This window comes from Pseudomonas sp. D2002, from assembly GCF_013385735.1.
GTDB lineage: Bacteria > Pseudomonadota > Gammaproteobacteria > Pseudomonadales > Pseudomonadaceae > Aquipseudomonas.
Window position 1 is genome coordinate 57,111 of sequence record NZ_JACAPL010000024.1, and the last position, 48,482, is coordinate 105,592.

Genomic DNA, 48,482 nt, shown 5'->3' on the forward strand with positions numbered 1-48,482 from the left:
TCGAGTACTACCGTCGACGCGCCGCTGCTGGCGTGGGCCTGATCATCACCGAAGGCACCGTGGTTGGCCATCAAGCCTCCAATGGCTACCCGAACGTCCCGCATTTTTACGGTGAGGCCGCGCTGGCCGGCTGGAAGAAAGTGGTCGACGCCGTGCACGCAGAGGGCGGCAAGATCGTCCCGCAACTGTGGCACGTGGGCAGCGTGCGCCGTATCGGCACTGAGCCTGACGCCAGCGTTCCGGCCTACGGCCCGATGGAGAAACTCAAGGATGGCAAGGTGGTCGTGCACGGCATGACCACCCAAGACATCAAGGATGTAATCAACGCCTTCGCCCAAGCCGCCAAGGATGCCCAGAGCATCGGCATGGACGGCGTGGAAATCCACGGCGCCCACGGTTACCTGGTCGACCAGTTCTTCTGGGAAGGCACCAACCAGCGCACCGATGAATACGGTGGCAGCCTGGCCAACCGTTCGCGGTTTGCCATCGAGCTGATCCAGGCCACTCGCGCCGCCGTAGGCCCGGACTTCCCGATCATCCTGCGTTTCTCGCAGTGGAAGCAGCAGGACTACACCGCACGCCTGGTGCAAACCCCGGAAGCCTTGGGCGAATTCCTCAAGCCGTTGTCCGACGCTGGCGTGGATATTTTCCACTGCTCCACTCGCCGTTTCTGGGAGCCGGAGTTCGAAGGCTCCGACCTCAACCTGGCCGGCTGGACCCGCCAGCTCACCGGCAAGCCGACCATCACCGTCGGCAGCGTCGGCCTGGACGGCGAGTTCCTGCAATTTATGGTCAACACTGACAAAGTCGCACAACCGGCCAGCCTGGAAAAACTGCTGGAGCGCCTGAACAACGACGAGTTCGACCTGGTTGCCGTAGGCCGTGCGCTGCTGGTGGACCCGGATTGGGCGCTGAAGGTGCGCGAAGGTCGCGAGGGCGACATCCTGCCGTTCAGTCGTGAGGCGTTGACGACCCTGGTGTAAGGGGCGAAAGGGCGGGCACTGGGTGGCCGTCCTTGCACACCCCGCGTAACTGCCGTTCAAACTGCTCGATAATCGCCGGCCAGCCCTGGCGGCTCGCGTGTTGGCGGGCATTGAGGCGCATACGGCGCAAACTTTCTGCATCTTCCAGCAGCCAATTGGCAGCGTCGCAAAACGCCTCTTCATCGCCCGGCATCGCCAGCACGCCGTTGTAACCATGGCGAATGTGCTGGGTCGCGGCCGCCTGGTCGTAAGCCACCACCCCCAATCCCGAAGCCATGGCTTCCAGTACCACATTGCCGAAGGTTTCGGTCAGGCTGGGGAACAGGAACACGTCGCCAGACGCGTAATGCCGGGCCAGTTCTTCGCCGCGCAAGGTGCCGCAGAAAATCGCCTCGGGCAGTTCCTTTTCCAGCGTCGACCGTTGTGGGCCGTCGCCGACGATGATCAGTTTCATCTGGCGCAGTGGATAGGTGTCTTGCAAGGTCTCGAAACAGCGCTTGAGCAGCCCCAGGTTCTTCTCCTGCGCCAGTCGGCCGACATGCAGCACGGCGATTTGCTCACTGTTCAGCGCCCAGCTTTCACGCAGTGCGTTGTCGCGTTTGGCAGGGTGAAACAACTGGCTGTCGACCCCACGCGCCAGCATCCCCAAGCGCTCGAATTGCCGACGTTCCAACTCCAGGCGTTGGCTGGTGCTGGGGACCAACGTCAATGTCGAACGGTTATGAAACCAGCGCAGGTAGTGCGTGACCATGCGGCTGAGCAGGCTCAGACCGTATTGGTTCGAGTACTGCTGGAAGTTGGTGTGGAAGCCACTGACCACGCTGATCCCCAGGCGCCGCGCCGCACGCAACGCCGACAGGCCCAGCGGCCCTTCGGTGGCGATGTACAGCACGTCGGGGCGCTGGCGGGTCCAGCGCCGCAGCAACTTGTGCATCGACGACTGGCCCCATTGCAGGCCTGGGTAGCCCGGCAGCGGCCAGCCACGGCACAGTAATAAGGCGTCGTCGCTGGGGCGGCTTTGATCGCTGCCCTGGCGTGGGCGCACCAACTCGACCTGATGGCCGCGCGCGCGCAAACCCTCACACAGACGGCCAAGGGTATTGGCCACCCCGTTGATCTCTGGCGGGAAGGTTTCGGTAATCAAAGTGATGTGAAGCGAGGCTGTCGTCATGACCCACAGTGTCACCGTGGGCCATGTCGTCATTGTGTCATCGGCATGATGGATTTATGACTTGGTCAGTTTCTGCGTCGCCATGGCCTCGGCGCCTTGTTCGCGCACCCAGAACAACGTAGCCCCGGCCACCGCTGCGGGCATCATCAGCAGGTTGACCACCGGCACCAGCAACACCAGGTAAACAATCCCACCGAAGCTCATGCTCTGCCAGCGCTTCTGGCGCAGCCAGGCGAGCATTTCGTTCCAGCCCAGCTTGTGGTTGTCGGCCGGGTAGTCGATGTACTGGATCGCCATCATCCACACGCCGAACAGCAGCCATAGCGGCGCGGCGATCAGGTTGACCACCGGAATGAACGACAGGATAAACAGGCCAATGGCGCGGGGCAGGAAGTAGCCCAGCTTGCGCATTTCTCGCGCCAGTGTGCGCGGCACCATCGCCACCAATTCACCCCAGCTGAACGGCGGGAAGTCGTCGGTGCCACGCACCACCACTTCGACTTTTTCCGCGAGAAAGCCGTTGAACGGCGCCGCGATGATATTCGCCAGCATGGTGAAGGTGAAAAACACCATCAGCACCACCAGCACCACGAACAGTGGCCACAGGATGTAGCTGAGAAAACTCAGCCAGCCCGGCAGCGTTGGCATCAAGGTGTCGACCCACAGGCTGAACTGATGGCCGGCGAAGTAGATCAAACCGACGAACAGCACCAGGTTGATTGCCAGTGGCAACAGCACAAACAAGCGCAGGCCTGGGCTGAGCACCAGCTTGAGGCCTTCACGCAGGTATTGCGGGCCGGAAAGAGCAGGGGCGGGCATGGAGAACTCCGAGCAAAAAGGGCGAACGCGCCGACCTTACCGACTTTGCATTCAGTGCGGAAGCGGCGACATCTATGGTAACAATGGCGTCGATTAATCGGGTGGACTGCATAGAGACCACCTATGAGCTGGATTGTTATTCCGTATTTCCTTAATCTTGCCCCCCTCGATACGCTGCACCCATTATTTTTCAGGGCCTGCGAGTTCAAGCACTTCCCCAAGTGCTTCGCGGTCCTTTTTTATTCCAGCCGTCCTGTGTTGTCCGGGCGGTCGATAGGAGTGAGTCATGTCTGATACCCGTCATTCGCGAGTGATTATTCTCGGTTCCGGCCCTGCCGGTTACAGCGCTGCCGTCTACGCTGCGCGGGCCAACCTAAAGCCGCTGCTGATCACCGGCATGCAGGCGGGCGGTCAGTTGACCACCACCACTGAAGTCGACAACTGGCCGGGCGATGTCCACGGCCTGACCGGCCCGGTGCTGATGGAGCGTATGAAAGAACACGCCGAGCGCTTTGAAACCGAGATCGTCTTTGACCACATCAACAAAGTCGACTTCTCGAAAAAGCCTTACAGCCTGACCGGCGACAGCGGCGTCTACACCTGTGACGCACTGATCATCGCCACCGGCGCCAGCGCCCGTTACCTGGGCCTGCCGTCGGAAGAAGCGTTTATGGGCAAGGGCGTTTCCGCCTGCGCGACCTGCGACGGTTTCTTCTATCGCAACAAGCCGGTCGCCGTGGTCGGTGGCGGCAACACTGCCGTGGAAGAAGCGCTGTACCTGGCCAACATCGCCAGCACCGTGACCCTGGTTCACCGCCGCGAGACCTTCCGCGCCGAGAAGATCCTGATCGACAAGCTGCACGCCCGTGTCGCTGAAGGCAAGATCATCCTCAAGCTCAACGCCACCCTCGACGAAGTCCTGGGCGACAACATGGGCGTGACCGGTGCTCGCCTGAAAAACAACGACGGCAGCTTCGACGAGCTGAAAGTCGACGGCGTGTTCATCGCCATCGGCCACACCCCGAACACCTCGCTGTTCGAAGGCGTGCTGGAAGCCAAAGACGGCTACCTGGTGGTGCAAGGCGGCCGTGAAGGCAACGCTACCGCGACCAACATCGAAGGCATCTTTGCCGCCGGTGACGTCGCAGACCACGTCTACCGCCAGGCCATCACCTCGGCCGGCGCCGGTTGCATGGCGGCCCTGGATGCCGAGCGTTACCTCGACGGTTTGAAGGACGCTTCGTTCTAAACCCGTTGAAATGAAAAAACCGGCTGAGGCCGGTTTTTTTATGCCGGCGATTTATGCCGCACCGCAGCTCAAATGTGGGAGCGGGCTTGCTCGCGAATGCAGAGTGTCAGTCAATACATCTGGTGACTGATACACCGCATTCGCGAGCAAGCCCGCTCCCACATTTTTGATTTGTGTTTGACTCAGGATTTGCGGGTCAGTGGCTGCGCGGCAAACTTCACCCCAGCCAAACCCTGCGCAATCAACGCCCGAATATTGCCATGGTCACTGCCCTCAGGCGTCGCCACCACCGAACGATAATGCTCACCAAACGCCAGCAGCGCTTCCTGGTCGCTCAGACCTTCCAGCAGCGCGAGGCCCAGGGTCTTGCACGAACCTTCGTTCTGCCCGGCGGCGTTCTCCACGCTGCCATTGGTAAAGGCTTGCGGCTGGTAGTCGTAACCGGCAGCAACAAAGGCCAGGGTGTCGGCAAACACGTGTTCGCCGCTGTTGAGGCTGGTGCGCAGGGTGTTCAGGTCAGTCATGGGTTTTTCCTTTGGCAAACGCCGCCTGTTGGTCGGCGCTGGCTTCTTTCTGGTATTGGGCTTTCCACTCGGCGTACGGCATGCCGTACACCACTTCACGGGCGTCATCGAGGCTCAGCTCGATGTGGCGCTCGTCGGCCTCGGCCTTGTACCACTTCGACAAGCAGTTACGGCAGAAGCCCGAGAGGTTCATCAGGTCGATGTTCTGCACATCCTTGCGGCTGTCCAGGTGGGCCACCAGCCGGCGGAAGGCGGCGGCTTCAAGTTCGAGGCGTTGTTGATCGTTCATAGGGCTCACGCAGATTCAGGGTTAGCGGCTGGCCGCCAGGGTAATGGAAACCGACTCGGCAAAGCGCAGCGCATGGGGCTTGTCCACTTCGACTTCGGCGTACAGCACCGACTCGTTGCTCATCACCAGGTCCAGCAGTTCCTGGGTCAGGCGCTCCAGCAGGGCGAAGCGGTTGCCTTCGACGTGGGCGATGATGGCCTTGGTGATGGTGCGGTAGTTCAGCGCGTGGTCGATGTCGTTATCGCGCACCGCTTCCTGAGCGGCATACAGGATGGTCAGGTTGATCAGCACGTCCTGCTTGTTGAGGATCTCGTCCTCGTTGATGCCAATAAAGGTGCGCAGGCACAGGTCCTTGACCCGGATGCGCGCCATGCCTGGTTGAAGTTGTGGCATTGCTACTTGCTCCGTCCAATCAGTTGCAGGAACTCCATGCGCGTGGTGTTCGACTCGCGGAAGGCGCCGAGCATCACCGAGGTGTTCATGGTTGAATTCTGTTTTTCCACACCGCGCATCATCATGCACATGTGCTTGGCTTCGATCACCACCGCCACGCCGGCGGCCTGGGTGACTTGCTGGATAGCATCGGCGATTTGCCGTGTGAGATTTTCCTGAATCTGCAGGCGCCGCGCATACATGTCCACAATGCGCGCCAGCTTCGACAGGCCCAGCACCTTGCCGGTCGGAATATAGGCCACATGGGCCTTGCCGATAAACGGCAGCAGGTGGTGCTCGCACAGCGAATACAGCTCGATGTCCTTGAGGATCACCATCTCGTCGTTGTCGGAGGCGAACAGCGCGCCGTTGACGATTTCGTCCAGGTTCTGCTCGTAGCCGTGACACAGGTACTGCATGGCCTTGGCGGCGCGCTTGGGGGTGTCGAGCAAGCCTTCGCGTTCAGGGTCTTCGCCCAGGCCTTTGAGGATCTCGCGGTAGTGTTGGGGCAGGGACAAGGTCATACAACATCCTCACAAACGGCTTACTTGATATGCCGCCCGCCGTTGACGGTCAGGGTGGTTCCGGTGACATAAGGGTTGTCCAGCAGGTAACGCACGCTCTGATAGATCACCTCGGGCCCGGGCTCGATGCCCAGTGCGGACTTGGCCAGGACCTTGGCGCGATAAGCCGCGTCGTCGCCCTCGTTGAACATCACCATGGCCGGCGCAATACCGTTGACCTTGATCAGCGGCGCGAACTGCGCGGCAAACGACAGCGTGAGGCTGTCGAGCCCGGCTTTGGTGGCGCAATAGGCAATGTGCTGGCGGCTGCCCTTGCGCACCACGTCGTCGCTGATATGCACGATATCGGCAGGTGTCGAGCGTTGCAGCAAAGGTGAACAATGCAGGTTGATCAGGTACGGCGCAAGCATGTGCACGCTGAACATGTCGGTAAACGCGCGGCTTTCGTCGCCGGGTGTTTCTGCGACCCATGCCGAGGCATTGTGGATGATCGCACGCAGGCTGTCGGTGTGGGTTTTCAGCTCGGCGATGAAGGCCAGAATCCCGGCCTCGCTGGAGAAGTCGGCAAACACGCCGATCGCGCCACGATCACGCAGTCTGTCAACGCCCGGGCGTTCGCTGCGGTAGCTGAAAATCACCGAATGGCCCTCGTCCAACAGGCGCTCGGCGCAGTGCAGGCCGACACGCTGGCCGGCACCGGTGATCAGGATCGGGGCGTCTGTTGCAGTCATGGGAGGCTCAAGTCGCTGGCAGGTTGAAACTATACCAGCGACCGGGCGCCCCTGTACTCAAGCGGCGGCTTCGGTGACCTTGCGCGGTGGCGGGGCGGGGTGCAGCCAGCTCGCCAGCAGGTGCGTCGACAGCGGGATGAACCAGTAAACCATCAAGGGCGTGAGCGCCATGGTGCTGACCAGCACGCGCGGGGCCAGGGCCAGCTCGCTGAGCAGCGGCCCAAGGACGAAGTTGAACAGCAGCGACACCGGGAAAAACGCCAACCAGATTGCCACGGCCTGTTTCCAGCGCGGCGGCCGTGCACCCACAGCGCCGAACCAGCCATCGATACCGCTCACGCGATGCTCGGACGGGTCTGCAAACAGCTCGCTGCCCCGGCTTAGCCAGGCGCTGCGCGAGGCAGAGAACTCCCAGGCATGCAGGGTTTTTTCGTCGGCGAAGCGGAAGATGATCTGGAATTCATCGTCATTGGGTGGCGGTGCAAGCACGCCGGAACCCAGGTAACCGGGAAAGTCAGTGGCCAGTTGCTCGCCTTCGCGCAGCCAGGCCATCAGGTCTTCATAGCGCCCTTTGGCCACGCGGCGCGCAACCATCAGGGTGACGGGAGAGGTAGACATTGTGTATCTCCAAATGTACGGGTGCGCCGAACCGGGTAGGTGGCACACGAACGAGGCTGCGGGGTGGTGCAGCGACGTAGAAAAAACAGGCAAGGATTATTCCTGTTTTGTAAAAATACGCCAGTGACATTGGTCTGACAGAGCAGGCCTTGAAAAGGACAAGTCTAAAAGCGTTAAATGGGATCCAAATCCACACGGATGTTTCCGGCCGCTGATGTCTGAGATTACTGCTCCTACTCGTGAAATCACCCACCTCAACCTCGCTGATTCCGATGAGCTGTTGCCGATCCGTGAAGTCTCGAGATTGACAGGTGTCAACCCGGTCACCTTGCGCGCCTGGGAACGTCGTTATGGGCTGATTCAGCCCACGCGCACCGAAAGCGGGCACCGCCTCTACTCCAAAGCCGATATTGAAACAATCGAGCGTATTCTCGATTGGATCGGACGGGGTGTGGCCGTCAGCAAGGTCGGCAAGATTCTCGCTCGTGACGATCAGCAGGCAGCAGCCGTGCGCGCTGAACGAGACACCGGCGAGGACGCGCAATGGCCGCAATAGCAAGCGCGGTTGAAGCTGGCCGTCAGCGCTTTCGATGATCGAACGCTTGAACATGTGTACGGCCAGATTTTTTCGATGTACCCGCTCAGTGTGGCATTTCAAGACATCCTCATGCCGCTCTGGAATGAGCTGCATCGCCATCAGGGCCGTTTCGGCCAGGCCAGCGAGTGGTTGTTCTTCGATGCGTTTCTGCGCGGGCACGCCACGCAACGTCTGCAGCACGCCTGCGCCGCACCGGTGCTGCGGGTCGTGCTGGCTGCAATGCCCGGTGAATGCCGTCAATTGGAATTGCTGGTGGCGGCGCTGTTGATCAGTCGGGATGACTTGGCCGTGAGGGTGCTGGAGATGGGCCAGCCATTGGATGAGTTGACCCTGGTCTGTGAAAAGACCCGGCCCCAGGCGCTGATCGTGTTCTCCAACCACTCACAAACTCAGGACCTGCAAGGGCGCCTGAGCCGCCTGGCGTTGACCCTGGATTGCCCGCTGTTCCTTGCCGGTGCCGCGTCGGACATGGCCCAGGATGAACTGGCGGGGTCTTCCATCGGCTGCCTGGGCAGTGAAGGGCGTCTGATGCAGCGGCGTTTGCAGCAGTTTCTCGGTGGGCAGTTGGATACCTGAAATCAGGCGTGTACGTGCGGGTGAACCAGACGGTGCTGGTGCAGAATGAACTGGCGCAGGCGCTCGATTTCATCGGCATCACTCTGGCTCAGGCGGTAAGCGAACAAGCCGCGGGCGGTTTCCCGCTCCAGCGAGCCGCGCAGCGCAATGCGCTCGTAACCGGACGGGCTGAACCACAGGGAAAAGGTTTTCGGCGGTTTGACCCGGCCGCGAATTTCCACCAGCACGCCCTTGAATGACACTTCATGCACCCAAAGAGCGCCCGGGTTGCCCCTCACGTTCTCCAACGCCACTGGCGTTTCAAGCGCCAGCCGCCAGGGCCGAATCATCGGGCCGTCTTCAAAAATGCTTGGCACGCCCAAGCGCAAATGCACAGCATGAAACTCGTCTTCCACCAGATGCAGCGGAAAGGTCAGTTGCTGATTGTCGAACTGCGCCTGGATGGTGACGTGGTCGTGAGCGGCCAGCCGCGTGAGCAAATCGCGAATCTGCGCACCGCCATTGACGGTCAGGCTCGACCACGCATCCCGCAGGTTGAGCTGCGGGTTGTGCTGCATGTCCTGGATAAAATCCAGTTCGTCCTGCGTCAATAGAGCGTCGCGGTGCATTGATGTAGCTCAACGATGAGACATTAAAAAGCCATTATCGCTCTAAAGGCCGCATTTTTTACACTTAGTTATTTCCGCTCGTCGTTTTGAGCGCCGCCAATTGCGCTTTAAGTTGCGCCACTTGGGCTTCCAGCTGGGTGACACGCTGCTGCGCTTTGACCTGGACGGTGACATCTTTTTGCACGCCAACATAATACGTCTGCTTGTCGGCCTCGTTATAAACCGCCGAAAGCGACAGTTCGTTCCAGAACAGCGTGCCGTCCTTGCGATAGTTGCGCAGGATTTCCCGGCACGAGGCGCCACTGTCGAGCGCCTCACGAATCGCTATCAGTGCCGGCTGGTCACGGTCGCCTGCCTGCAGGAAGCGGCAGTCCTGATAGAGGATTTCGTCGAGGGTGTAGCCGGTCTGCCGTTCGAAGGCAGGGTTGACGTAGATCAGCGGTTTGTCTTTGCCTTCTCGTTCGGCGACGACGATGCCGTCGTTGGAGGCATTGATGACCATCTGCATCAGCTTGGCGTTGATCATTATCGAGCGGTCCATGGCCGGGTATTAAAATTTGGAGTGAGGGCGAGCGTTGAATGTTGCACGGTGTGCGCTGAAAAATTTGCGTCAGCTGCTAATATCCCACGCTTTCGCTCAACCACAGGATCAGATTGATGAAAGTCGCCATCCTTTCCGGCTCGGTCTACGGCACGGCTGAAGAAGTTGCCCGTCACGCCGCCGGCCTCCTCAATGCGGCCGGTTTTGAAGCCTGGCACAACCCTCGCGCGACCCTGGCCGACGTGCAGGCCTTCGCCCCCGAGGCCTTTCTGGCGGTGACCTCCACCACCGGCATGGGCGAACTGCCCGACAACCTGCAACCCCTGTACTCGACCATCCGCGACCAACTGCCCGCCGCCTGGCGCGGCCTGCCCGGTGCCGTGATCGGCCTGGGCGACGCCAGCTACGGCGACACTTTCTGTGGCGGTGGCGAGCAAATGCGCGAGCTGTTCGCCGAATTGGGCGTACACGAAGTGCTGCCGATGCTGCGCCTGGACGCCAGTGAAAGCGTCACCCCGGAAGCCGACGCCGAGCCGTGGCTGGCCGAGCTGGTCACTGCACTGCGCGGTTGACCGGAAACTCACGCAGCAACGCCAGCCAGGCCTGGGCGGCCTTGGACAGATAGGCGCCTTCACGCCAGATAAAGGCAATGTCCCAGCGCAGGTAGTCGGGCGCCTTGAGTGTGAGGCGTACCACGCCCGGTCGCACCAGCCCACGGGCGACCACGCTGGGCAACAGCACCACGCCTTGGCCGGCGGCGACCAGGGCGACCAGAAAATCCGCCTGGCCGCTGCGGCCAATTTCCTTCGGCGTAAAGCCCAATTGCTGACAGGCCTGCATCAACCGGTCGTTGAGGACAAAACTGCGCTGGTACATCAGGAACGGTGTGTCCGCCAATTCCTCCAGGCGCACATGGGCGTTTTCGGCCAATGGATGATCCATCGGCAGCAAGGCGTCCAGTGGCTCATCGCAAAACGGTTGCCAGGCGAAGGCCGGATCACTGGGCATCAAGGTGCCGCCCACGTCCAACTCCCCACTGAGAATCGCCTGCTCGATCGTCCGGCTGCCGCCTTCGAGCAGTTGAATGGTGACCTTGGGATAACGCTTGCGGTACTCGGCAAACAGCCCGGCAAACAGTGTATCGCCTGCCAACAGCGGCAGACCCAGGCGCAGTTCGCCGCGGGCCAGTTGCTGCATATCATCCAGCTCGCTGAGCAACTCGGTCTGCAGGCGCAACATGGCCTCGGCGCGCTGCAAGACCACCTCGCCAGCGGCCGTCAGGCGAATGTGCGAGCCCGTGCGTTCCAGCAGCGGTGTGCCCAGGCTTTGCTCCAGCTGCGCCACCTGCTTGCTGACGGCCGATTGGCTGATGTGCAAGGTTTTACCGGCCTGGGTAAAGCCGCCGCGGTGAATCACTTCGACAAAACTGCGCAGCTGTTTGAATTCCATCGCTTCGATTCCAGATTGGAATAGTTGGCAGTCTAACAATTCGCTGTGGGGATGGGGGCGGTCTCTTTAAAATGGGTCGCCTGCGAGGACCCAAAGCTCATGAAACGTTTCACCTTCAAACACCTTGGCCGTCTGCTGACGGAGTTGGTCGTACTGCTGGCTATCTACCTGCTCGGCACTCAACTGTCGGTGTGGTTTGGGTGGCCGATTCCCGGCGGCGTGGTCGGCCTGGGCCTGTTGCTGGCGACCTTCGCCAGTGGCCTGGTCAAGCCGGCGACCCTGCAATTGGGCGCCGGTGTATTGATGGCAGAAATGCTGCTGTTCTTTATCCCGGCGCTGATGAGCCTGCTCGATTACGGCGGCCTGGTGCGCAATGACGGCTGGCGCATCCTGCTGGTGATCGGCTTCAGCACGCTGTCGGTGATGCTGGTGACGGCGTTCACCGTCGAGATGGTCTGCCGCTGGAGCATGCGCCGTGAAGCTTGAACTGATGCCAGTGTTCTGGCTCGCCCTGACCCTGGGCGCCTACATCTTCAGTCGCTGGATTTATCGTCGCACCGGCCGCTACCTGCTATCGCCGTTGATCCTGGTGCCCGCGCTGTTGCTGGCGGTGGCCGTGCCGATGAAAACCGCCTACGCCGAATACGCCACCGACACCCATTGGCTGATGCTGGTGCTGGGGCCGGTGACCGTGGCGTTTGCCGTGCCGATCTGGCAGCAGCGCCGCCTGTTGGCGCGGCATTGGTCGGCGTTGCTGCTGGGGATGGTCGCGGGCAGCGCGGCCTCTATCGGCACCTCGTTCGGGTTGGCCAAGGCGCTGGCGTTGAACAGTTCGGTGACGATGTCGTTGTTGCCGCGTTCGATCACCACGCCGTTTGCCATGCCGGTGTCCTCTGACCTTGGTGGCGTACCGGAACTCACCGCCGTGTTTGTGATGTTCACCGGCGTGTTCGGCGCCATGCTCGGCGGCGTGCTGCTTAAATGGTTGCCGCTGCGTACGCCCTTGGCGCGTGGTGCATTGTTTGGTGTGGGCGCCCATGGCGCGGGCGTCAGCCGCGCGCGGGAAGTGGGCGGCGAAGAAGGCTCGGTGGCGGGGCTGGTGATGGTGCTGACGGGTTTGCTCAACCTGTTCGCCGTGCCTTTATTGGCGGCGCTTCTCTGACGCCGCATGGACTATTCTCTTGGGTGACTCGCTCAGTCATCAAGCTGGCTGCGAAGGCAACTCCTTCCGCTACGTCGTCTGACTAGACTGGCCCCTCACTCAAAAAATAATAAGAAAATGTGCCAAGGAGGTCGTTACCGTGAGCCTAGCCCCCGTTCTATCGCCACAGAATGTCAAAGACCAGGTCAGCGCTGCCGAATGGCAAACCCGTGTCGAGCTGGCGGCCTGCTATCGCCTGGTGGCACTGCATGGCTGGGATGACCTGATCTTCACGCATATTTCCGCCAAGGTGCCGGGCACCGATGATTTTCTGATCAACCCCTACGGGCTGATGTTCCACGAAATCACCGCCTCAAGCCTGGTCAAGGTTGATCAGGCCGGCAACAAGTTGATGGACAGCCCCTACGAGATCAACCCTGCGGGCTACACGATTCACAGTGCCATCCATGCAGTGCGCCACGATGTGGCGTGCGTGATACACACCCACACACCGTCGGGTGTGGCCGTCTCCGCCCAGAAGCAGGGCGTGTTGCCGATCAGCCAGCAATCGTTGTTCGTGCTTGCCAGCCTGGCCTATCACGCCTACGAAGGCGTGGCGCTTAACCCTGAAGAAAAAGCGCGCCTGCAGGCAGACCTGGGCGAAAAAAATTTCCTGATGCTGCACAACCATGGCCTGCTGACCTGCGGCGGCACCATCGCCGACACGTTCCTGATGATGTTCACCTTCCAGCGTGCCTGCGATATCCAGGTGCTGGCGCAAAACGGCGCGGCCGAATTGATTAGCATCGAGCCGCAGATTCTTGCGGGCGCCAAGGCCATGGTGGCGGCTGTCACAAAGAGTGCCCAAGGTATGGGGGGCGCGCTGGCCTGGCCGGCGCTGCTGCGTAAATTGGACCTGCAAGATCCCGGGTATAAAAGCTGATGCCACTCGCCGAAATCCCGCTCAGAGCCTGGCGCAAACGTAGCCAGGAATTCATCTTCCGTGGCCGTAAGATCCGTTACTGGGTGGCCGGGCAGGGCGAACCGCTGCTGTTGATTCATGGTTTCCCCACCGCCAGCTGGGACTGGCACTACCTGTGGCAGCCGCTGGCCCAGCGCAACCTGGTGATCGCGTGCGACATGCTGGGGTTCGGCGAATCGGCCAAGCCGGTGGACCACGATTATTGCCTGCTGGAACAAGCCGATCTGCAACAGGCGTTGCTCGACTACCTGCGCGTGGAGCAGCCGGTGCACGTGTTGGCCCACGACTACGGCGACAGCGTCGCCCAGGAACTGCTCGCCCGCCATTACGAAGGCCGGTTTCAGATGGCCAGCTGCGTGTTCCTCAATGGCGGGCTATTTCCGGAAACCCATCGCCCGGCGCTGGTGCAGAAGCTACTGCTCAGCCCGCTCGGCTGGATGATCGGCCGCGCGTTTGGGCGCAATGCCTTGTCGAACAGTTTCAGCCAGATTTTCGGCCCGACTACGCGGCCCAGTGAAAGCGCGCTGGATGATTTCTGGAGCCTGATCAATTGCAATGACGGTACGCGCATCCTGCACAAACTGATCGCCTACATTCCCCAGCGCCGTCGATTGCGGGAGCGCTGGGTGGACGCGATGCAGCGTGGCGAAGTGCCGTTGTGTGTGATCGATGGCGAAGTCGACCCGATCTCCGGCGCGCACATGGTGGAGCGTTATCACCAATTGGTGCCGCATGCTGACACGGTGTTGCTGGCCAATATCGGCCATTACCCGCAGATTGAAGCGCCGGTGCTGGTGCTCAAGCATTACCTGGCGTTTCGCGAGCGCATCGGCCAGCCGGCGCCGCGCGTGGCCTATTCCTGAGCTGCACAAGGGGCTTCCTGTGGCAAGCGGGTCTGTTGTGGCTAGCGGGCTCGCCACTGAGAAGGTGGTGGATCATCCCGCTGCCTTATCGCGCACCATTCAGCCTCGGCCGACTTTATTGTGACCAGAGGCTGTGTGCCTGACACTCAAGCCATTCCCATTGTGGCCAGCGGAGTTCGGTATGAGTGAGTCAGTGCAGTTCCAGGATAAGGTCGTGATCGTCACCGGTGCCGGCGGTGGGTTGGGTCGGGCGCATGCGCTGCTGTTCGCCAGGCACGGTGCCAAAGTGCTGGTCAATGACCTCGGCGGTTCTACCCAGGGCGAAGGCGCCAATGCGTCGGCTGCCGACCGCGTGGTCGCCGAGATCCGCGAGGCGGGCGGCATTGCCGAAGCCAACCATGACTCTGTCACCGACGGTGACAAAATCGTGCAGCACGCGCTCGACGTGTTTGGTCGCATCGATGTGGTGGTGAACAACGCCGGCATTCTGCGCGACAAGACCTTCCACAAAATGGACGACAGCGACTGGGACCTGGTTTACCGGGTGCATGTCGAAGGCGCCTACAAAGTCACTCGCGCCGCCTGGCCGCATTTGCGCGAGCAGGGTTATGGCCGGGTGATCTTTACCGCGTCCACCTCAGGCATCTACGGCAACTTCGGCCAATCCAACTACGGCATGGCCAAGCTGGGTTTGTATGGCTTGACCCGCACCCTGGCACTGGAAGGGCGCAAGAACAACATCCTGGTCAACGCCATCGCCCCTACCGGCGGCACGCGTATGACCGAAGGCCTGATTCCGCCGCAAGTGTTCGAGCGCCTCAAACCGGAGCTGGTCAGCCCGTTGGTGGTGTACCTGGGCAGCGAGGCATGCCAGGAAACGGCGGGGTTATTTGAAGTGGGCGGCGGCTGGATCGGCAAGACCCGTTGGGAGCGCAGCCTGGGTGTGGGGTTTGACCCCGAAGCCGGGTTCTCACCGGATGATGTGGCGGCGCACTGGGCGCAGATTTGCGACTTTGAAGGCGCGGCTCACCCCAAGGACAATATCGAGGCATTGAAGGAGATGATGGCCAACTTGCAGAAGTTCAGCCTCTGATCGTTGCTTGAACACGATTGAATCTGACGGGGCGCTGATAGCGCCCCGTTTTATTGCGGGCATAAAAAAGGCCGCTGCAAAGGCAGCGGCCGAAGTAAGACGTTGGATCAAGGAGCGACAAATCAACGTCAGTGAACAGCGGTAATAGATTGATTCAACGGGTCAATCTATTGGAATCAGACTTTTCCTGCTTTTACACAAGCGGGCTGTTTGCCCTGAAAGCCCGCTTAGAATAGTCGTCTGTAACAAAATGAGTAATAGCGGTTCAGGACAAGGACTGTTGCAAAATCAGTAACGATCGTTCCTGCGCTCCGCATGGAAATGCAGGCGGTGATGGGCTTCAGAGGGACGCAGAGCGTCCCTGGAGGCATTCCCACGCGGAGCGTGGGAACGATCATCGGCCTATCTATCTTTTTGATAACCCGTCATCTATCCAATCCATAGCCGTGCGCAAACCCCGGCCAGAGCGCCTGTTAATCCTTTCGAGCGACACTGCGAATACCCCTTTGGTGCGCTTATCGCTCCTGACGAGCGGCAGTAGGGTGGGGCCTTCTGTCACTCACCGGGGAAGACGCATGACAAAAACAACAATGCGCGCCATCTTCACGCCACAGGCGCTGGCTGCGGCGGTTGCACTGGGCTGCTGCGCCCAGGCACAGGCTGTTTCGTTCAACATTGGCGAGATCGAAGGGCAATTCGATTCCTCGCTGTCGGTGGGCGCCAGTTGGGGCATGCGCGATGCCGACAAAAAGCTGGTGGGCGTGCCCAATGGCGGCACGGGGCAGGCGTCTACCGGTGATGACGGGCGGCTGAATTTCAAGAAGGGCGAGACCTTCTCCAAGATCTTCAAGGGCATCCACGACCTGGAGCTCAAATACGGCGACAGCGGCGTATTCGTGCGCGGCAAATACTGGTACGACTTCGAACTGCAGGACGAAGACCGCGAGTTCAAACAGATCAGCAACCACCATCGCGACGAAGGCGCGCGCTCTTCCGGCTATGAACTGCTCGACGCTTTCGTCTATCACAACTATTCGATTGGCGATCTGCCCGGCAACGTGCGCGTCGGCAAGCAAGTGGTGAGTTGGGGCGAGAGTACGTTCATCGGCAACTCGATCAACAGCATCAACCCCATCGACGTGTCGGCCTTCCGCCGTCCAGGTGCGGAGATCAAGGAAGGCCTGATTCCGGTGAACATGCTGTTTGCCTCCCAGAGCCTCACCAATCAGCTTTCGGTTGAAGGTTTCTACCAACTGAACTGGGAAAACACCGTGGTGGATAACTGCGGCACCTTCTTTGGTAACGACGTGGTAGCCCACGGCTGCAACAGCAACTACACCGTCGGCAGCCCGGCGATTGCGCCGTTGCAACCGGTGGCCGCAGCGTTCGGCCAGGGCTTTCAAGTCACACGCGAAGGCGTGGTGGTGCAGCGCGCCAAGGACCGCGAAGCCCGCGATGGCGGCCAGTTCGGTGCGGCCTTGCGCTGGCTCGGCGATGACACCGAGTACGGCCTGTACTTCATGAACTACCACAGCCGCACGCCGACCGTGGGCACGCTGACCGCCAACACCAACCTGGCGACCATCGGCCGAATTGCGGCCACCGCCAATGCCATCGCACCTGGCAGCGGCTCGGGCCTGGCCCAGAGCACCATGCTCGGGCGTGGCCAGTATTACCTCGATTACCCGGAAGACATTCGCCTGTACGGCGCCAGTTTTTCCACCACTTTGCCCACCGGCACCGCCTGGACCGGCGAAATCAGCTATCGCCCGAATGCGCCGGTGCAACTCAACACCACCGACCTGACCCTGGCGCTGGTCAACCCGATCGCCGGCCAAACCGCCTCGCCGATCCGCAGCTCGTTCGGCTCGGATAACGCCGGTTATCGCCGCAAGGAAATCACCCAGATCCAGAGCACCATGACCCAGTTCTTCGACCAGGTGCTGGGCGCCGAACGCCTGACCTTGGTGGGTGAGGCGGCGTTCGTGCACGTCGGCGGGCTGGAGGCCAAAACCAAACTGCGCTACGGCCGTGACTCGGTGTACGGCGCCTATGGTTTCCAAGGCGATACCGATGGCTTTGTCACCGCCAACTCCTGGGGTTATCGCGCCCGCGCCATCCTCGACTACAACAACGTGTTTGCCGGGGTGAACCTCAAGCCCAACTTGTCCTGGTCCCATGACGTCAGCGGTTACGGGCCCAACGGGATTTTCAACGAAGGCGCCAAGGCGATCAGCGTCGGCGTGGATGCGGACTACCGCAACACCTACACCGCCAGCCTTAGCTACACCGACTTTTTCGGCGGCGACTACAACACCCTCACCGACCGCGACTTTATCGCCCTCAGCTTCGGCGTGAACTTCTGATCGGGTTTAAGGAAGGACAACAACCTATGCGTAAGATATTTGCAGTGATGGCCCTGAGTCTGCTGGCCACCCACGTGATGGCGGCGGTGTCGCCTGAAGAAGCCGCCAAGCTCGGCACCAGCCTTACGCCGGTCGGCGCCGAAAAAGCCGGCAACGCCGACGGCTCGATCCCGGCCTGGACCGGCGGCATCCCCAAAAACGCCGGTGCGGTGGACAGCAAGGGCTTTCTGGCCGACCCGTTTGCTAACGAAAAACCGCTGTTCGTGATCACCGCCGCCACGGTCGACAAGTACAAAGACAAACTCTCCGACGGCCAGGTGGCGATGTTCAAGCGCTACCCCGAGACCTACAAGATCCCGGTGTACCCGACCCACCGCACGGTTAACCTGCCGCCGGACATCTACGAGTCGATCAAGCGCAGCGCGTTGAACGTGCACGCGATCAACGACGGCAATGGCCTGGAAAACTTCACCGGCAACCGCTACTACGCCTTCCCGATTCCGAAGAATGGCGTTGAGGTGCTGTGGAACCACATCACCCGTTACCACGGCGGCAACCTCAAGCGCATCATCACCCAGGCCACTCCGCAAACGAATGGCAGCTACACGCCGATCCGCTTCGAAGAAGAAGTGGCGGTGCCCCAAGCCATCCCGGATATCGACCAGGCCAAGGCGGCCAACGTGCTGAGCTTCTTCAAGCAATCGGTGACCGCCCCGGCACGCCTGGCGGGCAACGTGCTGCTGGTGCACGAAACCCTCGACCAGGTGAAGGAGCCGCGCCTGGCCTGGATCTACAACGCCGGCCAGCGCCGTGTGCGCCGCGCCCCGCAAGTGTCTTACGACGGCCCGGGCACCGCCTCCGACGGCCTGCGCACCACCGACAACTTCGACATGTTCTCCGGTGCCCCCGACCGCTACGACTGGAAGCTGGTGGGCAAAAAAGAGATGTACATCCCCTACAACAGCTACAAGCTCGATTCGCCGACCCTCAAGTACGACGACATCATCAAGGCCGGGCATATCAACCAGGACCTGACCCGTTATGAGCTGCACCGGGTGTGGGAAGTGGTCGGCACCGTCAAGCCGAGCGAGCGGCACATCTACGCCAAGCGCCACATGTACATCGACGAAGACAGCTGGCAAGTCGCGCTGGTGGATCACTACGACGGCCGTGGCCAACTGTGGCGTGTCGCCGAAGGCCATGCGCAGTTCTACTACGACCACCAAGTGCCGGCCTACACCGTGGAAACGCTTTACGACATCATCGCCGGGCGCTACATCGCGCTGGGGATGAAGAATGAGGAGAAACACAGTTTCGTGTTCGGCTTTGCGGCCAAGGCGGCGGATTACACCCCGGCGGCGTTGAGGTCTGAGGGCGTGCGCTGACCCTCAATCCAACCGGGATCAAAATGTGGGAGCGGGCTTGCTCGCGAAGGCGGAGTGTCAGTCACCGAATGATTAGACTGATACACCGCCTTCGCGAGCAAGTCGAATCGTCGCACCGCCGCTCCCACATTTGGTTTTGTGCATGGCTATAAATCACCCCGCTGAATACTTCTTCAACAACCGCCGACCACAGGACTAGGGTAGGCGCCAGGTTGCATAACAATAAAAAGCAGGATGCAGCAATGACCGCCATGACACGCTGCCTGGACCGTCCTGGATTCATGCCACGGCTGTCCGCCCACCACCTGTTGCGCCCACGCTTGGCCGAGCCTTTGCTCGCGGCGCAGGTCAGGGTGAAGTTGCTCTGCGCGCCGGGCGGCAGCGGCAAGAGCGCGTTGCTCGCCGAGTGTGCGTTGCAGGCGCCGGTGGGGTGCCAAGTGTATTGGCTGGCGCTCAATGGCGTCGTACTCAGCGCCGATGCGTTCTGCGCCCGGCTGGCGCAAAACCTTGGCCTGGCGTTTATCGACGAAGCCACCTTGCTGCTCGACCTCAGCCGCTGGCAAACCACGGCGTGGATATTCCTTGATGATTTCTGTCGCCTGCCCGCCCCCGAACTGGACGCCTTGCTCGACCGTTTGCTCACCGCCGCCAGCCCGACGCTGACCTGGTGGCTGGGCACGCGGCGGCGCCCGCTGTGCAACTGGCCGCGCCTGCTGCTCGACGATGAGTTATTGGCGTGCAGCGAGTTGATGTTCAGCCCTGCGGAAATCCAGCAGTTGCTCGGCCCCGTGCAAAGCGTCGACAGCGTGATGCAATTCAGCGGCGGCTGGTGCGCGGGCGTGCGCATCGCTTTGCTGGGCGACGGTCACCCGGACAAGACACTGCTCGACTACCTGCAACACGAACTCTTCAGCACCTTGCCCGCCGAACTGGCCGAGGCCTGGCGCGTATTGGCGCATTTGCCGCGGTTCAATCCGAGCCTGTGTGAGCACCTGTTCGGTGCTGGCGACGGCGATCAGTACCTGCGCGATTTGCAAGCGCTCGGTGCGTTTATCCAGCCGTGGGAAGACACCACCGATTGGCTGCAGGTATTCCCGCCCTTGGCGCAGTTGATCCGCGATGAGCCTTGGCCGGCCAAGCGCGGCTGGCACCGACGCGCCTGCCAATGGTTCACCACACAAGAGGATTGGCAGGCCGCCTTCGAACAGGCGCTGCTGGCCGAAGCCTATGAAGTGGCGGTGAGTCTGCTGCAACACTTCAGTTTCGAAGACCTGTTCCGCCAGCAGAACGCGGTGCTGCTGTTGCGTCTGCATGAGCAGCATGGCGATGAGTTGATGCTCGGTTCGGCGCAACTGGTCGGCTTGGTCACGGCGGCATTGCTGTTTGCCGGGCGCTTCGACCAGGCGGCCGTGTGTATCGACCAACTGGCCCGGTTCGCGCCGCAACCGACGGCGGCGCAACAGCGTTATCTGCTGGCGCGCTGGCAGGCGCAATGGGGCTGGCTGTTGCATTTGAGCGGCGATGCCGAGCGTTCCCGCGAGCATTTCCTGGAGGCGCTGCAAGCCTTGCCCGACAGCGCCTGGACCTCGCGCCTGATGTGCCTGTCGGGTCTGACTCAGCAAGCCTTGCTGCGCGGTGAACTGGACGTGGGCCAAGCCTTGAACCGCGAAGCCCTGTGCCTGGCCCGCGCCCATGGCTCGTTAGTGCTTGAGGCGTTGCTGGAGCTGGATCACGCGCAATTGCTGGAGCAACGCGGCGCGCCGTATCGGGCGCAAAGCCTGCTGGAAAATGTGCAGGCGATGCTGGTTCGCCAGCGACTCAAGGCCGGGCCTTTGGCGGGGCGGATCGCGTTGCGGCGTGGGCACCTGGCGTTGCGCCAGGGGCAGGACAGCCTGGCCGCCGAGTGCTTCGAGGCCGGTTTGACGATGTGCCTGCACAGCCAGGACAAGCGCGTGTTGTATGGGTTTCTCGGCCTGGCGCTGCTGGCGGCGAATCGTGGCGATTACGCCCAGGCCTTTATTCAACTGCGCGAGGCCGAGCGGTTGATGCAGCAACGTCATGTGCCGGACACGGTGTATCGCGCGGTGCTGCTGTTGGTCAGTGGGCACTTCTGGTTGCAGCAGGGCCGCGCCGAATTGACCCTGGAAGCGGTGCGTCGGGTGCTGCGTCACTTTCGCGGGCCTTGTGCCAAGCAAGCACCGCCGGCCACATTGGAACTCATCCCGCGCCTGGAGTATTTGCTGGTGCTGGCCGAGGTCAAGCTGGGCTGTGCCGAGCAACCTATTGAGCGGCTGAAGGCCTTGCTGGATACCACCCGGCAACGCGGCATGCTCTGCCTGGAAACTGAATTGCAGTTGGTGCTGGGCGAGGTCGCCTGGCAACTGGGGGATCCGGCGTTGGCCCGCAGCGCGCTGCAAGCTGGTTTGGAGCTGGCGGGGCGTTGCCAGGTGCAGCAGGCGATTCGTGAGCTGCGTTTGCGCTCGCCGGGGTTGTTGAGTGAGTTGGGCCTGGAGGCGCAAACGTCGTCCACCGGGGTGGCGGAGAACCCGTTGAGCCAGCGGGAGTTGGAAGTGTTGCAGTTGATCGCCTTGGGTAATTCAAATTTGGAAATCGCGGATCGGCTGTTTATTTCTTTGCACACGGTTAAGACTCATGCGCGGCGTATACACAGCAAGCTGGGTGTGGAGCGGCGCACGCAGGCGGTGGCGAAGGCCAAGATGTTGGGGTTGATGGGGTAGCCACAAAACCCCTTTAAGGGCAAAAACCTGTGGGAGCGGGCTTGCTCGCGAAAGCGGTGGGTCAGTCACAGTATGTGTTGACTGGACTACTGCTTTCGCGAGCAAGCCCGCTCCCACATTTGATCTCTGTTGAATTGAGGTTTTGCGCTAGGTGCAGAAGGCTTGGCGGTATTCGCTGGGGGTTGCGCCCGTGGCTTGGCGGAAGCGTTGGCTGAAGTGGCTGGCGCTGGAGAAGCCACATAGCCAGGCGATTTCAGCCAGGGGCAGGGCGCCGCTGCGCAGCAAGGTTTGTGCGCGCGCCAGGCGGCGTGCCAGCAGGTATTGGTGGGGCGGCAGGCCGAAGCTTTGGCGGAACATCCGCGCGAAATGGTATTCGGACAACGCGCATATTCCGGCCAGTTGCCCCAGGCTGATCGGGTCTTCCAGGTGGTGGTCGATGTAGTCGACCAACAGCCGTCGCTGATGCGCGGCCAGCCCGCCTTTCAAACGCAGCCCGTCGCGTGCGCCGACTTGGCTGAGCAAGGTGTGGCTGAGCATTTCATGCGCCAGGCTGCTGGTCAGCAGGCGCTCGGCGGGCTCGTGCCAGTTGAGGGCGATCAGCTGGTGAAAGCGCCGGGCCTGGCTGGCGTCTTCAAGAAAGGTGCTTTCGCGCAATTGCAGTTCGCGCGGTTCGCGGTCGAGCAAGGTGACGCAGCCGAGGGCGAATTGCTCCGGGCTGAAATACACGTGGGCCAGGCGAATCTCGCCGTTGATCACCCACGCCGACTGGTGCTCGGCCGGCAGGATGCACAGTTTATCGGGGCCGCCCTTGGTGCCGGGCTGGTCGCGGCGAAACGTGCCGGTGCCGCCGCCGATGTAGCAGGACAACGTGTGGTGGGTGGGCGCCTGGTAATCCTGGGCGTCGTGATGGTTGCTCCACAAAGCGGCGGACAAGCCGTCACCCAGCTCGGCGCAGGCTTCAAGGCGAGCGTTGGGCGAGCGGTTTAGGGCTTGAAAGACTTGCAGCGATTCCAGCTCTGGCATGGTTGTTCTCTCCGACGCCTTGCATCCTACTCCGCGTCGCCGTTGCTGTGATCCCGGCACCCGACAAAAGCGCAAGAATATGCAAGAGCGCTCCCGGGGCGGCGGGCGACACTGTGGCTCAATCACCGGAGCCCGCCATGAACCTTTTCCTGTATTTACTCACCGTGCTCATCTGGGGCACCACCTGGATCGCGCTTAAATGGCAATTGGGCGTCGTGGCCATTCCTGTGTCGATCGTCTATCGCTTTGGCCTGGCGGCGTTGGTGCTGTTTGCGCTGTTGCTGCTCAGCCGCAAGTTGCAGGTGATGAACCGGCGCGGGCACCTGATCTGCCTGGCCCAGGGCTTGTGCCTGTTTTGCGTCAACTTCATGTGCTTTCTGACGGCCAGCCAGTGGATCCCCAGCGGTTTGGTGGCGGTGGTGTTTTCCACGGCCACGCTGTGGAACGCCCTCAATGCGCGGGTGTTTTTTGGCCAGCGGGTGGCGCGTAACGTGTTGATGGGCGGCGCGCTGGGGCTGCTGGGGTTGGGCTTTTTGTTCTGGCCTGAGTTGGTCGGGCATACCGCCAGCCCGCAGACTTTGCTGGGCCTGGGCTTGGCGCTGTTGGGGACGATGTGTTTTTCGGCCGGCAACATGCTCTCCAGTTTGCAGCAGAAGGCGGGGCTCAAGCCCTTGACCACCAATGCCTGGGGCATGGCGTATGGCTCGGTGATGCTGGCGACTTATTGCGCGGTGCGTGGAATTCCCTTCGACATGGATTGGAGCGCGCGGTATGTCGGGGCGCTGTGGTACTTGGTGATTCCGGGGTCGGTGATTGGGTTTACCGCGTACCTTACGCTGGTGGGGCGTATGGGGCCGGAGCGCGCGGCGTATTGCACGGTGCTGTTTCCGGTGGTGGCGCTGAATGTGTCGGCGTTTGCCGAGGGGTATCAGTGGACGGCGCCGGCGTTGATGGGGTTGGTGTTGGTGATGTTGGGGAATGTGTTGGTGTTTCGCAAGGCTAGGCCCTCTCAGCTTGTGAACCCGGTCTTAAAGGCCAAGCAGGTTTAAAAATGTGGTGACCTTCTTATTTCATTCCGAGGCGTTTGGCCATTCGGCCCAGGTTGGCGCGGTCGAGGCCGAGTTCGCGGGCGGCGCTGGCCCAGTTGTGCTGGTGGCGCTCCAGGCAGGCGCTGATGATTTGGCGTTGATAGTGTTCGGTGGCCTGGCGCAGGTCGCCGGTGGCGACGGCGGCTGTTTCGGCCTGGGCTTCGATCACCGGCGACGCACTGACGTCGGGCAGGTCCAGGTCCTGGGCGCTCAGGCTCAAAATCCTCGGACGTTCGCGACAGTTTCCCAGTGCTTTTAGCGCGCTGCGTCCGACCAAATGTTCCAGCTCGCGCACATTGCCCGGCCAGTTGTAGGCGAGCAGCGCCGCCTGGGCATCGCTGGTCAGGCGCAGGCTGCCCAGGCCCATGCGCGAACGGTTCTGTTCGAGGAAAAACCCGGCCAGCAGCAGTACATCGCGACCGCGCTCACGCAGCGCCGGCACTTGCAGCGGGTACACGCTCAGGCGGTGATAGAAGTCGGCGCGGTAGCGGCCATTGCGCACTTCTTCGGCCAGGTCGCGGTTGGTCGCGGCGATCAGGCGCACGTCCACTTGGTGTTCCTTGTCCGAACCCAGGCGCTGTAACTGGCCGCTTTGCAGCACGCGCAGCAGTTTGGCCTGCACGGTTAGCGACAACTCGCCCACTTCGTCCAGAAACAAGGTGCCACCATTGGCCAGCTCGAACTTGCCGCGGCGCTCGTTCAACGCGCCGGTAAAGGCCCCGCGCACATGCCCGAACAGCTCGCTCTCCACCAGGGTTTCCGGCAAGGCGGCGCAGTTGAGGCTGATCAAGGGCTTGTCCGCGCGGGCCGATGCCGCGTGGATGGCCTGGGCCACCAGCTCTTTGCCCACGCCGGTTTCGCCAGTGATCAACACGGTCAGGTCACTGCCGCCCACCAGTTTGATTTCCTCGACCAAGTGCTTGTGCGCCTTGCTCTGGCCGATCATTTCCTTGTGCTGCTGGCCGCTGGCCTGGCGGTAGATCTCGGCGCGCTGATGTTCATCTTCGGCGCGCAACGCCAGGCGCTCGATGCGTTCAGCGACGTTGACCGTGGCCGCAGCCAAGCTGGCGAAGGCTTGCAGGGCATCCAGTTCGACGCGCTCGAAACGCTCGGTGTCGAGGGCGTCGAGGGTCAGCAGGCCCCAGGGTTTGTCGTCGATAAACAGCGGGCAGCCCATGCAGTCATGCACTTCCAGGTGCCCATGCAGGCCATCAACCAGGCCGTCGTAGGGGTCGGGCAGTTCGCTGTCGCTGTCAAAACGGGTTGGGCCCGGGCTGCTCAGCAGCACGCCGAAGCGCGGGTGCTCGCTGACCTTGAAGCGCCGGCCAAGGGTGTCGGCGCTCAAGCCATCCACCGCCAGTGGCACCAGCCATTCGCCGTCCAGGCGCAACAACGCGGCGGCGTCGCACGGCAGCAGGGCGCGCATCGCTTGCAGCAGGCGCCGGTAGCGCTCGCCTTCGGGCAGCTCGCGGGACAGGTCGGCGACCAGCGGCAGCAGGGTGGTGAGCAGGGATTGTGCAGTCATATTGACTCCTTGTAGTCCTAATGACTATATCGCGTAGGAAGTCATATTGACTAGATGCCACTCAAGCCATTGAAAAACAACGATTTATAAGTTGGCACGAATACTGAGTAGAGAAGGGCAATCAGTAAAAAGACTCAGGAGTCTGCCATGCTTAGTGCCCAAGACCGTGCCATCGTCAAATCCACTGTGCCCCTGCTGGAAAGCGGCGGTGAAGCCCTGATCACGCATTTCTACCGCATGATGCTCAGCGAGTACCCCGAGGTTCGCCCGCTGTTCAACCAGGCCCACCAAGCCAGCGGCGACCAACCCCGCGCCCTGGCCAACGGCGTGCTGATGTACGCGCGGCATATCGACCAGCTCGACCAGTTGGGCGACCTGGTGGCCAAGATCATCAACAAGCACGTGGCGTTGCAGATCCTGCCGGAGCACTACCCGATTGTGGGCGCGTGCCTGTTGCGTGCCATCTCTGAAGTACTGGGCAGCGAGATCGCCACGCCTGAGGTGATGAGTGCATGGGGCGCCGCCTACGGCCAGTTGGCCGAGATCCTGATCGGCGCCGAAGCCGCGATCTACGACGAAAAGGCCCAGGCCCCAGGCGGCTGGCGCGGTGCGCGGCCGTTCCTGCTGGTGAAGCGGGTAGAGGAAAGCGACGAAATCATCTCGTTCTACTTCGCCCCGGTGGATAACGGCCCGATCCTGGCCGCCGCGCCTGGCCAGTACATCGGCATGAAGCTGGTGCTGGAGGGCGAGGAGGTGCGCCGCAACTATTCCCTGTCCGCCTTGAGTGACGCGGGTGTGTACCGCATCAGCGTCAAGCGCGAGGCGGGTGGGCGAGTGTCCAACTACCTGCATGACCAGATGCACGTCGGCGCCACCCTTGATCTGTTCCCGCCCTCCGGCGAGTTCACCCTGGCGGCCAGCGACAAACCGCTGGTGCTGATCAGCGGCGGGGTGGGCATCACACCGACTTTGCCGATGCTCGAAGCAGCCCTGGCCACCGAGCGCCCGGTGCACTTTATCCACTGCGCGCGTAACGGCGGCGTGCATGCGTTCCGTGACTGGGTGGACACCCTGGCGGCCAAGCACCCGCAGCTCAAGCGCTTCTACTGCTACGCCGAAGACGATGGCGTGAGCCCGGCGGCGGACAAGGTTGGGATGCTGAGCCAGGAGCAACTGGCCGCCTGGTTGCCCGAACAGCGCGACCTGGACGCCTACTTCCTCGGCCCTAAAGGCTTCATGGCCGCCATCAAACGCCACCTGAAGGCTTTGGGCGTCCCTGATAACCAGGCGCGCTACGAATTCTTCGGCCCCGCCTCGGCTCTGGAATAATTTTTCCGGCAACAACACCGGCCAAATGTGGGAGCGGGCTTGCTCGCGAAAGCGGTGGATCAGTCACTTATAAGTCGACTGACACGCCGCCTTCGCGAGCAAGCCCGCTCCCACATTTGTTTCTCTATTCCTCCAGATTAATCCGCCGTTAACCCCCCAATGTTTTAACCACTCCCTGTGTGTAAACTTGCGGCCATCAGGCACAACCATAATCAGGCAAAGGGAAACGGGATGAGTGACGAATTGCGTTTAGGCAGGGAGCGGCGCTTTCTGGTGTTGCTGGGCATCATCTGCCTGGCGCTGATCGGCGGTGCGCTGTACATGCAAGTGGTGTTGGGCGAGGCGCCGTGCCCGCTGTGCATCCTGCAACGGTATGCGTTGCTGTTGATCGCGGTCTTCGCCTTCATCGGCGCCGCCATGCGCACCAAAGGCGCGGTCACCCTGTTTGAAGGGCTGGTGGTCATCAGTGCCCTGGGTGGCGTGGCGGCGGCGGGTCATCACGTGTACACCCAGTTCTTCCCCGAGGTCAGCTGCGGCATCGACGTTCTGCAACCGATCGTCGATGAGTTGCCACTGGCCAAGGTGTTCCCGCTGGGCTTCCAGGTGGACGGCTTCTGCAGCACGCCGTATCCGCCGATCCTGGGCTTGTCCCTGGCGCAATGGGCGCTGGTGGCGTTCGTGCTGACGGTGATCCTGGTGCCACTGGGCATCTATCGGAATCGCCAACGCAAGGCCTGACCCGACTCACTGAAACGCCCCGTTCTTCATTCAAGGAAGGACGGGGCGTTTTTGTATGTAGGGATTTGTGAAAGGGGCGTGACGAAGGACAAGATCAGGTGCGCACAGCGTGCGACATGTTGTCACACGGACACTGTCGCAGGACGTTTCTGACGCACCGAGCCACCGCTTAAATTTGCATAAAACCGCAAAGATGTGCTGTCAGTTCGTCGTTTGAGCGATGCCACGAATGTCGCGCAGTCCGAGCCAATCGGTGATGTCCGAATGCCTTGTTTTATGGGGACTTGGATCCGTTTTGCATGCCCTTACAAGCTGTAAGGGCTGAGGGGCTTTACGCAATAACACGGCAATTTTTGTGGTTTTTGTTGAGAATCGAACACGATAAGATCCCGAACCTTTGCAAGATTGGTGAAGGATTGTTGCTGGAATCGATAAAAATTATTTCTTTATAAGACATGGTTTATACATCGCTAGCTAACTACAATCGCCCGCACTGAATGTCCGGTGCTGTTCAATATTTGAGCATTGGAGCGGTCGAGGGGCAGATGGATGGCTCTGTGCGACCCCAGGTTCCGGCAAGCCTTTCAACTATCCGCACCAAATGGAATTGGTCTGTAACAAGGCCTTTAACCACGAAATCGAATAAGAACTCACCGCAGGTCCGTGAAACGTCCATTTATGGCGTGCCGGGCAGGCTCTTATTCAATCGAAGAGAAATGCCAACCCTTGGCAGGGTGAAGTGTTGGCGATCAAAACCCAACTGCATTGCGCAAGCTGCTTTAGAGGTCGTGAGATGAGTAAAAACAGGTACCCCCGATTACTAGGCTTTTTGCCGCTGCTTGGCATGCTGTTAATGCTGGGAGGCTGCAAGTGGACCTTGCTCGACCCAAAAGGACAGGTCGGTCTGGATGAACGAAACCTGATCATCACCGCCACCCTGCTGATGCTGCTGGTCGTGGTCCCCGTGATCATTATGACCTTCGCCTTCGCCTGGAAATACCGCGCGTCGAACACCAGCGCCACCTACGCGCCGAAGTGGTCGCACTCCACCAAGATCGAAGTTGCAGTCTGGCTGGTGCCGATCCTCATCATCATTGCCCTGGGTTATGTGACCTACAAGTCCACCCACGCTCTGGACCCGTACCGTCCGCTGGAATCCGACGTCAAGCCGATCAACATCGAAGTGGTCGCGCTGGACTGGAAGTGGCTGTTCATCTACCCGGACCTGGGTATCGCCACTGTTAACGAAATCCAGTTCCCGGAGCACACTCCGCTGAACTTCAAGATCACCTCCGACGCCGTGATGAACTCGTTCTTCATCCCTGCTCTGGGCGGCCAGATCTACGCGATGGCAGGCATGCAGACCAAGCTGCACCTGATCGCCAACCAGAAAGCTGAAATGGAAGGCATCTCCGCCAACTACAGCGGCGCTGGCTTCACCGGCATGAAATTCAAAGCGATCTCGACGAGCCAGGAAGATTTCGACGCCTGGGTCGCCAAAGTCAAGGCCGCACCTAAACAGCTTGATCAAGCTGAATACGACGCCCTTGCCAAACCAAGCCAGAACAACCCAGTCGCTCTGTACTCCACGTACACGCCGGACCTGTTTCAGAAAATCGTCGACAAGTACGAAGGTATGAAGCCAGGCAAACCGGTCAAGCACGAGAAGAAAGAAGTGGCCGTGGTTGAAGGTTCTGACACGGGCTCGCATTCAACTGCTGGGGCAGAGGAGTAAACGATGTTTGGTAAATTAAGTTGGGATGCGGTCCCGTTCCACGAGCCGATCGTAATGGTGACCATCGCCATGATCGCGCTGGGTGGTCTGGCACTGTTTGCTGCAATTACGTATTTCAAGAAGTGGACCTACCTGTGGACCGAGTGGTTGACGTCTGTCGACCACAAGAAAATCGGTGTCATGTACGTCATCGTTGCCATGGTCATGCTGCTGCGTGGTTTTGCCGACGCCATCATGATGCGTACCCAGTTGGCCATGGCCACCGAGGGTTCGCCTGGCTACCTGCCGCCTGAACACTATGACCAGATCTTCACCGCTCACGGTGTGATCATGATCATCTTCATGGCGATGCCATTCTTCACCGGCTTGATGAACCTGGCCTTGCCGCTGCAGATCGGTGCACGTGACGTTGCCTATCCGTTCCTGAACTCCTTGAGCTTCTGGCTGCTGGTTTCCGGCGTGGTACTGATCAACCTGTCCCTGGGCGTCGGCGAATTCGCCAAGACCGGCTGGGTTGCGTATCCGCCGTTGTCGGGCATTCAGTACAGCCCTGGCGTGGGTGTGGATTACTACATCTGGGCGCTACAGTTATCAGGGCTCGGGACGACATTGACGGGGGTCAACTTCCTGGCCACCGTCCTGAAAATGCGCGCCCCTGGCATGAAACTGATGGACATGCCGATCTTCACCTGGACCTGCACCTGGGCCAACGTCCTGATCGTGGCTTCGTTCCCGATCCTGGCCGCTACCATGGCGCTGCTGTCGCTTGACCGTTACCTGGATTTCCACATTTTCACCAACGAACTTGGTGGCAATCCAATGATGTACGTGAACCTGTTCTGGGCATGGGGTCACCCTGAGGTGTACATCCTGATCCTGCCAGCGTTCGGTATCTTCTCTGAAGTGATCTCGACCTTTACCGGCAAGCGCCTGTTCGGTCACCACTCGATGGTTTACGCATCGGGCGCAATCTCGGTACTGGGCTTCATGGTGTGGCTGCACCACTTCTTCACCATGGGTTCGGGTGCCAGCGTCAACGCCTTCTTCGGCCTGGCGACCATGCTGATTTCCATCCCGACGGGGGTGAAGCTATTCAACTGGCTATTCACCATCTACCACGGCCGTCTGCGCATCACCAGCCAGGTTCTGTGGACCCTGGGCTTCATGGTGACCTTCGCTATCGGCGGCATGACCGGCGTACTGCTGGCCATTCCGGGTGCTGACTTCGTACTGCACAACAGCCTGTTCGTGATCGCTCACTTCCACAACGTGATCATCGGTGGTGCTGTATTCGGTTACATCGCTGGTTTCAGCTTCTACTTCCCGAAAGCGTTCGGCTTCAAGCTGCACGAAGGTTGGGGCAAGGCTGCATTCTGGTTCTGGATCTCGGGCTTCTTCGTCGCGTTCATGCCGCTCTACGCATTGGGCTTCATGGGCATGACCCGTCGTCTGAACGCCACCACCAACCCTGAGTGGGTGCCGTACCTGTACGTCGCCATGTTCGGTGCGTTGATGATCGCTGCCGGTATCGCCTGCCAGCTGATCCAGCTGTACGTGAGTATCCGTGACCGTAAGCAGAACGCTTGCGAATCCGGCGACCCATGGAATGGCCACACCCTGGAATGGTCGACTTCGTCGCCTCCGCCGTTCTACAACTTCGCTGTGATCCCTACTGCGAACACGATCGATGCGTTCACCGAAGCCAAGGAAGACGGTACTGCGTACCAGCAACCCAAGCACTACGAGCCGATCCACATGCCGAACAACACCGCCACTGGCGTGGTGATGGGCGCGCTGTTGACCGTGTTCGGTTTCGCGATGATCTGGCACATCTGGTGGCTGGCAATCGTGGGCCTGGTAGGCACCATCGGTTACTTCATCATTCACGCTGCCCGTGATGATCAAGGCTACATGGTGCCGGTCGAGACGATCGAGCGCATCGAAGCCGAGCAACACGCTCGCCTGGTAGCCGAGAAGAAAATCCCGGCCAACCGTGTAGAAACCTCGTTGGAACAGGCTTAAACCATGTCGAACTTAGTGACCAATGCTGGACACGCCCATGTCGATGACCATGGGCACGATGACCATCACCACGACTCGGGGCCAATGACCGTATTCGGTTTCTGGCTCTACCTGATGACCGACTGCATCTTGTTTGCGTCGATCTTCGCGGTGTACGCGGTACTGGTAAACAACGTAGCGGGTGGCCCTTCGGGCCACGACATCTTCGAACTGCCTTACGTGCTCGGCGAAACCGCCTTGCTGTTGTTCAGTTCGATCACCTACGGCTTCGCCATGCTGGCCTTCTACAAGGGCAGCAAGAAAGGCGTACTGAGCTGGTTGGCACTGACCTTCCTGTTCGGCCTGGGCTTCATCGGCATGGAGATCAACGAGTTCCACCTGCTGATCTCCGAAGGCTACGGCCCGCACCGTTCCGGCTTCCTGTCCGCGTTCTTCACGCTGGTAGGCACCCACGGTCTGCACGTATCTGCCGGCCTGCTGTGGATGGCGGTGATGATGTATCAGGTCAATAAACACGGCCTGACCAACACCAACAAGACTCGCCTGAGCTGCCTGAGCCTGTTCTGGCACTTCCTGGACGTGGTCTGGATCTGCGTCTTCACCGTTGTTTACCTGATGGGGACTCTGTAATGGCTAATGCACACTCCCATGACCATGACAGCCATGATGCGAGCCACGGCAGCGTTAAGTCGTACGCCATCGGCTTCATCCTGTCGGTAATCCTGACGCTCATCCCGTTCGGTCTGGTGATGTACCCGACCCTGCCGAAGTCGATCACTTTGATGATCGTTCTGGCGTTCGCGGTGATTCAGGTTCTGGTTCACCTGGTGTACTTCCTGCACCTGGACCGTTCCAAAGAGCAGCGCGATAACGTGATTGCATTTGTGTTCGCAGGCCTTGTGATCCTGCTGCTGGTTGGTCTGTCGATCTGGATCATGTTCAGCATCCATACGTTCATGATGGCGAAGTGAGGTAAAACCCGATGTCGCTTAAGCACTTTATCCAAATCACCAAACCGGGGATCATTTTCGGTAACGTGCTTTCTGTGGCAGGCGGTTTTTTCCTGGCCTCCAAGGGACATGTCGATCTGGCCATTTTCCTGGCTGCAATGATCGGCACTTCCCTGGTGGTAGCTTCCGGTTGTGTGTTCAACAACTGCATCGACCGCGACATCGATATCAAGATGGAACGCACCAAGAACCGCGTGCTGGTCCAGGGCCTGATCTCCCTGAAACTGGCACTGTTGTTCGCGACCGTCCTGGGTGTTGCCGGCGTGGCATTGTTGTACAAGGTGGCCAACCCGCTGGCGGCGCTGTTTGCCGTGATCGGTTTTGTCATCTACGTCGGCCTCTACAGCCTGTACCTCAAGCGCAAGTCGGTTCACGGCACGCTGGTGGGCAGCCTGTCGGGCGCGATGCCACCGGTGATTGGTTATGTGGCTGTGACCAATAGCTTCGACATGGCCGCGCTGGTGCTGCTGGTGATGTTCAGCCTGTGGCAGATGCCGCACTCGTATGCCATCGCGATCTTCCGCTTCAATGACTACCTGGCTGCTTCGATTCCGGTTCTGCCGGTCAAACGTGGCATTCAGGTAGCCAAGAAACACATCCTGCTCTACATCCTGGCCTTCCTCGTGGCGACCTTGATGTTGACCTTCAGTGGCTACGCCGGCATGAGCTACCTCGCCGTCGCGGCGGCCATGGGCATGTACTGGTTGTACATGGCCTGGACCGGCTACAAGGCGGTGGACGACACCGTCTGGGCGCGCAAGCTGTTCGTGTTCTCGATCTTCACCATCACCGCGCTCAGCGTGATGATGTCCCTGGATTTCCAAGTGCCGAAAGAGCTGTTGCTGACCTACGCACACTGAGTCATCGAGCATTAAAAAACCCCGCCTTCGAAAGAAGCGCGGGGTTTTTTATGGTTGGGCCTTTAAACTATTCCCACATTTTTAAACTGCAGGAAGCAACGTAATGACTAAAAAAGCCGTGATGGTGTTCAGTGGCGGGCAGGACTCCACGACCTGTCTGATCCAGGCACTGCCGCTGTACGACGAAGTGCACTGCATCACCTTCGACTATGGCCAGCGCCATGTGGCGGAAATCGAAGTGGCCCAGAAGCTCGCCAAGCAGCTGGGCGCCACCGTCCACAAAGTCATGGATGTGTCCTTGCTCAACGAGCTGGCCATCAGCAGCCTGACCCGCGACAACATTCCCGTACCGACCGTGGACAGCTCTGGTGGCAGCCTGCCAAGCACCTTTGTGCCGGGCCGCAATATCCTGTTCCTCACATTGGCGTCGATCTACGCCTACCAGGTGAAGGCCGAAACCGTCATCACCGGCGTGTGCGAAACCGACTTCTCGGGCTACCCCGACTGCCGTGACGAGTTCGTCAAAGCGTTGAACAAGGCACTCGAGCTGGGCATGGAATACAAGCTGCGCCTGGACACGCCGTTGATGTGGCTGAACAAGGCCGAAACCTGGGCCTTGGCCGATTACCACAACCAGTTGGAGCTGGTGCGTCACCAGACGCTGACCTGCTACAACGGCGTTATCGGCAGTGGCTGCGGCAACTGCGACGCGTGCAACCTGCGTGCACGCGGTTTGAATGAGTATTTGCAGAACAAGGCCGATGTGATGCAGAGCCTGAAGCAGAAGTTGCAGCTGAGCTAGGGTTTAAGGGCCAGCAAGCTGTACTCGATCAAAATGTGGGAGCGGGCTTGCTCGCGAATGCGGTGTGTCAGTTACAGATGAGTTGACTGACACTCCGTATTCGCGAGCAAGCCCGCTCCCACATTTAGTTTGCATTGCACAGCCGATTAAGCGTCAGGCAGCGCTGCCGGTAATCCAGCGCTTGAACAACGCACGCGCCCCATAGGCCGGTGCGATGTTGAAGAACGCAAAACCCACTTTGATCGCAATCTGCACGTAGATCATGCTCAGGATGTCACTGGTCTGCATCGCGCCGTAAAAGGCGATGAAGCAAAACAGGAAGCTGTCGATAATCACCGCAAAGAACGTGCTGAAGAAAATGCGCAGGTACAAGTATTTGGAATTGGTCAGTTCCTTGATCTTGCACAGCAAGTACGAGTTTATATTCTCCGACACCAGGAACGACACGGAGGAGGCGACCAGAACCGAAGACACTTGAATGATCACGTCGTTATACGGCCCGTCCAGCTTCCAGCCCGGCAGCCCCGGCAGAAAGGTCGAGCCATACAGCAAGATGATGATCATCGCGTTGCTGGCAAACGCAAACAAAATGGCCCTTCTGGCCAGGCGCAGGCCGAATTGCTCGTTAAGCAAATCCACGATCAAAAAGGTCAACGGATACAGAAACGTGCCCGGCGTAACGATGATGCCCAGCGATTCCAGGTAAAGCGGCTTAGTCGCGGCAATGCTGGTGAAGATATAAAACGTGAAGAGCAGCAAGTTCAGAATGATATAAATCATCCAGGAGCTTTCATTGCGGTCGTTTATATCGTAGGCGGTGAGTGCCCCGCCCTGCGAATAAAACTTCTTGTACATGTTCTTAACTTCCATTTTGTTTAAGTTGTCCATTATTTCGCTGTTGAGTACTTCGCTCAGTTTCATCTTGATGACCTTGCCCGTGGCAATCACCATGATCACCGCCAGGCGCTTGTCATTTTCAAAGCCCAGCAGTTTGTATTTGCTGTTTTCGATGCCGGCTTCATACGTGGTCATTGAAGCGCTCCTCGATGATATCGCCGACCACGCACAGGCGGTCCGAGTGGGCAGAGGCTTCAAGGGTGATCAGCATGCGTTTGGTGGCGCGGTCGTACACCAGCTTTTCTTTGCCGTCGCTCGACGAGCCTTTTTGCACGATTAACAGATCTCCCGGCTCATTGATGCCGGGGATCGCGCGTTCCAGGCGCACCGCGATCAGGTTATGCGAGGTGCCGAAGTAGTAGGTCAGCGGGTACAGCGTCGCCAGTTCGCCAATGCGCTTGTCCAGGTTCTGGATCACCAGGCTTTCAGTGAGGATCGGCACGGCCGCCGGGTTCATGTTGCCCTGGGGGGAAACACTGCTCTCGATGATTTCCTTGGCTTCAAAATCGATGGTTTCAATTTCGTCGTAAGAGACGCCGAAGAAATCCGAAATCTTGCGAATGGTGGACTGCTGGACGTTGACGACCTTGCCTTCCAGGATGTTGTAGATGGTGGTCCTGGTCAGGCCGGCGGCACTGCATAACGACAGCTGCGTTTCGCCGCGGCTCTTGATCAAGTACTTGATGTTGCTCTTCAAGTGCTCGGTTTTTTCCCGTCTGTGTATCACGTGCTCACCACTTCCTTTTAGTCATGCCGTCCCTGTGCGCGGCGCGTGCGGCGTCGCGGCGGCGGGAGTGTTGCATGCGTGGGCCCTAACAATAAAGTCCCGGGTGCGCTGTTCCTGCGCCGACGCTCGGTTACGGTCGGGCAAAAAAGCACATTAAATTTGGAAAATGTTTAATTTCATGTTTAATTTCCTGTTTAATAAAAGCCCGCGGTTCAGGATGGACCGGCATGCAACGCCCAGGAAGGGACCCGCACCGATGGCAGTCAACACCGCACACCTCAAAGACCAGGCCGACTTGCTGCGTCGTGGCCTGGCCGATCTGCACACCGAAGATTTCGAGCTGGCGAGCCTCCTCGATGCCGAGGTCTTGCGCCAGCACCGCACCCTTTCTCTGGTTTCCTCTTCCTGCGCGGTCACCCCACGAACGCTGGTGGCGTGTGCCTCGGCATTGGTCAATGTGAGCGCCGCAGGCATGCCCGGCAAACGTCAGCGTGCCGGCTGCGAAAACGTCGACCTGGTCGAAGCCCTGGCCATTCGCCGCGCACGCGAACTGTTCGACGCTCACTACGCCAGCGTGCAGTCGCACTCGGCCTCCAACGCGATTGCCCAAGTACTCAGCGCGCTGCTGGAGCCTGGCGATACCTTGCTCGGCATGGCCCATGACCACGGCGGTGATCTCACCCTTGGCAGCCCGGCGGTGTTCACGGGCGCCTACTACAAGGCCATTCGCTACGGCACCGATGCCGATGGCCTGATCGATTACGCGCAGGTGCGCAGCCTGGCGTTGGCACATCGGCCACGCATCATCATCTGTGGTGCGTCGGCTTACTCGCGGGTGGTGGACTTCGAGCGGTTTCGCGCGATTGCCGATGAGGCGGGCGCGATCCTGTTGGCGGACATTTCCCATATCGCCGGGCTGGTGGTGACGGGGCGTCATCCGAACCCGATCAACGCCGCCCACGTCACCGTCACCTGCACCCACAAACAACTCGGCGGCCCTCGCGGCGGGCTGATTCTGTCGGGCCGCGACGCCAACACCAAAGTGCTCGGTTTGCGTTCGACCTTCAGTCGCGTACTCGATCAGGCCGTGTTCCCGCGCATGCAGGGCGCTCCGGCCGTCAACCTGATCGCGGCAAAAGCCGCCGCGCTGGGTTACGCGAAATCGGCGCAATTCGACGCCTGCATGGGCCGGGTTCGTACACTTGCCGATGAAGCGGCCTGCGCGTTTCAGGCCAATGGCTACGACGTGGTCGGCGGGCGCAGTGAAAACCATACGCTGTTGATCCGCCTGCAAGGCGCCATGACCGGAGCTATCGCCGAGTCGGCGCTGGAGCAGTGCGGCATCGTCGTGAACAAGCATCGCGTGCCGGGCGAGACGCGCTCGTCGTTGGTGACCAGCGGGTTGTGTATCGGCACCGGCTCCATGGCGCAACGCAGACTGGATCGGGAAGGCTGCCGCCAGGTGATCGAGATGGTTTGCCGGGTGCTGGGCGGTGTGACACCGCTGGGCGATCAGGAATACCACCTGGAGCCTGCAGTTTGCGAGCAGACGCGTTCAGAGGTTGAAGCCCTGTGCGCGCGCTATCCCATTGCCGACTACCTGGAGAGCTGATTCCCCGGCGCCCTGATTCCCAGGAGCCCGGTTAAATCAGCCGACACCTTCCTCGTCATACTTCCTTGTACGCACTGTGCGAATCGATCACCCGTCTACAAGGAGTAGCCCCATGGTCAGCGTAAGTCGTCGGTCCCTTCTCGCCATCGGTGCGGCCCTGCCCATGCTCGGGCATCTGGATTGGGCGCTCGCCGCCCCGTCGCCGGCAAAGCCTGACAAGGTGCGGCTCAACTACAACGAAAGCCCCTACGGCCCTTCAAGCGCCGCGCGTGAGGCCATGCAACGCGGTGTCGCGACGTCGGGGCGTTATCCCTACCCGGACATGTACGCGCTAGCCGCGTTGTTTGCCCAGCAGCAAGGCATCACCGAAGAAAACGTCGCGGTGTTTGCCGGTTCCATGGCCGCCCTGCGCTACGCGGTGCTGGCATTCACCCGCGACACGCGCGGCCTGGTCATGGCCACGCCGTCCTACGAAGTGCCGCGCCAGGCCGCCGAATCCTGCAAGACTCAGGTTCATGAAGTAAGCCTCGACGCCCGCCACGCCCATGACGTACCGGCGATGCTCGCCGCCGATCCCCACGCGGGCATGCTCTACCTGTGCAACCCCAACAACCCGACCGGCACCATCACCCCGACCGAGGCCATCCGTCAGGCGCTGGTGAACAAACCCCAAGGCTGTGTGCTGGTGGTGGACGAGGCCTATATCGATTTTTCCGACACGCCAAGCGTGGTCAGTTGGGTCAAGGACCACGACGATTTGCTGGTGCTGCGTACCTTCTCGAAAATCTACGGCATGGCCGGTGCACGCCTGGGCCTGGCGATCGGCAACCCGGCGTTGCTGGAACGGCTGGCGGTGTTTGGCGGCGACAACGTGCCGGCGGCTTCTACGCTGCTGGGCGCCCGAGCGAGTCTGGAAGACATCAAGCTGTTGCCACAGCGCAAGGCGCTCAATGCCCAGTTGCGCGATGAGACCGTGGCGTGGCTCAAGGGCCGGGGGTTCACCTGTACCGCGTCGCAGAGCAACTGCTTTATGATCGATGTGAAGCAACCGGCCGCGCAGGTGATCGAGAAGCTCACCGCACACGGCGTGTTGATCGGGCGAGTGTGGAAGGACTGGCCGCACTGGGTACGCGTGACGGTGGGCAATAAGCACGAGATGCAGCGCTTTCGCGAGGTGTTCGCGGCGCAGGTGGCGAGTGCTTAAGGCCTGGACAGGCGCGCAAGGCATGTCGCATTCTCGACCGTGTTGAATGATCAAGGACGATACCCATGCGACGCAATGGACACCCCGACACGCCCACGCCCCTGGAACCCGAAGAGGTGCGGCAATTGCTCGATACCGAGCTGAGCCGCCGTGGCCTGGGGCACTTCGAGGTCTACCAGTGCGGGCCGCCGATGGACGAAGCGCAGATTATTTCCAATTACCCCGATGCCCTGGAACCGTCCGATACCGCGGATGATTTCTACCGGCGTGGCGAGCTGGTTGCCCTGACCCGTAAGCGCATCAAGCCGTTTTTCTGGAGCGATGAAAACCTGCTCGCCCCGGCCGACGAAGCACTGCCGGTGCCGGGCCCGTGCAAGCCGGTGGGGGAGGGCGCGAGTTTCATCGTGCATGGCAATCGGGGGTTCTACTCGGTCCTCAACCTGTGCAGCTTCGGCGAGGAACAACAGTTTCGCGAAACCGTGCAGGCTTTCCAGAGTGAGCTGCAGATGCTGCTGGTGTCGGTGTATGACGAGGCCTTGGAACAGCACGCGGCCGTTGAGCCACAAACGCTGCTGACGCCGCGCGAAACCGAAGTGCTGACCTGGGCCAGCCTGGGCAAGACCTACAACGAAGTGGCGCTGTTGACGTCGATGACGTCGCACACGGTCAAGTTTCATATGAAGAACATCTTTGCCAAGCTGGACGTGACCAACGGTAAATCGGCGATCCGCAAGGCCCTGCAACTGGGCTATATCCGCCACCCGTCCTGACCTTACCTGTCCTTATGGGCAGCTTGTTGGCCCGGCAGTGCTGCATTACGTTCCCAAGCCTTGAGTGTGACGCCGGATCAACCGGCATCACCATTGCGAAGGGACAGCCGCATGAGACGTTACGCAGCCTTGGTCGACATCTGTTGCAGCGGGCCTTGCTGATGGGCACCTATCGCGCATTGCGCGGCCTGAATGCCCGGCTGCAGGCCTTGTTCGTGATTACGCTGGTGTTCCGCATGGGCACCCTGGCGTTTCCTTTCTACGCGGCGTACCTGATTCACCAGCACGCCGTATCGGCCGCCACCGCAGGCGTGCTAGTGGGCGTGTACGGTGCGGGTGCGCTGTGCACCGACCTGATCATCGGCGCGGTGATCAAACGCTTTTCCGCCAACCGCGTGATCCTTGGCGCGTTGCTGCTCAATGCCTTGCTGCTGCTGGTCATCCCCTCGGTGGATAACCCGCTCGCGCTGTTGGTGTTGTCGTTTCTGTGGGGCGCTTGCTACGAGGCCTTCACGCCGGCGACGTTTTCCGAAACCGTGGCCCATAGCACGTTGGAGACGCGCAAAGTGGCGTTTTCCTGCAACCGCCTGGCGATCAACGTGGGCATGGCCATCGGGCCGTTGCTGGGCAGCCTGGTGTTCCTGAGCCATCCCGATGCGGTGTTCTACATCAATGCGCTGTTGTCCCTGCTGGCCTTCGCCGCCTGCCTGTATATCGCGCGCTCAAAGCCCGTGGCATACGGCGCGCCGGTGGCCGGAAAAGGCGAGGGCTTACCGGAGGCCGCGCCCCATGAGCGCTCGCGGCTGCTGGTGATTCTGCTGGCGGCACTGCCGGTTCACGTGGCCTACGCATTGCCACCGACCTTTCTGTCGGCGTACATCATCAACTACACCGAACTGCCGGCGTATTACGTGGGCATCATCTTCTTCATCAACGCGTTGCTGGTGATTGTGTTCGAAGTGCCGATCAACCTGCGCATGGCGCACCTGTCGAGCAGCCGCGCGCTGATCGCCGGTTTCCTGCTGGCTGGCGTCGGTTTTTTCTTGATGGGGTTTGGTCAGGTCGGGGCACTGTTGATGCTGGCCACAGTGCTGTGGAGCCTGGGCGAGATGATCGTGTTCCCCGGTATTACCCACTACGTCAGCAGCATTTCCAGCCGCCATACCGTGGACCGCAACCTGGGTTATTACGCGGCGGGCGTGAATATCGGCGTGATGGTCGCGCCGTCGTTGGCGTTTATGTTGGTCTCGCAGCCATCCTTGCCGTCGCCGTGGTTGCTGGCAGGGTTTGTCTTGCTGCTGTTCGCGGTCGCGGTGGGCGTGATGAAAGGTTCGGCGGTGTTATGGAACAAGGAAGCGTAAACGGCACAAGGCGCAACGCATTGCGCGCGCGCCTTATTGCATCCGCCGCTTACTGCGCGGCGATGGCGTAGCCGTCAAAGGCGCTTTGCTGTTGCAGCGCGGTCACGATGCTTTTGCGCGTGACGGGCTGCTCTTCGCCACTGTTGTCGACGAAGGTTTCACTTTCCAGTTCCGCCTCGCTGCCTTCACCCACAAACGTGAAGCCCAGGAACTCCAACGCCTCACGGTCGACGTTCAACTTGGAACGCGGCGTGCGCAGCGGCAGCGTAACGCTGATGCCGTCCTTGCTGATCACAAACACTTCGGCTTCTTTCTTCGGCCGCGAGGCCTTGCTCTTGCCGGCGCTTGGGTTGCTGATCGCCTGGTGGGACTGGTTCAGCACCTTGAGCGCCAGGCCGTAGACCAGTTCCTGGAACTCGGGGTCGTCCTTGAAGCTGGACAAGATGCGGCTGATCGAGAATTTGCTGCTGAGGTCTTCCAGGGCGATGTTGTCGGCGGCCTCGGCGTCTTTGAGCTGCTTGAGCTGGCCCATCAGGTCGTAGGCCTTGTCGTCGTCAAAGGCGTCGTGGGCCTGGCGGATGGCCACGCGCAGCTCGCGGATCTGGTCGCTTTCCTTGGAGGTGTGGAACGCGTCCAGCACCATCTCGCTGATGATCTTGGCCGCCGGCACATGCTGTGAAAGATTGATGGCGTTTTCGTATTCAGCCTTGGATCGCAGGCCTGTTACGGATTCTTCGGTGGAGTGTTCGGTGTAAGAATCGGACATTGAAATTTCACTACTTCAGTAAACGGGACAAAAAAGCGTCGCGCATTTTCAGTGGCCTCGCAGATCAGGTCAAGGCAACACAACGGCCTTATCACGGCGCAACGCCGTCAACGCCCGCTGCAACCGCACGGCCCGCCCGCAGAACAGACCAACGGTAAACCCCGACACAGCGCCCACCGCCACCAGCATCTCTGGCGTGCTCAAAAACAGCGGATGCACCGCCTGCTGATAGCCGAAGTAATACTTCACGGCAAAGAACAGCTGCGAGATGAGTAAGGTTTTCCAGGTGCCCGGCAACACCAGCGTTTCGCCATTGGCAGCGAGCTGCGCGCCGTCGGCGTTGAACAGCAGCATGCCCACCAGGCTGCCCACCAGCGCGCCGCCGACCCAGGCACTGCTCGACAGTATCGACGGCGCCAGCGACATCAGCGACCACACCACCAACACCACCGGCAGGATCATCAACGAGCGACGATTCTCCCGCCCGCCCAGGCAGGCCTTGATGCCGTAATAACAAATCCACAGGTAAACGGCGTACACCCAAAGGGGCGTGCCTTGGAGGATATCGAGCATGGGGTGCTTCCTTGCAGAAATGCGTGGGGTGCTTTCAGGAGAGGATCAGATTAGGCGATGTTAGCCCTGTCAGTAGTGATAGCGGCACATCAAAATCTGCACTTCGTCATCCTCAATACCATAAACCAGGCGGTGTTCGGCAGTGATTCGCCGAGACCAAAAACCACTCAGGTTATGTTTTAGGGGTTCAGGCTTGCCAACGCCTTCGAACGGATCTCTTTGGATGGCTTTGATTAGCAGGTTTATACGCTTAAGCCCTGCCTTATCGTTTTGTTGAAACCAGAGATAGTCGTCCCAGCCTTCAGGGGTAAAAAGTATTTTCATTCTTCGATCAACCGCCTGGGCTTGGCTTTGCCGGCTCGCAAGCTGTTGACTGAGTTGATGAGGCGTTCGGCATTTTTAGGTGAGCGCAACAGGTAGGCCGTCTCTTCCAGAGCATTGAACTCTGACAGCGAGATCATTACCACCGGCTCACCTTTTTGCCGTGTCAGCAGCAGAGGTATGTGATCTTCGTTGACTCGGTCCATCGTTTCGGACAGATGAGCGCGGGCGTTGGTGTAGTTGATAGTTTCCATTAAGGTCTCCTCGTTGATGGTTGAAACGTACAGAAATACGTACATATTCACAAGGTGCATCTTATCAACGGTCAGGCGCCATGGCGCTGTCATCAATTCGACCCTGACCCACATCAACACCCCACACCGCAAAACCCGTTACAACACGCAGGCCTGATAAACCCATAAAAACGATGACCTACCTGCGCCGAGGGGACCACTCCATGCCAGGTTATTAAAGGATTAATGCCATGGCCTTCTCCCTGCCACGCCTGGCCTTGCTGGGGGCGACGCTCTGTCTGGCGCTACCTCTGCACGCCGCTCCCACCGAAATCGAACACGGCCAATACGTTGCGCAACTGGGCGACTGCATCGCCTGCCACACGGCCAAGCAAGGTAAGGTGATGGCCGGTGGGCTGGAGCTGAGCACGCCGATGGGCACGATCTATTCGAGCAACATCACCCCCGACCGTGAGACGGGTATCGGCGCCTATACCTTTGAGCAGTTCGATAAAGTGATGCGTGAAGGCGTGACGCCGACAGGCATGAATCTTTACCCGGCGATGCCGTACCCGTCCTACGCCAAAATGAGCGAGCAGGACATGCGCGCCCTCTACGCCTACCTGATGCAGGGCGTCGAGCCCGTGCAGCAGGCCAACCTCGAAGCGGACATGGGCTTCCCGTTCAACCAACGCTGGGGCCTGGCGCTGTGGAACTTTGCCTTTCTCGACAAGCAGCCGTTCCAGCCGGACCCGGACCGTAACGAGGTGCTCAACCGTGGCGCCTACCTGGTCCAGGGCCTGGGCCATTGCGGCTCCTGTCACACCCCACGCGGCATTGCCTTCCAGGAAAAAGCCATGAGTGATGACGGCCGCAGCGGTCAGCATTACCTGGCCGGCGAAACCGTTGAACACTGGCGTGCCTTGAGCCTGCGCAACCTGTGGACGGTGGAAGACACCGTGCAACTGCTCAAGACCGGGCAGAACCGTTTTGCCACGGTGGCCGGCAATATGGCTGACGTGATTCACCACAGCACTCAGCATTTCAGCGACGACGACCTTACGGCCATTGCCAGCTACCTCAAATCCCTGCCGCCGGGCAAAGATGATCTGCCAATGCCGTCGGTCGCCCACGGCCCCGCAGCGCCACCGGCGGACCTGTTCACCAGCCGTGGCGGCCTGGGTTACATGCAGTTTTGCAGCGACTGCCACCGCAGCGACGGCGGCGGCGTGAAAGGCTTGTTCCCGCCGCTGGCCGGCAACCCAAGCATCGCGGCCAACAACCCGACCTCGCTGCTGCACATCACCCTGACCGGCTGGGAAACCGCACAAACCGCCACCCACCCACGGGTCTACACCATGCCGGGTTTCAGCCGCTTGGCGGACCCGGAAATCGCCGAGATCCTGAGCTTCGTGCGCACCCGCTGGGGCAACGAGGGCACGCCGATCAGCGCCGCCCAAGTGAAAAAACTGCGTGACCAACTCAACCCCGCCACCACTGATTCGTCGGCTTTCGAAACCCCACGCCTGGCCGATTTACTCGCTGCGCCGAATGCCGACCAAGTGATTCGCGGCATGCGCCTGCACCTGCAAACCAAAGCGCTGCTGCCGAACAACGTCGGCAACGCGCTCAATTGCACCAGTTGCCATCTCAACGCCGGCACCGTGGCGGACGGCTCGCCGTTTGTGGGCGTGTCGGCGTTCTTCCCCAGCTACGCGCCGCGCGCGGGCAAGGTGGTTACGTTGGAAGAACGCATCAACGGCTGCTTCCGTCGCTCGATGAATGGCAAACCCCTGCCACCGCAATCGGCGGATATGCAGGCGATGGTCGCGTACTTCGACTGGATGAAAAACAACACCCGCCCCGAAGACAAAGTCGCCGGGCGTGGCGTGGGCAAGATTGACCCGTCGATCAAACCGGATCTTGAGAACGGCAAACAGGTGTACGCCAAGCAATGCGCGGTGTGCCATGGCGACAACGGCCAAGGCCTGGCGCGTGCCGATGGCGAGCAGGTGTACCCGCCGTTGTGGGGCGAGCAGTCGTTCAACATCGGCGCCGGCATGGCGCGGCCCTACACGGCGGCGGCGTTCGTCAAACGCAATATGCCGATCGGCTTTCACGAGAAATTCCCGTTGGGGCAGGGCGGGTTGTCGGACCAGGAAGCGGTGGACGTGGCGGCGTACTTCTCCGGTCAACCGCGTCCGGATTTCCCCGACAAGGTCAAAGACTGGCCTAACGGCGGCAAGCCCGCCGACGCACGCTACTGAGTCAGCTGTTTGAGGCAGGCCTCGAGAATATCCAGGCCTTCCTCCAGCACCGCAGGCTCGATCGTCAGCGGTGCCAGCAGGCGGATGATGTGCCGCGACTTGCCGCTGGGCATCAGCAGCAAGCCGGCGTCCCGCGCCAGGCTCAGCAGTTGGGTCAGTTGCTTGGACGCGGGCGTGCCATCGGCGTTGGCCAGCTCTATGCCACGCATGGCGCCGACGCCCGTCAGGCGGCCCACATAGGGCAAACCTTGCGTACGCCATGTTTCATAACGGCTGACGATGGCTTCTGCCTGGTGTGAGCCCCAGGTTTTCAAGTGTTCATCGGTCATCGCATCCAACGTGGCCAATGCGGCTGCGCAAGCGATGGGGTTGCCGGAATACGTGCCACCGAGGCCGCCTTTGGGCAGGTTGTCGAGTAAGGCTTTGCGCCCCACCACAGCGCCTAATGGCACGCCACCGGCGATGCTTTTGCCGAGCAGGATCAGGTCCGGCTCGATGCCCAGGCGCGAAAAGGCGAAGCGTTGGCCGGTACGCCCGAAGCCGGACTGAATTTCATCGGCAATCAGCAGGATGTTTTTCTCATCACAGAAACGTCGCAGGGCTTGGGAGAATTCAACGTCCAGGGCGAGGAAACCGCCTTCGCCCTGCACCGGTTCGATGATGAAACAGGCCACATCCTCAACGTCGATTTCCACGCTGAACAGGCGGTCCATGGCCTTGAGTGCTTCGGCGCAGGTCACGCCGTTGTCCGCGCTGGGATAAGGCAAGTGATACACCGGGCCGGGCAGTACGCCGACCTTTTGCTTGTAGGGCGCCACCTTGCCATTGAGGTTGAGCGTGGCCAGGGTGCGGCCGTGGAAGGCGCCGTCAAAGGCGATCACCGCCGTGCGGCCAGTGGCGCCGCGCACGATCTTCAAGGCGTTTTCCGCCGCCTCCGCGCCGCTGTTGGTGAGCATGCCGCTCACCGGGTAGTCCACCGGGATAAACGCAGTAAGACGATCCATCAGTTCGAGGTAGGGCGTGTGCGGGACGGCGTTGAACGCGTAGTGGGTCAGTTTGGTTGCCTGTGTTTGAATCGCCTCGACCACGCCAGGGTGGCAATGGCCGAGGTTGAGCACGCCGATGCCGCCGACAAAATCGATGTAGCGCTTGCCCGTGGTGTCCCAGACCTCGGCGTTTTTGCCGTGGCTGAGGCTGATGGGGTGAACGATGGAAATCGACTGGCTGATGGTTTCGCGGCTCATGAATCTCGGACTCGGCAATGACGGGCGTGTTTTTATCTAAGCCGCGCGCCCGGCCTTGCCGCAAACGAAATAAAGTCGCCGGGTCATTATTAAAAGTCGGGATGTGCTTTTACGTAGTCCACCATCCAGTTCAGGAAGGCTTTGACTTTAGGGACTTCGCCGGCATGTTCGGCGTGGGCGATAAAATGCGCGCCGGCGCTGGGCATTGTGTAATCCCACGGAATCATCAAGCTGGCGTTGGCCAGCTCTTCGGCCACCAGATACTGCGGCACCAACGCGACGCCATAGCCCGATTGCGCCGCGCGAATGCACATGTAGAACGTGTCGAAACGCGGCCCGTGGTAGCTGTTCTGCGAATGCAGGCCTTGTTCGAGGAACCATTCGTGCCAGGCTTCCGGGCGCGAGGTGCATTGCAGCAAGGTGTGGCGCGACGAAGCATCGCTGCCTTCGGCGACAAAGCCTGGTGCACAGACCGGCACCACGGCTTCGCGAAACAGCTCAATGCACGTCGCCCCCGGCCACGAGCCCTGGCCGAAGAAAAACGCGATATCGGCCTTGGCCTGCAACACGTCGAAGGGTTCGAGTTCGTTGCGCACATCCAGGTGGATGTTCGGATGCCTGGCTGCAAAATCCTTGAGCTTGGGCACCAGCCAGCGGTCGCCGAATGTCGGCTGGGTGGCGATGCGCAACACTTCGGTCTCGCCGCCATAGGAGAGAATGTAGCGGCTGGAAATGTCGACCTGGGTGAGGATCTTGTGCACTTCGGCCAGGTACAGCGAGCCCGCCGGCGACAGGTACAAGCGCTGGCGCACCCGTTCGAACAGGTTGTGGCACAGCATTTCTTCGAGCTGCGCCACCTGCTTGCTCACCGCACTCTGGGTCAAGTGCAGCTCTTCGGCGGCGCGGGTGAAACTCAGGTGGCGGGCGGCGGCTTCGAAGCACTGCAGGGCAGTCATCGAAGGGGTCAAGCGTTTTGAGATCATGCAGTTCATTCCAAATCGGAAGGAGCCTTTGCCTAAAGGTCGTTTGTGGCAGGGGTGTAAAGCCGTCGATACTGCGCGGCACCACTATAAACCGGCGCGGGCTGTGCGGCGCCGAATAATAAAGTTCGACAGGGAGTGCCTCGCATGAACAACCTCAAGACCACGTTGGCCGCCCTCACTGCCGCTGCGGCACTGGGCCTGGCGGGCAGTGCCCAGGCGGGCGTGACCTTGGACGCGATCCAGAAAAAAGGCTTTATCCAGTGCGGCGTCAGCGATGGTTTGCCGGGCTTTGGTGTACCGGACAGCCAGGGCAAGATGACCGGCATTGACGTGGACGTGTGCCACGCCGTTGCGGCGGCGGTATTCGGCGATGCCTCAAAAGTGAAGTTCAGCCAGTTGACCGCCAAGGAGCGTTTCACCGCGCTGCAATCCGGCGAAATCGACCTGATCTCGCGTAACACCACCTGGACCAGTTCCCGTGACTCGGGCATGGGCCTGGTGTTCACCGGCGTAACCTATTACGACGGCATCGGCTTTCTGGTGAATAACAAACTGGGCGTGACCGCCGCCAAGCAACTCGATGGCGCGACCATTTGCATCCAGGCAGGCACCACCACCGAACTCAACGTTTCCGATTACTTTCGCACCCACGGCATGAAGTACACGCCGATCACCTTCGACACCGCCGATGAAAGCGCCAAGGGCCTCGAAGCCGGGCGCTGCGACGTGCTCACCACCGACCAGTCGGGCCTGTACGCCCAGCGAATCAAGATGGCCCACCCGGACGAGTTCGTGGTGTTGCCGGAAGTGATCTCCAAAGAACCGCTCGGGCCGCTGGTGCGCAAGGGCGACGATGAGTGGTTCAGCATCGTCAAGTGGACCTTGTTCGCCATGCTCAATGCCGAGGAAATGGGCATCACTTCGCAGAACGTCGAAGAGCAGGCCAAGTCCACGAAGAACCCCGACGTGGCACGACTGCTGGGTGCCGATGGCGATTACGGCAAAGACCTGAAGCTGCGCAAGGATTGGGTGGTGCAAATCGTCAAGCAGGTGGGCAACTACGACGAAGTGTTCGAGCGCAATATCGGCCAGGGCAGCGTGCTGAAGATCAAGCGCGGGCTCAATGCGTTGTGGAGCAACGGCGGCATCCAGTACGCGCCGCCGGTGCGTTGATGTGGGAGCTGTCGAGCCTCAGCGAGGCTGCGATGCAGGCGCTGCGGTCTGGCAGGTGCTGCGCGGTGATCCCTTCGCAGCCTCGCTAAAGCTCGACAGCTCCCACAGGGGATTACCTGTGTTGATTAAATCGCGGTTAGCCGCTTGATCAGTGGGAAACACGCCGACGATTCAGGGGCAATGAAGACCAACTGTGGGAGCTGTCGAGCTTTAGCGAGGCTGCGAAGGCGGCGGCACTGTTGGCATAGTGGTTGCCTGACCCACCGCTTTCGCAGCCTCGCCAAGGCTCGACAGCTCCCACAGGGGATTACCTGTGTTGATTAAATCGCGGTTAGCCGCCTGATCATTGGGAAACACGCCGATGATTCAGGGGCAATGAAGATCAACTGTGGGAGCTGTCGAGCTTTAGCGAGGCTGCGAAGGCGGCGGCACTGTTGGCATAGTGGTCGCCTGACCCACCGCTTTCGCAGCCTCGCCAAGGCTCGACAGCTCCCACAGGGGATTACCTGTGTTGATTGAATCGCGGTTAGCCGCCTGAT

General features: G+C 60.4%; 47 protein-coding genes and 1 pseudogene (1 of these 48 only partly in view). 27 read left to right on the top strand and 21 right to left on the bottom strand.

Going from position 1 to position 48,482, the window contains the following annotated elements:
- Window positions 1-983, top strand: the 3' portion of a protein-coding gene (locus HX783_RS28920; protein ID WP_177019143.1) for an NADH:flavin oxidoreductase. It extends 121 nt beyond the left edge of the window; 983 of the gene's 1,104 nt are visible here — the last part of the coding sequence; the start codon falls outside the window, past its left edge; the stop codon is at window positions 981-983.
- Here the strand turns inward: HX783_RS28920 and HX783_RS28925 are convergent.
- Together HX783_RS28925 and cysZ are read right to left on the bottom strand one after the other, a co-directional pair.
- On the bottom strand, window positions 952-2,154 hold the full coding sequence (locus tag HX783_RS28925; protein WP_177019144.1) for a glycosyltransferase family 1 protein: 1,203 nt from the start codon (window positions 2,152-2,154) through the stop codon (window positions 952-954). The genes HX783_RS28920 and HX783_RS28925 overlap by 32 nt on opposite strands.
- Before the next feature lie 54 nt (window positions 2,155-2,208).
- Window positions 2,209-2,973, bottom strand: coding sequence for a sulfate transporter CysZ (cysZ, locus tag HX783_RS28930; protein WP_177019145.1), 765 nt, complete (start codon window positions 2,971-2,973; stop codon window positions 2,209-2,211).
- Between the two features lie 286 nt (window positions 2,974-3,259).
- On the opposite strand from cysZ, the gene trxB reads away from it, so the two are divergent.
- Entirely contained in the window at window positions 3,260-4,222 is a 963-nt protein-coding gene (gene trxB / locus HX783_RS28935; RefSeq protein ID WP_003194076.1) for a thioredoxin-disulfide reductase, read from the top strand.
- A 182-nt stretch (window positions 4,223-4,404) separates the two neighbouring features.
- On the opposite strand, the gene HX783_RS28940 is transcribed toward trxB, so the two are convergent.
- The 6 genes from HX783_RS28940 to HX783_RS28965 are packed head-to-tail and all read right to left on the bottom strand — an operon-like array spanning window position 4,405 to window position 7,340.
- Window positions 4,405-4,746 (bottom strand): HopJ type III effector protein, encoded by a 342-nt coding sequence (locus HX783_RS28940; protein ID WP_177019146.1) that lies wholly within the window; start codon window positions 4,744-4,746, stop codon window positions 4,405-4,407.
- Window positions 4,739-5,035 carry a DUF1244 domain-containing protein gene (locus HX783_RS28945; RefSeq protein WP_065908484.1) on the bottom strand — a complete coding sequence of 99 codons (297 nt, stop codon included), beginning with the start codon at window positions 5,033-5,035 and terminating at the stop codon, window positions 4,739-4,741. The genes HX783_RS28940 and HX783_RS28945 overlap by 8 nt, the downstream gene beginning before the upstream one ends.
- Window positions 5,036-5,056: 21 nt before the next feature.
- Window positions 5,057-5,428: a dihydroneopterin triphosphate 2'-epimerase gene (gene folX / locus HX783_RS28950; RefSeq protein WP_003194073.1), complete on the bottom strand. Its 372-nt coding sequence runs from the start codon at window positions 5,426-5,428 to the stop codon at window positions 5,057-5,059.
- Between the two features lie 2 nt (window positions 5,429-5,430).
- A complete protein-coding gene (gene folE, locus HX783_RS28955; protein WP_053257937.1) occupies window positions 5,431-5,991 on the bottom strand; it encodes a GTP cyclohydrolase I FolE in 561 nt (186 codons plus the stop codon).
- 20 nt (window positions 5,992-6,011) lie between these two features.
- Window positions 6,012-6,722: a dihydromonapterin reductase gene (gene folM / locus HX783_RS28960; protein ID WP_177019147.1), complete on the bottom strand. Its 711-nt coding sequence runs from the start codon at window positions 6,720-6,722 to the stop codon at window positions 6,012-6,014.
- 57 nt (window positions 6,723-6,779) lie between these two features.
- On the bottom strand, window positions 6,780-7,340 hold the full coding sequence (locus HX783_RS28965; protein WP_159959795.1) for an antibiotic biosynthesis monooxygenase: 561 nt from the start codon (window positions 7,338-7,340) through the stop codon (window positions 6,780-6,782).
- 214 nt (window positions 7,341-7,554) lie between these two features.
- Between HX783_RS28965 and HX783_RS28970 the strand changes: the two are divergent.
- Window positions 7,555-8,514 (top strand): annotated as a pseudogene (locus tag HX783_RS28970) (MerR family transcriptional regulator).
- Window positions 8,515-8,516: 2 nt separating this feature from the next.
- On the opposite strand, the gene HX783_RS28975 reads toward HX783_RS28970, so the two are convergent.
- Entirely contained in the window at window positions 8,517-9,122 is a 606-nt protein-coding gene (locus HX783_RS28975) for a hypothetical protein (protein ID WP_159959791.1), read from the bottom strand.
- A gap of 64 nt (window positions 9,123-9,186) precedes the next feature.
- On the bottom strand, window positions 9,187-9,648 hold the full coding sequence (locus HX783_RS28980; RefSeq protein ID WP_159959789.1) for a PAS domain S-box protein: 462 nt from the start codon (window positions 9,646-9,648) through the stop codon (window positions 9,187-9,189).
- Between the two features lie 131 nt (window positions 9,649-9,779).
- Here HX783_RS28980 and HX783_RS28985 point away from each other — a divergent pair, with 131 nt between their 5' ends.
- Window positions 9,780-10,235, top strand: a complete 456-nt coding sequence (locus HX783_RS28985; RefSeq protein WP_159959787.1) for a flavodoxin — start codon at window positions 9,780-9,782, stop codon at window positions 10,233-10,235.
- On the opposite strand, the gene HX783_RS28990 is transcribed toward HX783_RS28985, so the two are convergent.
- The gene (locus tag HX783_RS28990; RefSeq protein WP_159959785.1) at window positions 10,216-11,112 is read right to left on the bottom strand and encodes a LysR family transcriptional regulator; all 897 of its coding nucleotides are present in this window, start codon (window positions 11,110-11,112) and stop codon (window positions 10,216-10,218) included. The two genes, HX783_RS28985 and HX783_RS28990, sit on opposite strands and share 20 nt — an antisense overlap.
- A 99-nt stretch (window positions 11,113-11,211) precedes the next feature.
- Here HX783_RS28990 and HX783_RS28995 point away from each other — a divergent pair, with 99 nt between their 5' ends.
- The 8 genes from HX783_RS28995 to HX783_RS29030 all read left to right on the top strand — a co-directional run bounded on the left by HX783_RS28995 (window position 11,212) and on the right by HX783_RS29030 (window position 21,680).
- On the top strand, window positions 11,212-11,598 hold the full coding sequence (locus tag HX783_RS28995) for a CidA/LrgA family protein (protein WP_159959783.1): 387 nt from the start codon (window positions 11,212-11,214) through the stop codon (window positions 11,596-11,598).
- The gene (locus tag HX783_RS29000; RefSeq protein WP_159959781.1) at window positions 11,588-12,274 is read left to right on the top strand and encodes an LrgB family protein; all 687 of its coding nucleotides are present in this window, start codon (window positions 11,588-11,590) and stop codon (window positions 12,272-12,274) included. Before HX783_RS28995 ends, HX783_RS29000 begins: the two co-directional genes overlap by 11 nt.
- Before the next feature lie 139 nt (window positions 12,275-12,413).
- Window positions 12,414-13,196: a class II aldolase/adducin family protein gene (locus HX783_RS29005; protein WP_177019148.1), complete on the top strand. Its 783-nt coding sequence runs from the start codon at window positions 12,414-12,416 to the stop codon at window positions 13,194-13,196.
- Entirely contained in the window at window positions 13,196-14,098 is a 903-nt protein-coding gene (locus HX783_RS29010) for an alpha/beta fold hydrolase (protein WP_177019149.1), read from the top strand. Before HX783_RS29005 ends, HX783_RS29010 begins: the two co-directional genes overlap by 1 nt.
- A 181-nt stretch (window positions 14,099-14,279) precedes the next feature.
- Complete coding sequence (locus tag HX783_RS29015; protein ID WP_159959775.1) at window positions 14,280-15,191, top strand: SDR family oxidoreductase; 912 nt, start codon at window positions 14,280-14,282, stop codon at window positions 15,189-15,191.
- A 575-nt stretch (window positions 15,192-15,766) separates the two neighbouring features.
- Window positions 15,767-17,557, top strand: a complete 1,791-nt coding sequence (locus HX783_RS29020; protein WP_159959773.1) for a DUF1302 domain-containing protein — start codon at window positions 15,767-15,769, stop codon at window positions 17,555-17,557.
- Between the two features lie 26 nt (window positions 17,558-17,583).
- A complete protein-coding gene (locus HX783_RS29025; RefSeq protein ID WP_177019150.1) occupies window positions 17,584-18,942 on the top strand; it encodes a DUF1329 domain-containing protein in 1,359 nt (452 codons plus the stop codon).
- Between the two features lie 242 nt (window positions 18,943-19,184).
- The gene (locus tag HX783_RS29030; protein WP_177019151.1) at window positions 19,185-21,680 is read left to right on the top strand and encodes a LuxR C-terminal-related transcriptional regulator; all 2,496 of its coding nucleotides are present in this window, start codon (window positions 19,185-19,187) and stop codon (window positions 21,678-21,680) included.
- A gap of 147 nt (window positions 21,681-21,827) precedes the next feature.
- On the opposite strand, the gene HX783_RS29035 is transcribed toward HX783_RS29030, so the two are convergent.
- Window positions 21,828-22,703, bottom strand: a complete 876-nt coding sequence (locus HX783_RS29035; protein ID WP_177019152.1) for a helix-turn-helix domain-containing protein — start codon at window positions 22,701-22,703, stop codon at window positions 21,828-21,830.
- A gap of 137 nt (window positions 22,704-22,840) precedes the next feature.
- Here HX783_RS29035 and HX783_RS29040 point away from each other — a divergent pair, with 137 nt between their 5' ends.
- Complete coding sequence (locus HX783_RS29040) at window positions 22,841-23,752, top strand: DMT family transporter (protein ID WP_177019153.1); 912 nt, start codon at window positions 22,841-22,843, stop codon at window positions 23,750-23,752.
- 16 nt (window positions 23,753-23,768) lie between these two features.
- Here the strand turns inward: HX783_RS29040 and norR are convergent, their stop codons facing one another.
- Entirely contained in the window at window positions 23,769-25,316 is a 1,548-nt protein-coding gene (gene norR, locus HX783_RS29045; protein WP_177019154.1) for a nitric oxide reductase transcriptional regulator NorR, read from the bottom strand.
- Window positions 25,317-25,463: 147 nt separating this feature from the next.
- On the opposite strand from norR, the gene hmpA reads away from it, so the two are divergent.
- The 8 genes from hmpA to queC all read left to right on the top strand — a co-directional run bounded on the left by hmpA (window position 25,464) and on the right by queC (window position 33,812).
- Window positions 25,464-26,645, top strand: coding sequence for an NO-inducible flavohemoprotein (hmpA, locus tag HX783_RS29050; protein ID WP_177019155.1), 1,182 nt, complete (start codon window positions 25,464-25,466; stop codon window positions 26,643-26,645).
- Between the two features lie 231 nt (window positions 26,646-26,876).
- A complete protein-coding gene (locus HX783_RS29055; protein ID WP_159959762.1) occupies window positions 26,877-27,383 on the top strand; it encodes a disulfide bond formation protein B in 507 nt (168 codons plus the stop codon).
- Between the two features lie 793 nt (window positions 27,384-28,176).
- Complete coding sequence (gene cyoA, locus HX783_RS29060) at window positions 28,177-29,118, top strand: ubiquinol oxidase subunit II (protein ID WP_177019165.1); 942 nt, start codon at window positions 28,177-28,179, stop codon at window positions 29,116-29,118.
- A 3-nt stretch (window positions 29,119-29,121) separates the two neighbouring features.
- Window positions 29,122-31,140 carry a cytochrome o ubiquinol oxidase subunit I gene (cyoB, locus tag HX783_RS29065; protein WP_053257915.1) on the top strand — a complete coding sequence of 673 codons (2,019 nt, stop codon included), beginning with the start codon at window positions 29,122-29,124 and terminating at the stop codon, window positions 31,138-31,140.
- 3 nt (window positions 31,141-31,143) lie between these two features.
- Window positions 31,144-31,770 (top strand): cytochrome o ubiquinol oxidase subunit III, encoded by a 627-nt coding sequence (locus HX783_RS29070; protein WP_056858318.1) that lies wholly within the window; start codon window positions 31,144-31,146, stop codon window positions 31,768-31,770.
- On the top strand, window positions 31,770-32,111 hold the full coding sequence (gene cyoD, locus HX783_RS29075) for a cytochrome o ubiquinol oxidase subunit IV (RefSeq protein ID WP_010206434.1): 342 nt from the start codon (window positions 31,770-31,772) through the stop codon (window positions 32,109-32,111). Before HX783_RS29070 ends, cyoD begins: the two co-directional genes overlap by 1 nt.
- A gap of 11 nt (window positions 32,112-32,122) precedes the next feature.
- Window positions 32,123-33,010: a heme o synthase gene (gene cyoE / locus HX783_RS29080; protein ID WP_016971085.1), complete on the top strand. Its 888-nt coding sequence runs from the start codon at window positions 32,123-32,125 to the stop codon at window positions 33,008-33,010.
- 103 nt (window positions 33,011-33,113) lie between these two features.
- Window positions 33,114-33,812 carry a 7-cyano-7-deazaguanine synthase QueC gene (gene queC, locus HX783_RS29085; protein WP_177019156.1) on the top strand — a complete coding sequence of 233 codons (699 nt, stop codon included), beginning with the start codon at window positions 33,114-33,116 and terminating at the stop codon, window positions 33,810-33,812.
- Window positions 33,813-33,965: 153 nt separating this feature from the next.
- On the opposite strand, the gene HX783_RS29090 is transcribed toward queC, so the two are convergent.
- Both HX783_RS29090 and HX783_RS29095 read right to left on the bottom strand, forming a co-directional pair.
- Window positions 33,966-34,844 carry a queuosine precursor transporter gene (locus tag HX783_RS29090; RefSeq protein WP_159959760.1) on the bottom strand — a complete coding sequence of 293 codons (879 nt, stop codon included), beginning with the start codon at window positions 34,842-34,844 and terminating at the stop codon, window positions 33,966-33,968.
- The gene (locus HX783_RS29095) at window positions 34,831-35,436 is read right to left on the bottom strand and encodes a helix-turn-helix transcriptional regulator (protein ID WP_159959759.1); all 606 of its coding nucleotides are present in this window, start codon (window positions 35,434-35,436) and stop codon (window positions 34,831-34,833) included. Before HX783_RS29095 ends, HX783_RS29090 begins: the two co-directional genes overlap by 14 nt.
- A 256-nt stretch (window positions 35,437-35,692) precedes the next feature.
- Between HX783_RS29095 and glyA the strand changes: the two genes are divergently transcribed.
- The 4 genes from glyA to HX783_RS29115 all read left to right on the top strand — a co-directional run bounded on the left by glyA (window position 35,693) and on the right by HX783_RS29115 (window position 40,383).
- Complete coding sequence (glyA, locus tag HX783_RS29100) at window positions 35,693-37,048, top strand: serine hydroxymethyltransferase (RefSeq protein ID WP_177019157.1); 1,356 nt, start codon at window positions 35,693-35,695, stop codon at window positions 37,046-37,048.
- 112 nt (window positions 37,049-37,160) lie between these two features.
- A complete protein-coding gene (locus tag HX783_RS29105) occupies window positions 37,161-38,252 on the top strand; it encodes a pyridoxal phosphate-dependent aminotransferase (RefSeq protein WP_177019158.1) in 1,092 nt (363 codons plus the stop codon).
- Window positions 38,253-38,317: 65 nt separating this feature from the next.
- Window positions 38,318-39,022 carry a LuxR family transcriptional regulator gene (locus HX783_RS29110; protein WP_177019159.1) on the top strand — a complete coding sequence of 235 codons (705 nt, stop codon included), beginning with the start codon at window positions 38,318-38,320 and terminating at the stop codon, window positions 39,020-39,022.
- A 161-nt stretch (window positions 39,023-39,183) separates the two neighbouring features.
- Window positions 39,184-40,383 (top strand): MFS transporter, encoded by a 1,200-nt coding sequence (locus HX783_RS29115; RefSeq protein WP_177019160.1) that lies wholly within the window; start codon window positions 39,184-39,186, stop codon window positions 40,381-40,383.
- 49 nt (window positions 40,384-40,432) lie between these two features.
- On the opposite strand, the gene HX783_RS29120 is transcribed toward HX783_RS29115, so the two are convergent.
- The 4 genes from HX783_RS29120 to HX783_RS29135 form a co-directional block, all read right to left on the bottom strand.
- Window positions 40,433-41,149 (bottom strand): hypothetical protein, encoded by a 717-nt coding sequence (locus HX783_RS29120; RefSeq protein WP_177019161.1) that lies wholly within the window; start codon window positions 41,147-41,149, stop codon window positions 40,433-40,435.
- A 69-nt stretch (window positions 41,150-41,218) separates the two neighbouring features.
- A complete protein-coding gene (locus HX783_RS29125) occupies window positions 41,219-41,722 on the bottom strand; it encodes a DUF6622 family protein (RefSeq protein ID WP_159959752.1) in 504 nt (167 codons plus the stop codon).
- 69 nt (window positions 41,723-41,791) lie between these two features.
- Window positions 41,792-42,046: a Txe/YoeB family addiction module toxin gene (locus HX783_RS29130; RefSeq protein WP_033896222.1), complete on the bottom strand. Its 255-nt coding sequence runs from the start codon at window positions 42,044-42,046 to the stop codon at window positions 41,792-41,794.
- Window positions 42,043-42,297, bottom strand: a complete 255-nt coding sequence (locus tag HX783_RS29135) for a type II toxin-antitoxin system prevent-host-death family antitoxin (RefSeq protein ID WP_078739028.1) — start codon at window positions 42,295-42,297, stop codon at window positions 42,043-42,045. Before HX783_RS29135 ends, HX783_RS29130 begins: the two co-directional genes overlap by 4 nt.
- Window positions 42,298-42,527: 230 nt before the next feature.
- On the opposite strand from HX783_RS29135, the gene HX783_RS29140 reads away from it, so the two are divergent.
- The gene (locus tag HX783_RS29140) at window positions 42,528-44,543 is read left to right on the top strand and encodes a c-type cytochrome (protein ID WP_177019162.1); all 2,016 of its coding nucleotides are present in this window, start codon (window positions 42,528-42,530) and stop codon (window positions 44,541-44,543) included.
- Here HX783_RS29140 and HX783_RS29145 read toward each other — a convergent pair.
- Window positions 44,537-45,787 carry an aspartate aminotransferase family protein gene (locus tag HX783_RS29145; protein WP_177019163.1) on the bottom strand — a complete coding sequence of 417 codons (1,251 nt, stop codon included), beginning with the start codon at window positions 45,785-45,787 and terminating at the stop codon, window positions 44,537-44,539. The two genes, HX783_RS29140 and HX783_RS29145, sit on opposite strands and share 7 nt — an antisense overlap.
- 89 nt (window positions 45,788-45,876) lie before the next feature.
- Window positions 45,877-46,770 carry a LysR substrate-binding domain-containing protein gene (locus HX783_RS29150; protein ID WP_177019164.1) on the bottom strand — a complete coding sequence of 298 codons (894 nt, stop codon included), beginning with the start codon at window positions 46,768-46,770 and terminating at the stop codon, window positions 45,877-45,879.
- A 144-nt stretch (window positions 46,771-46,914) separates the two neighbouring features.
- On the opposite strand from HX783_RS29150, the gene HX783_RS29155 reads away from it, so the two are divergent.
- Complete coding sequence (locus HX783_RS29155) at window positions 46,915-47,943, top strand: amino acid ABC transporter substrate-binding protein (RefSeq protein ID WP_159959744.1); 1,029 nt, start codon at window positions 46,915-46,917, stop codon at window positions 47,941-47,943.
- The last annotated feature ends 539 nt before the right edge of the window (window positions 47,944-48,482 follow it).

Coding starts and splice junctions, on each gene's coding strand:
- HX783_RS28965 (WP_159959795.1), bottom strand. CDS start 7,340: ATGTCTACCTCTCCCGTCACCCTGATGGTTGCGCGCCGCGTGGCCAAA.
- HX783_RS29105 (WP_177019158.1), top strand. CDS start 37,161: ATGGTCAGCGTAAGTCGTCGGTCCCTTCTCGCCATCGGTGCGGCCCTG.
- HX783_RS29120 (WP_177019161.1), bottom strand. CDS start 41,149: ATGTCCGATTCTTACACCGAACACTCCACCGAAGAATCCGTAACAGGC.
- HX783_RS29055 (WP_159959762.1), top strand. CDS start 26,877: ATGAGTGACGAATTGCGTTTAGGCAGGGAGCGGCGCTTTCTGGTGTTG.
- HX783_RS28975 (WP_159959791.1), bottom strand. CDS start 9,122: ATGCACCGCGACGCTCTATTGACGCAGGACGAACTGGATTTTATCCAG.
- cyoA (WP_177019165.1), top strand. CDS start 28,177: ATGAGTAAAAACAGGTACCCCCGATTACTAGGCTTTTTGCCGCTGCTT.
- cyoD (WP_010206434.1), top strand. CDS start 31,770: ATGGCTAATGCACACTCCCATGACCATGACAGCCATGATGCGAGCCAC.
- HX783_RS29030 (WP_177019151.1), top strand. CDS start 19,185: ATGACCGCCATGACACGCTGCCTGGACCGTCCTGGATTCATGCCACGG.
- HX783_RS28945 (WP_065908484.1), bottom strand. CDS start 5,035: ATGAACGATCAACAACGCCTCGAACTTGAAGCCGCCGCCTTCCGCCGG.
- cyoE (WP_016971085.1), top strand. CDS start 32,123: ATGTCGCTTAAGCACTTTATCCAAATCACCAAACCGGGGATCATTTTC.
- HX783_RS28980 (WP_159959789.1), bottom strand. CDS start 9,648: ATGATCAACGCCAAGCTGATGCAGATGGTCATCAATGCCTCCAACGAC.
- HX783_RS29010 (WP_177019149.1), top strand. CDS start 13,196: ATGCCACTCGCCGAAATCCCGCTCAGAGCCTGGCGCAAACGTAGCCAG.
- HX783_RS29145 (WP_177019163.1), bottom strand. CDS start 45,787: ATGAGCCGCGAAACCATCAGCCAGTCGATTTCCATCGTTCACCCCATC.
- HX783_RS29115 (WP_177019160.1), top strand. CDS start 39,184: ATGGGCACCTATCGCGCATTGCGCGGCCTGAATGCCCGGCTGCAGGCC.
- queC (WP_177019156.1), top strand. CDS start 33,114: ATGACTAAAAAAGCCGTGATGGTGTTCAGTGGCGGGCAGGACTCCACG.
- glyA (WP_177019157.1), top strand. CDS start 35,693: ATGGCAGTCAACACCGCACACCTCAAAGACCAGGCCGACTTGCTGCGT.
- HX783_RS29090 (WP_159959760.1), bottom strand. CDS start 34,844: ATGACCACGTATGAAGCCGGCATCGAAAACAGCAAATACAAACTGCTG.
- HX783_RS29135 (WP_078739028.1), bottom strand. CDS start 42,297: ATGGAAACTATCAACTACACCAACGCCCGCGCTCATCTGTCCGAAACG.
- HX783_RS28985 (WP_159959787.1), top strand. CDS start 9,780: ATGAAAGTCGCCATCCTTTCCGGCTCGGTCTACGGCACGGCTGAAGAA.
- HX783_RS29150 (WP_177019164.1), bottom strand. CDS start 46,770: ATGATCTCAAAACGCTTGACCCCTTCGATGACTGCCCTGCAGTGCTTC.
- HX783_RS28925 (WP_177019144.1), bottom strand. CDS start 2,154: ATGACGACAGCCTCGCTTCACATCACTTTGATTACCGAAACCTTCCCG.
- HX783_RS29040 (WP_177019153.1), top strand. CDS start 22,841: ATGAACCTTTTCCTGTATTTACTCACCGTGCTCATCTGGGGCACCACC.
- HX783_RS29140 (WP_177019162.1), top strand. CDS start 42,528: ATGGCCTTCTCCCTGCCACGCCTGGCCTTGCTGGGGGCGACGCTCTGT.
- cyoB (WP_053257915.1), top strand. CDS start 29,122: ATGTTTGGTAAATTAAGTTGGGATGCGGTCCCGTTCCACGAGCCGATC.
- HX783_RS28990 (WP_159959785.1), bottom strand. CDS start 11,112: ATGGAATTCAAACAGCTGCGCAGTTTTGTCGAAGTGATTCACCGCGGC.
- HX783_RS29125 (WP_159959752.1), bottom strand. CDS start 41,722: ATGCTCGATATCCTCCAAGGCACGCCCCTTTGGGTGTACGCCGTTTAC.
- folX (WP_003194073.1), bottom strand. CDS start 5,428: ATGCCACAACTTCAACCAGGCATGGCGCGCATCCGGGTCAAGGACCTG.
- trxB (WP_003194076.1), top strand. CDS start 3,260: ATGTCTGATACCCGTCATTCGCGAGTGATTATTCTCGGTTCCGGCCCT.
- folM (WP_177019147.1), bottom strand. CDS start 6,722: ATGACTGCAACAGACGCCCCGATCCTGATCACCGGTGCCGGCCAGCGT.
- HX783_RS29035 (WP_177019152.1), bottom strand. CDS start 22,703: ATGCCAGAGCTGGAATCGCTGCAAGTCTTTCAAGCCCTAAACCGCTCG.
- HX783_RS29130 (WP_033896222.1), bottom strand. CDS start 42,046: ATGAAAATACTTTTTACCCCTGAAGGCTGGGACGACTATCTCTGGTTT.
- HX783_RS29155 (WP_159959744.1), top strand. CDS start 46,915: ATGAACAACCTCAAGACCACGTTGGCCGCCCTCACTGCCGCTGCGGCA.
- cysZ (WP_177019145.1), bottom strand. CDS start 2,973: ATGCCCGCCCCTGCTCTTTCCGGCCCGCAATACCTGCGTGAAGGCCTC.
- HX783_RS28940 (WP_177019146.1), bottom strand. CDS start 4,746: ATGACTGACCTGAACACCCTGCGCACCAGCCTCAACAGCGGCGAACAC.
- HX783_RS29070 (WP_056858318.1), top strand. CDS start 31,144: ATGTCGAACTTAGTGACCAATGCTGGACACGCCCATGTCGATGACCAT.
- folE (WP_053257937.1), bottom strand. CDS start 5,991: ATGACCTTGTCCCTGCCCCAACACTACCGCGAGATCCTCAAAGGCCTG.
- HX783_RS29025 (WP_177019150.1), top strand. CDS start 17,584: ATGCGTAAGATATTTGCAGTGATGGCCCTGAGTCTGCTGGCCACCCAC.
- HX783_RS29015 (WP_159959775.1), top strand. CDS start 14,280: ATGAGTGAGTCAGTGCAGTTCCAGGATAAGGTCGTGATCGTCACCGGT.
- hmpA (WP_177019155.1), top strand. CDS start 25,464: ATGCTTAGTGCCCAAGACCGTGCCATCGTCAAATCCACTGTGCCCCTG.
- norR (WP_177019154.1), bottom strand. CDS start 25,316: ATGACTGCACAATCCCTGCTCACCACCCTGCTGCCGCTGGTCGCCGAC.
- HX783_RS29020 (WP_159959773.1), top strand. CDS start 15,767: ATGACAAAAACAACAATGCGCGCCATCTTCACGCCACAGGCGCTGGCT.
- HX783_RS29110 (WP_177019159.1), top strand. CDS start 38,318: ATGCGACGCAATGGACACCCCGACACGCCCACGCCCCTGGAACCCGAA.
- HX783_RS28995 (WP_159959783.1), top strand. CDS start 11,212: ATGAAACGTTTCACCTTCAAACACCTTGGCCGTCTGCTGACGGAGTTG.